We start from the raw sequence: 57,193 nt of genomic DNA, 5'->3' as shown, positions 1-57,193 counted from the left end.
CAGCCACCGTCTGAGCCATTATGCGGCTGCTAAAGGTAAAGGCCCCGAGATGTCCGAACGGCTGCTGCGGGCCTATTTCACCGATGGGCATAATTTGGCAGACCACAAAGAGCTGGCTTCTATGGCTGCTGAAGTTGGGCTGGATGCGGCTGATGTAGCGGCGATGCTGGAAACAGACGCCTACGCGGATAAAGTGAAAGCCGATATTGCCCAAGGTGAGCGTCTGAATATTACCGGCGTACCATTCTTCGTCTTCAACAATAAATATGCTGTGTCCGGCGCGCAGCCTGGTCCGGTATTCTCTGAGGTACTGGATACGGTGTGGGCGGAGGAGCAGAATGCGCCCGTGCTTCAGACCATCGGTCAGCCAAAGGCCAAGGCAGCAGATGCCGAGGGCTGCGAAGATGGGTCCTGCAGTATCTAACCCAAGCATAATCAGCAGCCTTGTTACATGCAGCAAGCCGCTCTCCTGGAGTAATCCAATGGAGAGCGGCTTTTCTTTTACTGTTGAGTTATATTAACGGAACGAAGTCACAAAGCTGGAGAACAGCGTCCGCACATCGTATTGATATTGCTTGATCGGCTCAATTGGAAGGCCAATACCAAACAGAGTATATACGGCGATTCGGGCCGCTCTTACGGAATATTCTTCAGTGAAGACAACATCGTCCGGAATTTCGCAGTATTGGCTGATAAAAGCCAGATTGGTGGAGCCCGCCGGAACGACCTGAGGTCTGTCGCTGTTTAGTCTTGGCATGAACTGGGAGGTGATGTACGGCATCATGCACGGGATACAGTTGGCGGTAGCCATAATCTCTTCCTTATGCTCTTCAAAATGAAGGTGTCCGATCAGCTCCTGCATGATTTCTTCCCCGGTACAGTCGGACATTCTCTTCTTCACGAAATCGCCGACCTTGTCGGGATACAGCCCGTAGCCCCAGAAGACCCTTACATGCTCCGGCTGGTTCCGGAAATGCGGCTGGAAGGCCAGCACAACGGACATGAACCAGCTTGAATCTTTAAAGGTTACAAGCGCGCCTGTACCGGCACGGTTGCGTGTGAATTTTTCCATCAGGTCAAAGAATTTCGAATCCTGGAAAGTAACGGTGAACGATTCCCATTTGGACTCATCCACATGATCGTCGAAGGAAGAAGGATTGCCGAGGCCTAGCTTTTTAGCGGCAATGTTCTCCCACAGCTTCCATGAGCTGCCTTTGCCGTTCAGATGCGGAGCGGTTGTCATGGAGCCAAGGCTGGAGCCTTCGGTCATGGAGCCGTTCGTAACGATAACGCGGTCCTCTTCACCAATTTCAATGACATCTGGAACACCTTGGCGCAATACATGCATCTTTGTAACAGTAATGCCGTCGCCGTCCTTGAAGTCCAGATCGGTGACGGTGCATTTCAAGGTGAAATCTACGCCGAATGGCTCCAGATACTTATGCAGTGGCAGAATAATCGAGTCGTATTGGTTAAATGGCGTGCGGGTTACGCCTTCAAGCGTCTGGATTCGCGGGAATTCATGCATGAAGCGGAGCATGTATCTTTTGAATTCAACCGCACTATGCCAAGGCTGGAAGGCAAAGGTCGTTGCCCACATGTACCAGAAATTGGTCTGAAAAAAATGCGGGCCGAACCAGTCGTTGATCCGCGCTTTGCCCATTGCTTCTTCCGGTGTAATGATCAGCTTTCCCATCGCCAGACGGTCCGCCATATCGAAGCCCATCGACAGCACATCTTCGACTTGGCCATTGCGGTTGATCAGGCGGGCATTGGAATGTGTGGGATTGGCGTTGTCGAATTCTGTAATTTCTTCCCGCACAGTTTTCCCCGGATGGTCGATAGAAGGGATAGTGCCGAGAAGCTCCCATAAATTCTCATAGGTTTCGTCGTTCAGCATCCGTCCGCCGCGGATCACATAGCCGTGCTCGCTGCTGCCTGCGCCGTCGTTGCTGCCGCCGAGAATTTTCATCTCTTCAATAATGTGAATGTTCTGTCCGGGAAAGTCACAGTCTCTGACGAGGTATGCCGCTCCCGCAAGGGATGCAATTCCGCCGCCGACAAAATATACCTGGCTGTTACCGTACTCTTTTTTCACAACTGTCGCCTCCATAGGGTTAATGATAGCTGTTGCTGTCCCTAATGTAATCCAAGGCTTGCACAGAAGGTATGATCAAAAGTCCGGGAATGTAAGAAAATTGGTCACTTGAGGCAATCTGTATGGTTTTTTGACAAGCTTCTTCTTTACACGCCAAAAAAACCTGCAGAAATCTACAGGCCTTCTTGCTGTTTTCACGACAGCTTATTCTCGTATTTATGCAGCGCTTTCGTGAAATTCCCTTCAATCAGCACATTGAGCTGTTCAATGATATGCTTGGGCTGCTCCTTCATCCCGTCCCGCATCCACTGGATAATAAGGCCGGTAAAAGCCAGCGTATAAAAATTGGCGATAAACCGCTTGTCCTCGGAGCTAACCTCCAGGCCGGCCGCAAGCTCATGAATAACCCCCATAATCAGCTCATTGGTCACTTCGTAAAGATAAGCATCAAGATGGGTCCGCCCAAGCGAGTTCAGCGTGTTATAGCAAAAGGCTTTATTGGACTCAATGTAGCAGAAGATCCGGTAAAAGCCATCCGTCCACGTGCTGTAGCTGCGGTACTGGGCAACGCTCTCTACGGCTTCGGTCCGGTAAATCCAGCCCAGCAGGTCAAAAATATCCTGAAAGTGATAATAAAACGTCTGCCGGTTCAGTCCGCAATCATCCACCAGATGCTTGACGGAGATTTTGTTCAGCGGGGTATGCTCCATCAGCGTTTTTAACGAATGAGCGAGTGCTTTTTTGGTCAGAAAGGAATTGGACATAGGCAATCACCTCAACATGTAATCCTGGGAATGGTGTACCTGATCTGTCGCGGGTAAGCTAACCTTGCTTGCGCTGTTGCCTGATCAGCAGATAGATGCCCTCTACGATTAACCCGGCTGCAAAGCCGCCCGCCGTGAATATTGCAAAAGCGAGAAAGCCCGCCAGATCCTCCCAGCCCGACATATCCCGGTAGGTGTAGGTGAACATGAGAACCAGCCCGATAAGGAGGCCTGCCGTGGTAATCAGCCAGACGAGCTTTGCTCCGAACCAGCCAAAGCTGTTCACAATGACGGAGACCGCCAGGGCAAGCACGGCTAATCGTGCCATAATCGGAAGGCTGAACTCATTACCCAGCAGAACGAACCGGTCCAGCACAAGCAGCAGCCACAGAATCAATGCGTAAAGGAGACACCAGGTAGTCCAGCGCTTGCTTTTTGCTGATGGCAGGAAGCTCATGATCCCTTCACCTCGTCTTTAGGTTATATTTCCTCCAGCTCCTCGGCGCTCTGCAGCAGAAAGTTTAGAAGGTTCGGAATATCTTCCATTTGCTCTTCGTTGATTTGTCGTTTGAACCGCAGCTCGATGCAGTTATTATACGTATCTGTTTCCTGGCCATACAGAAAGCTCAGCGATTGCACCGGAACCAGCTCCGGTCCCCAGATTGCGGCGAGGATACGCTCAATGGCCGGACACTGCACCTCAGCATCTTCAATCTCCATATAAAAGCGCAGCAGGAGATTACAGCCGGGATCGCTGCCCGGAGTCTCCAGTATTTCGTCGCTCAGCTCTTTTACTGATGACAGCAGAACAACCTCGGACGTCACATTTCTGCCGTTAACCAGCTTGAAGGACAAGCTGAATTCACGTGACATCAGCGCAAGGTCCAGTACATCGGAACGGTCCGTCACAACAAGAATCCCATCCAGATTATCATAGTCGTAGATTTGGTTCTCAAAAGCAATTTTAATGTTGTCAAAGACAGTAGGATGGAACATCAAGAGTCACCTTCTTAAGTTTCTCTTTATTGTATCATGACGCGAAATGGAGTGAAAATGTTGCCGCCTGCCGCAGCCCCCTACACATATTTGTGCGCAAAAAAAGGGCACCTGTTCAGTCAGCTGAAAGGTACCCTTGGTTTTGTCGCGCCCGGTTCTGTTGCCTGCTGAAACAGGAGGTCTCAAACTGCACTTTGTACACTTATTTCGGCCTTCCCGCCGCCTAGCTGACCTTTAGTTGTACTTCGTGCAGTTATATTTGTGTGAAATGGCGTATACGGCGAAAAATCCAAATAATAGCTGTATGAAATGCAATTATCTTATTCCATCACCTTGAACATGCCGGTCATACCCGGGGCGTGATTCTGGAAGCCGTGCCGCTCATAGAAGGTATCGTTGCCATGAGAGGCGAACAGACCGACGAATGCACCCGGATAGCAATGGGCTTGGATATATTCGAGCAATTGCCCGATGATACGATTGCCGAGCCCCTGGCCCTGATATTCTGGCAGAACTGCAACATCCTGAATGTAGAAATACATGCTTCCATCTCCGACGATCCGGCCCATGCCGATGGCGTTCTGCTCATGGCAGAGGACCAGTCCGTATACGGAGCCATTTAGCGAAGCCGCCGTCATCTCAGTATTCACCTTGCTCCAGCCGACGGCCTCCCATAGCATGGAGTGCTCCTCCACTGTGGGGAGTCTTTCGATAAGCTCAATGATTGCTGTCATTATGTTCCGCCCTTTCTTCATGCGGCGGTTCTCATAAAGATCACCGCCGGTTATTTCGGCGATTGCTGTGCAGTAAGCTCCACGTGAATCGGCCTCCTTTTCGGGGGATGGTCTATAATCAATAAGTGTCAGTTGGTCGGTGCAGGTGCGGTATATTTCAGAAAGGTCTTAGGGATGGCACTCTCAAAGCTCAGCAGCTCTCCGGTTGTCGGATGAATGAAAGAGAGCACACGGGCATGCAGGCCGAGCCGGCCCACAGCTTTTGTCGCCGCACCATATTTCTTGTCTCCGGCAATCGGATGTCCGATATCTGCCATGTGCACACGGATTTGATTTTTGCGGCCGGTTTCCAGTTGTACCTCTAGCAGAGAAAAATGGCGGTTGGCCTGGATCAGCTTATAATGGGTTACGGCGTGCAGTCCGTCCCCTTCATGGGGGCTGGAATACATTTTGAGCGTCGAGGTTTCCTTCAGCCAGGAGCTGATTGTCCCTTCGGATTTTTTGACTGCGCCTTCCACGAGTGCCACGTAGGTTCGTTCCTTAACAGTGTCTTTCCACGAATTTTGCAGCTTCTGCTGAATCTGTTCACTCTTGGCGAACATCATCACGCCGGACGTGTCACGGTCCAAACGATGCACTACAAAAACGCGGTTACGCGGATTGCTCAGGCGGACATGCTCCATAAGCTGGCGGTAGGCTGTCAGTTCATTGTCTTCCCCTGTTGCGATGGATAATAATCCGGCGTCCTTCTGAATGACGATCAGGTCATCATCCTCATGTACGATGGTCAATCCGATCATTTCTTTGGCCTCGACCGGCTTCTCCTGGTCAATGGTTACGGTCTGTCCGGGCTGGAGCGGAAAATTATGCCGGGTCACCAATTTGCCGTTCACGGATACCTGCCCCCGGGAGAGGATGGATTTGACCGCATTGCGGCCCCGGTTAGCGAGAGTCTTCAGCAAAAAAGCCAGCAGCTCAGCGGGCTCAGCAACCGTATAGGTTTTGGAGGGTGCCGGAGTCTTGGCGGATGTTCCCGGTTTGCCGGCTGATCTATGATTAGGTTTTCTTGTTCGTCTTGTGTTCATGGAAGCATTCTCCGTCCTCTAATAATGTACTCCTCAATATACCATGAGCGGTGATGAAATACCACGGAAGCCATTACGGGGGGAGGGCAATCGCTTATAACTGAGGTGGAATTTCTCCACTTCATTCCGCTGAGTGACCTCACCCCCGGATGGTTAGCGGAAAAACTCCACTTATTTCTTTCTGAAATCACTGAATGGATGGAAATGGAGAGAATTAAGTCTACTTTTTCCATCTAATCACCAAAAAATCAGTGAAATTCGCAAATTAGGTTTCCTTTTTCCACTTCATCCAATCTCGCGGTTCATTTCGTAAGCGATTGCCCTGATTACGGGGGCACAGGAGATCACCATAAAGTGTTGCTTCGGGCGGCGGTTTTTATGTAAGCTAAAGATAGAAAGTTTTTAAGGAGTTATGATAGAGATGAAGATGCAAGCACCTACTATGGAACAGGCGCAGGCTGAACTGCAAAAATATTACGGTTATCCCGACTTCCGGGAAGGCCAGAAGAAAATAGTGATGAATCTGCTGGAGGGCCGCGATACGCTGGGCATCATGCCGACCGGAGGCGGGAAATCCATCTGCTACCAGGTTCCGGCCCTGCTGCTGCCGGGGCTTACGCTGGTCATTTCACCGCTGATTTCTCTGATGAAGGACCAGGTGGATGCGCTGACTACGGCTGGAATTCCGGCCGCCTATATCAATAGCACATTGAGCGGAAAGGAAGTCAATGAGCGGATTCGGGCTGCGCGGCGGGGCGAGCTGAAGCTGCTGTATGTGGCGCCGGAGCGGCTGGAGCTGGACTGGTTCCGCCTGGAAATGGCGGGTCTGTCCATCTCCTGCGTCGCTGTGGATGAGGCGCACTGCGTCTCCCAGTGGGGACATGATTTCCGCACCAGCTATCTGGCGGTGTCTCCTTTTGTGGAGGAGCTGCCGGAGCGGCCGATACTCGCCGCCTTTACCGCAACGGCTACGCCGGAGGTTACGGAGGATATGGTCCGGCTGCTGCGGCTGCGCCAGCCCGGCGTCTTCGTGACCGGCCTGGGCCGGGATAATCTGGCGATGTCGGTGCTGCGCGGCGAGAACAAACGCGAATTCGTCATGGACTATACGGCGCAGCACTCCCACGAGCCGGGGATCGTCTATGCGGCCACCCGTAAGGATGTCGATGATCTGTATAGCCGTCTGCAGTCTGCGGGAATCGCCGCCGGCCGTTATCACGCGGGGATGAATGACCAGGAACGGGCGGAGATGCAGGAAAGCTTCCTCTATGACGATATCCGCGTAATGGTAGCGACAAACGCCTTCGGGATGGGGATCGACAAGTCGAACGTGCGGTACGTTATCCATTACAATATGCCGAAAAATATGGAGGCCTACGTTCAGGAGGCGGGCCGTGCCGGACGCGATGGTGAGCCAAGCCAATGTATTCTGCTCTTCAGCGCGCAGGACATTATGACGCAGAAGTTCCTGATCGAGCAGAACCCGCAGGATGCGGACCGCAAAGCCAATGATTACCGCAAGCTTCAGCAGATGATTGATTACTGCTATACCACTCGCTGCCTGCGTAGCGCGCAACTGGATTATTTCGGCGAGGAGCATGGGGACAAGCCATGCGGCATATGCAGCTCCTGTACGGATGAACGCGAGCTGGTGGATATGACGGTGGATGCCCAGAAGATCTTCTCCTGCATACACCGCATGCGTGAACGCTATGGCGTAGCGCTGGTATCCTCGGTGCTGAAGGGCTCGCGTAACCAGAAGGTGCTGCAATACGGCTTCGAGAAGCTTCCTACGCATGGGGCGATGTCCAGCCGCACCGAGAAGGAGATTACCGAGAGCATCAATGTGCTGATCTCGGAGGGGTATCTGGCCTTGTCGGAAGGCCAGTATCCTGTGGTGCGGCTCCAGCCGCTGGCAGCCGAGGTGCTGCGCGGCCAGCGCCAGGTGCTGCAGCGCGTGTCGCGCCAGCGCAGCACCGGAGGCGGCTATAGCGGCCGGGACCGCAGCCGTGCGCGCGACCTGTCACCGTCGGCGGTCAACGAGACGGTGTTCGAGCAGCTGCGCCTGATCCGCCGCGAGCTGGCGGGGCGCGAGCATGTGCCGTCCTATATTATTTTCAATGATGCCACGCTGCGCGAGATGAGTGTGGTTTGCCCGCAGACCGAAGCGGAAATGCTGAGAGTCAAAGGGGTAGGCGAATTGAAATACAAGAAATACGGCAAGGAATTTTTGGAGTTTTTTCAAAATGAAATGTAAAGAAGGTTAGTAGGCATGAAGATCATCCTGGCCACCTTAAATGCCAAATATATTCACACCTCGCTGGCGATCCGTCTCTTGAAGGCGTACAGTGAGCACGAGTTTCAGGACATTCATTTGGCAGAATACACCATCAAAGATCCCGTGATGAATATCGTGTCCGACCTGTTCCAGAAGAAACCGGATGTGATCGGCTTTTCCTGCTATATATGGAACATTGAAGAGACCGTCAAGCTGGTCGGGATTCTCAAGCAGGTGATGCCTGAGGTCACGATTGTGCTCGGCGGGCCGGAGGTATCCTATGAGCCGCTTTATTGGATGAAACGGGAGGCGGGCATTGATTTTGTAGTGAATGGCGACGGGGAAGAGACCTTTCACCATTTGCTGCAGGAACTGCGGGATGAGCGCAAGTTTCATTTCGTCTACGGGGCCGCTTACCGCAAGGGCGAGGAACTGATTGTCAATCCTCCGCGTCCCAAAAGCGATCTGAACACGCTGCCCACGCCGCACCGTTTCCCGGAGGACCTGCCGGATCTTGGCAAACGGATCGTGTATTTCGAGACCAGCCGGGGCTGTCCGTTCAACTGCCAGTTCTGCCTGTCCAGCATCGAGGTAGGCGTGCGTTATTATGATATTGAGCGGGTGAAGTCCGATCTGCTCTATCTAATTGAGAATGGCGCCAAGGTAATCAAATTTCTTGACCGTACCTTCAACATCAACCGTAATTACGCGATGGAGATGTTCCAGTTCCTGATCGACAACCATCAGGGCTGTATATTCCAGTTCGAGATTACGGCGGATATTATGCGCCCCGAGGTGCTTGATTTTCTGGCTGAGAACGCGCCTCCGGGCATCTTCCGCTTCGAGATTGGCGTGCAATCGACCAATGACGAGACGAACGAGCTGGTCAAGCGCCGCCAGAATTTCGCCAAGCTGTCACGTACCGTTATGAAAATCAAGGCCAGCGGCAACATCGACCAGCATCTCGATCTGATTGCCGGACTGCCGCAGGAGGATTACACGACCTTCCGTAAAACCTTCAACGATGTGTTCGCGATGGAGCCGGAAGAACTGCAGCTCGGCTTTCTCAAAATGCTGCGCGGCACCGGCCTGCGTGCCCAGGCGGCCAAATATGACTACACGTACATGGAGCACGCTCCTTACGAGATTTTGAGCAGCCATGTCATGCCGTTCTCCGACATTATCCGCCTCAAGCGGCTGGAGGATGTGCTGGAGAAATACTGGAACAGCCACCGGCTGGATCATTCGGTGAAATACCTCATCCGCCATGTGTTCAAATCGCCGTTCGATTTCTTTCAGGAATTCGGCGATTACTGGGAAGAGCAGGGCTGGCAGAAGATTGGCCATCAGCTAGAGGATTTGTTCACCCGGCTGCATGCTTTCCTTACGGACCGTGGAACGGGTTCCATGGATATCGTCACCGGACTGATGAAGCTGGATTATTTCCTGGGCCACAAGTACAAGCCGCGCAAGATCTGGTGGGATATTACGCTGGACAAGTCTGACTGGGCGAAATATATGAAGGAGATCACCGACCACCCCGAGCGCCTCTCAGCCAAGCTGGCGGAGGCTGGGTTCAGCGAGCGGGAGCTGCAAAAGTTCACCGTGCTTGAGGTGCTGCCGTTCCAGCTAGAGCCGGTGCTGGAGTCCATTAGCGGACTGCGCTTTGATCCGGCTGCTGTGGAGGCTGAAGCGGCCTCAAGTGCTGCGGCGGTTGCTTCAGCCGATGCGGATCACACTGCCGATGCTGCAGCTGGAAATGCTGGCGGCAGGGGAGAGCGGCTTAGTGTACCGGTCAGCCGGGAATTGCATGCGGCAGTTGCCGGCACGGTTGCGGACAGTGCCTCCACTGCGCTGGCCGACGCTCAGCCGGCAGCGGGCGGAAGCACACTGCTGGTCGTAATGTACCAGCAGGATGAGAGCCAGCGGGCGCAGTATTACACGCTGCCCTTATAAGACAGGCCGCTTCATGCGGGCAGAGAAGAGGGATGCAGGATGAATGCAAATGAATCGGTCTCATTGTGTTTGTATGAGGAAAAGTACAAAGAGGACCTGCTTGCCTTTGAGCTTCCCCCGGAACAGGAGCAATTTACCGGACTGCCGGAAGAGACTCTGACTGAAGCTTTAACCAATCCCGGCAAAACTGCGGTTGTCATTGCAAAGGGAGAACGGGCGGTAGGTTTTTTTATTCTGCACCGCGGTGAGGAGATTGCAGACTTCTATAGTGATTATTCCGGCGCGGTACTGCTGCGTGCGTTTCTGATCAACTATGCCTGCCAGGGCCAAGGGATCGCCAAAGCCGCTATGGCGCTGCTGCCTGACTTCCTGCGGACTCATTTTCCTACTATGCAGGAGATCGTTCTTGCAGTTAATGAAAGAAATACCTCTGCCGGGAACCTCTATTCCCGGGCTGGGTTTCTCGATAAAGGGCTTCGCCGCAGCGGACACAAGGGAACGCAGAAGGTGCTGCAGTATGCTTTAGGCGAAGCTTTTGTGGAGACTGGTCCATGACGGGCAGTGAGGAAGCCCTGCGGGAGCGGCTGATCGGGATCTTTAACGGCAGCCCGCTGCTGCTGGACGTATTCACACGGGCGCAGGGGCTAGGAAACTACCCATATTATGTTGGGGCGGGTTTCCTGGTGCAGACGGTATGGAACCATCTTACGGGCCGCGCGCCGGAGTATGGAATCAGCGACATAGACCTCGTCTATTATGACGCGGATGATTTGAGCTATGCTGCAGAGGATGCGATGATTGCCAAGGGCCGGGAGCTTTTTAGCGGGCTAACGATTCCGGTGGACCTGAAAAATCAGGCCCGGGTGCATCTGTGGTACCGGAATAAGTTCGGCATAGAGCTTCAGCCTTACGTATCGCTTGAGGCGGCAATTGACAGTTGGCCAACTACAGTGACTTCGCTTGGAGCCAGACTTGCTGCGGATGGCGAATGGCGGATTTATGCTCCCTTTGGCCTGCAGGATTTGTTTACTCTGACCCTGAGGCCCAACAAGGTGCTGATTAACGAGGAGATTTACATTACTAAGACGCAGAAATGGCTAGGCAAATGGCCGGAGCTGACAGTTGTTCCTTGGATGGATATGTAATAAAATGGATTATGTCACAATAAAATAAAAAAAGGGGCTGTGTTGCAGCACAGCCCCTGCGTACAACCACTGCTGTAGAGCAGCGGGTCGTCCCATCCAGTGTTGTTGGAGTAGACCGTTACCTTTGCCGGGGCGGTCTATTTCTTTTTAATATAGCCCAGCAGTGCAAGTATGAACATTCCGAACACGAACATTAGTGAAAGAGCATCTTTTACCTCCATTACCGTCACCTCCTCCAAGGGAGAGACCGGCAGCTCACGAGCAGTGCTGTACAAGGAAATCATAACATAATAATTCTGTTAAAAAATGGAGCATTAGTAGATTTGTAGCGGAAAAATACAAAGACAGGCATTCACCGGATTCCGGAGTGCCTGTCTTTGCATTTGTTCTAATGAGCGGTGGGCTGAAGCAGCAGTGATTCGGCGGGGAGATGGCGGACGAGCCAATCCAGCACGTCGGAGGTAACCTGATCGCGGTTCACCTCGTTAAGCATTTCATGTCTGCCCTCCGGGTACAGCCTGTATTCCACATCCGTAATCCCCCGCTCCCGGTAGATTTGGGCCAGGCGCAGAACGCCTTGACCGTTCATTCCAACGGGGTCTTTGGCTCCCGCGAATAAGTATACGGGCTTATCCGTGCATAATGTAAGCAGCGTTTCGCCGGAATGGATATCCCGCAGCAGCCGGAAAAAATCGCGGAAGAAGCGGGTGGTGCAGATCGCTCCGCAAAAAGGATCAGCAATGAAGCGGTCCACCTCCTCCTGGTCACTGCTGAGCCAGTCAAAAGCTGTTCTTATTGGAGAGAAGGAACGGTTATAAGGGCCGAATACAATACCGTTCAGCAGGACACTGCGATGGCGTACGCCCTGCAGCTTGTATTGCATCCCTGCCAGCGTTTCCGCCAGTCCCAGCAGGCCGCGCGGTCCATTGGTGCCGCTGAGAATAAAGCCGGCGTACTCTTCATGGCCTTCCTCGCACATCAGCTTCTGAGCCAGAAAAGAGCCCATGCTGTGGGCAAGAAGGAAAATCGGCAGGCCCTCATGCCGGGAACGGGCAATGCCGCCGAGCTGGAGCAGATTGCGCCGCATCCAGTAGAAGCCGTCCTCGCCGGTGTCCCCCAGCAAATCTACCCTGCCTGCCGTTTGGCCGTGGCCCCGGTGGTCATTGGCATATACAGCATAACCCGCGCCGGTAAGCGCCGCTGCAAAACGGGCATAGCGGGCAGCCGTCTCACACATGCCATGGGCAATCTGGACAATCCCCCGGACCGTAGCCTCCGGCTCCGGCAGCCATTCATAGACATGAATCGGGACCCCGAGGGGATCGGTCATCTTAAAGCTGTTTTCCCTCATACCGTTCCTCCTAAAAGTTTTGTAAGGAATACTTCTTGGAGATACTGCGACAAAACTTGCTTCGAAAGCATATGCTTAGTTTTGTAAGGAATACTTCTTGGAGATACTGCGTGCAAAACTTACTTCGGAAGCATACGCGCTACCCATTAATTCTATGCCTGCTCCGGCCTGGCTTATGGCAGATACGAGCGGAGTACAGTGGAATGCCCTTCGATTCCGTAGGCTCCCAGGGTGGACGGGAGCAGGTAGCATTCCCCGGCGGAATAAGGCTGGGAGCCGCCATCCCAGGTCAGATGCCCGCTGCCTTCGCAGATAACGAGAATCGTGAAGCTGTCCGGAGTGGTGGACAGGCTCCATTCCCCGTTCACAACGCCTTTTTCAACAATAAAATAAGGCGAGACGGCAATCTGCAGCCACTCACCAGCTACAGCGCTATCGGTTTTCATGGAAGTGGCGCCTGCGCCTTCATAGGCGGTTACGTTCAGCGAATCCTCGATATGAAGCTCACGCGGCTTGCCATCCAGACCCGGGCGGTCGTAGTCGTAAATGCGGTATGTAGTGTCGGAGTTCTGCTGAATTTCCGCTACAACCACTCCGGCGCAGAGGGCGTGCACAGTTCCGGCAGGGATATAGAAGGCATCGCCTGCGGAGACCGTGATTTCCTGCATGGTGTCCATAACTGTTCCGTTATCCAGCGCCTCGCGCAGGCTTTCACGGGTTACACCGTCTTTGAGACCGTAGATGATTTTGGCGCCTGGCTTGGCGTCCAGCACATACCACATCTCTGTTTTGCCCAGTTCGCCCTTTGGCAATCCTTCGTAGTCATCGGTAGGGTGCACCTGCACGGACAGGTTGTCATTGCAGTCCAGCAGCTTGATCAGCAGCGGGAATCTTCCGCCGTCCTTGGGACTGCCTTTGCTGCCGAACCATTCATGCCCGAATTGCTCACGGATCTGATCCAGTCCTTGTCCGGCCAGCTCGCCGTTCAGCACCGAAGAGGTGCCGTTCGGATGATCGGCGATCATCCAGCCTTCCCCAATGTGCCCTTCTGGCAGCTCCAGACCGAACTTCTCCAAAGCCCGGCCTCCCCAGACACGCTCTTTGAACTCCGGTTGAAATTTTAATGGATATGGCTTAGTCATCATTGCATCTTCCTTCCCGAATATAAAGTTTACTTGCTGCGTGCCGGCTCGAAGAATTCCAGCTTTTCTCCGTCCGGACCGTCAAAAAAGAAATAGCGGCTGCCGTTTGCCACCGTGGAGACAGCAGTTAGACCTTGAAGGCCAAGTCCGGCAATCCGTCTGTGCTCCTCCTCAATGCCTTCCACCGTGAAGGCTACATGACTGACTTTTCCTTCCTGGGGCAGCCCCTCGGACACTCCTTCAATCAGCTCAATCTCAACACTGGTCTGACCGGGGAAGCTGAGGAAGGCCAGGCGCAGAGCGTCACCGGGCTCGCCCACAATATCCTGCAGCGTGAGGCCGATGACTTCCTGGTAAAAGCTCAGTGAACGCTCCAGCTTGTCCACCTTAATGCCAATGTGCTCCACTTTGCTTACTGTCATTAATGGTCAGCTCCTTTTTTCTTCTCCACCGCGATTACATAAGGGGCAGTGTCCCGCTGAAGCTGGCGGTACACAATGCTCTGGGCCGTCACGGACGGCAGCTCCGCCGCCCAGGCCGTGACGGCGGCGGCTTCACGGTCCCCGCCATCATGGCCGGGATAGAGCACCGCTGTGATGATGCCGCCGGGGCGCAGCAGCGCAAGCGCCGCCTCCAGCGCGGCCAGCGTGCTCTCCGGCTCGGTGATGATGGTCTTGTCGGCATCGCCCGAGGGCAGATAGCCGAGATTGAACATCACCGCCGAGACCGTTCCGCACCAGTCCTGCGGAACGGCTTCCGCCATTGCTGCATGGCTGCGCTGCAGCAGCGTTACGGGAGACAGCGCCGCAGGCGCCTCCTCCCGGGCCAGCCGCAGGCGCTCCTCGGCAAGACTCAGCGCCGCAGGCTGAATGTCAAAGCCGTACACCCCGCCGCGCGGCCCGGCCGCCTTGGCGAGGAACAATGTGTCCGCACCGGTGCCCACGGTGGCGTCAATGGCCCGGCCGCCTTGCTGCAGGCGCTCGGCGGTCAATTTATGGGCAAAGCTAAGGACCGACATGAAGCCCATTAGCTTTTCCTCCAATATTTACCCTGCCAGGTGTCCCGGTTAACCAGCTCATTGTCGATAGCGTTCAGCACTTCCCATTTCTTGAGGCTCCACATCGGTCCGACCAGCAGGTCGCGCGGCGCATCGCCGGTCAGCCGGTGCACAATCATCTCCGGCGGCAGAATTTCCAGCGAGTCGGCAATCAGCTTCACATACTCGTCCTGCTCCAAAAAACGCAGCAGTCCGGCATCGTACTGCTTAACCATTGGCGTTTTGCGCATCAGGTGCAGCAGGTGGATTTTGATGCCCTGCACATCCATATTGGCTACAGCGGATACCGTCTCCAGCATCATTTCATGTGTTTCCTGCGGCAGCCCGTGAATAATGTGGGTGCAGACCCGGATGCCGTGACGCCGCAGCTTCTGGACAGCGTCGGTATAACAAGCCGTATCATGAGCACGGTTGATCAGCTCCGAAGTGGATTCGTGTATGGTCTGCAGGCCCATCTCCACCCAGAGATACGTACGCTGGTTCAGCTCTGCGAGATATTCGACCACATCATCCGGCAGACAGTCGGGGCGGGTAGCGATAGACAGGCCGACGACACCCGGCTGCTCCAGAATTACCTCATAATATTCTCTCAGCTCCTCAACCGGAGCGTACGTATTGGTGTAGGCCTGGAAATAACCGATGTACTTCGCGTTTGGCCATTTCAGATGTTGTCTGTCGCGCACGTTACCAAACTGTGTAACCAGATCGTCACGGCGGCTGCCGGCGAAATCGCCGGAGCCTCTGGCGCTGCAGAAGGTACAGCCTCCTTTGGCGATGGAGCCGTCCCGGTTCGGGCAGGTGAAGCCTGCGTCCAGCATCACTTTGAACACCTTAGTGTCCATCTGCTCACGCATTTCGTAGTTCCAGGTATGAAAACGTTTATCCCCCCACAGCAGCGGGGAGGAGGTCTGTAGAAGGTTAGACATGGACTGCTCCTTTCTATTTAACCTTTCCATTGTATCAAAGATCGGCGGCGAACGTAACATTTCCACCCGGATTTTCCACTTGAAAATAGGCTTGAAATAGAGCGGTTTTACCTTGCGAATGCTTACACATTATGTTATATTTGAAGTGTGAAAAAGCCGCAGCAGCAACTATAATCTCTATTTCTTGAATTCATAATTTCATGTCGCAAGGTCAATAATATAACCCAAGAGGTGATCATGATGAATTCTCAAACGGCTTATGCCGAAGGAAAAGGCTCCATTGATGTACAGCTGACTCCCGACGAAGCGCTCGCGCTGACGGGCGTGGAATTTAACGGCAACCATAAGATCAAGACAGAAGCACAGCGCAAGATCAGAAACGCATTCGAGAAGAAATTTGATTTTAACACTCCTTCGCGGTAAGCTACGAACCGCCCCGACAAGTGGACCCCAATTCCAAATACAACAAAGAAGGAATTTTTCGCCGGCTGTTCCCCAGCCGGGCGGAGAATTCCTTTTTCCATGAATATAGAGGTTGTATTCGTATTGAAAATCCTTTACTTTTGCGGACAAGTTCGGCACAATATTGCAAGTGACAGTGTTTGTATCAGAGAAAAGCGGAGGAGTACCTATGCGTTTACGCGGAAGAAAAGGAATACGTGAAAGTCTGGAGGAGCAGACCGACCTGGTCATCCTTGACCCTCGCAGCCTCAAGGGGCAGTGGTCTGAACTTTTTGGCAACAATCATCCGATTCATGTTGAATTTGGAATGGGCAAGGGACAGTTTATCAGCCAAATGAGCTTTAAATATCCCGATATCAATTTTATCGGCGTTGATATGTATGATGAGCTGATCCGCCGTGCGGCGGAGAAGGCGAGAGCGGTCTGGGAGCCGGCAGGGCAGGATACGCCGCCCAACCTGAAGGTTGCGCTGGCCAATATTAACTACGCCGAGGAAGTTTTTGCAGCCGGCGAGCTGGAGCGGATCTATCTGAACTTCAGCGATCCGTGGCCCAAGGCCAAGCATGCGCGTAGAAGACTGACTCACCCGCGGTTTCTCGACAAATACCGCGGACTGCTCAGCCCGCTTGGCGAAATTCATCTAAAGACGGATTCCCGCAGCCTGTTTGAATTCTCGCTGAATGCTTTTGCCGACTACGGCCTGCAAATGAAGAACATCTCCCTGGATTTGCACCCGGACGGGATCATGAATGAAGAGCATGTTATGACAGAATACGAGACCAAATTTTTTGGCCGCGGCGTCAACATTCACCGCTGCGAGGCCATTGTTGGTGCGCAGGCGCTGGAGCGGTATCAGGCTTCCCGCCTGGATAAATACCGCCTGTAGGCCAAATACATCAAAAGGCATTCCAAGGGCGGGCGACCTGGATGCCTTTTGATGTTCTTACCAGCTTTGTTCAAGCATATCAATAATGCTCTGGGCGCTTTGCAGTGGATGGAACCGAGCAATTTCCTTGAGATGGCTTTTTCGCTTGGCCTGTACATCGTCATAGTTGTACAGCAGCCGTTCCATCCATTTGTCAATGACGTCCAGTGAAGCAATGGGTTCGCCGAGCCCGGCCGCCGTAAAGTACCGGCAGTTCTCTTCTTCCTGGCCGGGCAACGGATGGTGAAAGAGCATGGGGATGCCTTTGGCCAGCCCTTCGCTGCAGGTCATCCCGCCCGGCTTCGTGACGAGGAGATCGGAAATTTCCATCAGCTTGTCGATTTCACGCGTGAAGCCGATCAGGGAAATGTTGGGATGACTGTAGCGCGGGTCCTCCTGCATCTGCCGCATCAGCTTCTCATTTGTGCCAAGGCAAAAAACAATCTGAACCTTCTCCCGCCAGCCGGCAAGAGCTTCGTTCACGACCTCATCGTTCATCATGCCCCAGCCGCCGCCCATGACCATGACAGTCGGCATGTCCTGCAGGCTGAACTGCTGCAGAATGCCCTCCTTGCCGGGATGCTCCCAGAAGCTCGGATGCACCGGCATGCCGGTGACCTGGATTTTGGCTGCAGCAACGCCCCGGCGGCGCAGCTTGGCCTTGACCTCCGGGGCGGAGACCAAATAGCGGTCTACCTCAGGGCTGATCCAGGTGGCGTGGGCATCATAATCGGTTATGACCGTAATGAGCGGCACCTTGAACGCCGGGTACAGCCGTTTGAGACGGGAGACCACGGCACTCGGAATGAAGTGGGTACAGATGATAATGTCCGGCTTTAGCTGCTTCACAATATTTTGCGTATGTGTATAAAATAAGCGGTGCAGGGCAAGTGTGGTAAGACGATTAAATGATTTCTGGTGACGGTACACATAACCCATCAGCCGGGGCTGGGAGGTTACCGTCTTGCGGTAAGCCGATACAATAAGCGGTGCCATCTTGGGATTCAGGAAGCTTCCAAGCTCCAGCACCTTCGTTTGTATATGGGGCGACAATTTGCGCAGGCTGCTCGACAGCGCATAAGCTGCTTGCGTATGCCCAGCGCCAAAACCTTCCGACAGCAAGAGTATTCTTTTTTTGCGCAATTTATATTTCACCTGTTTTCGCAATGGTTTTCGCTGGTCCGAATTGTACGTGCAGTGCCGGGCATCAGAACCACAAAGCAATTGTGCCTGCAGCGGCGCCGGTACCGATTACGGCCCCTGCAACAACATCGGACGGATAATGCAGTCCAAGATAGATCCGGGAGAATCCGACGATGCAGGCGAGCGGCAGCAGGATAACGGTCAGGGCAGGGAAGGCTGCCATATAGGGAACCGTAGAGGCAAAGATAGCTGTAGTGTGGCCTGAAGGAAAAGAATGATCCTTAAGCGGATTGCGAAATGTATTTGTTCCCGGAAGTGCCAGATACGGCCGCATTCGCGGGTAGAGCTTCTTGGCGATGGCAACGGGAATATGGCTGACCGTCAAGGAAACAAGAGCCTGAAGTCCCGTCGTTCTCCACGGCTGCGGAGACAGCGCCCAGACCAGCACATTTATGCCGATGGCGCTTGTAGCTCCTCCCAGATGGGTAAGATAGAAAAGCCAGAAGTTCAGAAATGGGTTGTGCAAGCTTCCGTTAATCCACTTGAACAGGCGCCGCTCCAAGAGATGTAATCTCATAAATAAATGTCTCATATCTTGTTCCCTCCGAATAGTACGGCTGAAGATAACAGGCGCGCAGGCTGCAGTAATCTGGTATATCCCTTAAAGCTGTCTTTATCATACTTTTTTCAGGCAGTCCATTTCAAGGAAAAGCTCGGTTAAGCTCGGAAAATGCCAGTTTTGACTTGGGAACCCCTTACGCCTTACAATGATTCAAGCAGGCAGAACACGTTTAAAAGGTAACAGAGAAAAAAGGAGTCCCCTTAACTGGAATCCGTACCCGTCTTTTAACGTGATAAATAAACAGCAAGCCTGCCTCACCAACAAAAGGGAATGCTCTTGGTCTTACTGTAAGGGATGCAACAAAAGGGTCAGAAAGAACGTTTATCAAGCAAAAGAGAGAAAAAAAGAACACCAAGAGTGAAAAGGGGGCATCAAAAGGTCATGGCAGACGCAGTGTTTGTTACGCTCCAAGTGATCTTGGCGGCAATCGCAGTCTATCAGTTTACTTTTTCATTGTTCGGACTGCACAAGCAAAAGAACAAGGCTAAGTTCGCTCCGGAAAAATCATTTGCTGTACTGGTTGCCGCACACAACGAGGAAGAAGTCGTCGGCGCGCTGATGGAGAATTTGAAGCAGCTTAATTATCCTAAGGAACTGTACGATGTATTCGTTATTTGCGACAACTGTACGGATGGTACGGCAAAAATTGTAAGAGAGCATGGCATGAATGCCTGCGTCCGCACCAACACCAATCTGCGCGGCAAAGGCTATGCGATTGAATGGATGCTCAAGGAGCTGTGGGCGATGCCACGGCAATATGACGCTGTGGTTATGTTCGATGCGGACAACCTGGCGCATACCGAATTCCTGACGGAGATGAACAATGATCTCTGCACAGGGGCGCGGGTTATTCAAGGCTACATTGATACTAAGAATCCTGAGGATTCCTGGATTACCGCCGCTTACGGCGTATCTTACTGGTACATCAACCGGTTATGGCAGCTGTCGCGCCATAATCTGAATATGGCTAACTTTCTTGGCGGTACCGGCATGTGCTTCGAGACCAACCTGCTGAAGGAAATGGGCTGGGGAGCAACAAGTCTCGTTGAGGATTTGGAATTTACGATGCGCAGCGCATCGAAGGGCGTCTACCCAAGATTCAACTATGACGCCAAGGTTTTTGATGAGAAGCCGTTGACGTTCAAGGCCTCCTCGAGACAGCGGCTGCGCTGGATGCAGGGGCACTTTACAGTTGCCCGCCGTTATTTCTTTCCTTTGCTGTGGCAAAGTATTAAAGAACGCAGCCTGACGAAGTTTGACCTGGCGCTCTACGGAGCCAATGTTTACATCGTGCTGCTGACGTTCCTGATGACTGCCGTGATGTGGGTCGACAATTCGCTGTTCGATGGTCCGCATATTGCCAATATCTATGGTCAGCTGCCGCTTTGGCTTGGCTATTTCGCGGTTGGAGCCAACATTCTGACGTTCCTGCTCGCAATGGCGCTGGAGAAGGTCAAATTCAAGAAGGTATATCTGTATTTGCTGGTTTTCCCAATTTACCTGATCTCCTGGTATCCCATCACGTTCTATGCGTTCTTCACGCAGAATAACAAGCAATGGAGCCATACCAAGCATACGCGTGTCGTAAGGCTTGAGGAAGTGCAGAGCAAACAGGTATCGTAAGAACTGGCTGCAGAAGTTTTTGAGAAAATATTTCCGGGTACTATTGACACTCCTTGCCTGAGTGATGTATAGTATTCAAGTGTGCAAAACATAGGGATTGCAAGCAGAAGCACCGGCTTCTCACCTGACTGGCAAATACGCCAGCTGGTTTTGATCTCAATGCTTTATGGATGTATAATTCATGAACGTTGATCAAACGGGGTGTCGGGAGTTACCGGCACCCCTTTTTTAATGGAGAACCGCAAACAAATTATTGCCTAAGTAGATCCGGAGGTGGAGAGTTATCAGTAAGGAACATATGATCAATGATGAAATTCGGGCCAAAGAGGTCCGTTTGGTTGGAGCGGAAGGCGAGCAAATTGGCATCAAGCCAATTCGCGAAGCGTTGCAAATGGCGATTGATCTTAATCTGGATTTAGTCAACGTAGCGCCGCAGGCGAAGCCGCCAGTATGCCGCATCATGGATTACGGCAAGTTCCGTTATGAAACACAGAAGAAAGAGAAGGAAGCACGCAAGAACCAGAAGGTCGTGGACATCAAGGAAGTCTGGTTCCGTGCTAACATTGAGGAACATGATTATCAGACCAAGTTCCGCAATGTGGTCAAGTTCCTGGGTGAAGGCGATAAAGTGAAGTGCTCCGTGCGTTTCCGCGGACGTGAGATTACACACGCCAGCATCGGCCAGAAGATCCTGGAACGTGTTAAGAGTGAAGTGGAAGAGATTTCTGTTGTTGAGCGCCAGCCTAAGCTGGAAGGCCGCAGCATGATTATGATCTTGGCTCCCAAAGCCCAATAAATTTGGAGCCACTTGCACAGCAATTTGGCGCCGCATAATATTCAAGGAGGAAACACCATGCCTAAAATGAAAACCCACAGCAGTCTGAAAGGCCGTTTCAAGATTACCGGATCCGGCAAAGTACTGCGTTACAAAGCTCACAAGAACCACTTGCTGTCCCACAAATCGAAACGCGCAAAACGCGTATTGAACGGCAATCCAGTAATGGCCCCTGGGGATGTAAGACGTTTGAAACAAGGACTAGCTAACTTGAAATAGTTTTATCACACATTTTTGGGAGGTTTATTAATATGGCAAGAGTTAAAGGCGGATTTGTAGTTCGTCGTAGACATAAAAAAGTATTGAAGCTGGCAAAGGGTTATTTCGGTTCCAAGCATCGCATTTTCAAAACAGCTAACGAGCAAGTAATGAAGTCGATGGTATACGCATACCGTGACCGTCGTCAGACTAAACGTAACTTCCGCAAACTGTGGATCGTTCGTATTAATGCTGCAGCCCGTTTGAACGGTCTTTCCTATAGCAAGCTTGTATTCGGCTTGAAGCTGGCTGGCGTAGAAGTGAACCGTAAAATGCTGGCTGACCTGGCAGTAAACGACATTAACGCATTCAACTCCCTGGCTGTAGTAGCCAAAGAGAAGATCAACGCGTAAAGCTTAGAAGTAACCGAAAAGCACCGCCTGCGGGGTATCCCGTGTGACGGTGCTTTTTTGTGGCGTAAATAACCGCCTTGCTATTCCCAATATTTTGTGGTACTAAGCTGGGAAGCCAGTGTTTTGCTGCTTGTTCTTCTGATCTTTCGCAGCTCAGAGCGCTCGGCTGCAGATTCGCTGATGAGCTTCTCTTCATCGGTCTCGGCGACAATCGCCGGAACAGGGGCCGGAGTGCCGTCTTCATGAACAGCAACGAAGGTCAGGAAGGAAGTCGCGGCAACAGCGCGCTCGCCTGTATATAGGTTCTCGGAGATGATTTTGACGAATACCTCTATACTGGTTCGGCCTGTCCAGGAGACGAAGGATTCGAAGCAGACGGAATCCGAAGGTCTGATCGGCAGGAGAAAGTCCACGGAATCCGCAGAGGCGGTCACCACGTTGGTACGGCAGTGGCGCATGGCGGAGATGGAGGCGACTTCATCAATGGTGCTCATGAGCTTGCCGCCGAACAGTGTTTTGTGATTGTTTACATCATTAGGAAACACACGTCCTGTTTTGAAAACACGGGATTCACGGCAGAATTTAGAGGCAGGCGCAGCTTGAGGATTGTTTTGATTCTTGTCATCCATTTGTCAGTACTCCCTTTTCATACAATATGTAAACATTCATGATAATAGAAAACCAATCTCTGTGCAATACTATTTATAGTGCCCCAGAGCTGAAGATGGAAATTCGAGGATTTCTAACATGATTTGAGCTTTTTATTGACATGTCGTGTCATAGTAAACGATTTCTTGTGAAAAAATGCAAATAATTATTGACCTGAGGTCATTAATAGACTGGATTTTAGGTTTTTTAGCAGGTATAATTTGAGCTAATGGTATGTCCAAGCAGAACACAGAAGACATCCAATTTCTTAAGGGGGAACTCGATCAATGAAAAAGGTTTATCAGCTTTCTCTTGTTATGTTGCTCGCATTCACTGTCATTCTGGCAGGCTGCGGAAACAACAACAAAACAAACAATGCAGCAAGCACTAACGCTGGAGCAGCAACTAACGCACCAGCCGAAGCAACAGAAGCACCAACTGAAGCTCCTAAAACAGATGTTAAAATTGGTCTCGTAACTGACGTAGGCGGAGTAAACGACAAATCGTTTAACCAATCCGCTTGGGAAGCTCTGCAGGCTCTTGAAAAAGAATCCGGCGTTGAAATCAAATATCTGCAAAGTAAATCCAATGCTGACTATGAACCGAACCTTAACCAATTTGTTAAAGGCGGCTACAACCTGACTTGGGGTATCGGTTTTGATCTTGGCGACGCCGTTAAGAAGGTTGCTACTGAGAACCCTAACGCTAATCTGGCGATCATCGACAGCGTAGTAGAAGCTCCTAACGTTGAGTCTGTTACTTTCTCCGAAAACGAAGGTTCCTACCTGGTTGGTGTGGTTGCCGGTTTGACAACCAAAACCAACAAAGTAGGTTTCATCGGCGGTATGGAGAGCCCGGTTATCAAACGTTTTGAAGTTGGCTTCAAAGCCGGCGTAGAAGCTGTAAACCCTAAGGCAAAAGTAACCATTACTTATGCAGGTGCTTATGACAAACCAGATACTGGTAAATCCTTGGCAGCTACTCTGTACGATGCTGGCAATGACATCATCTTCCCTGCTGCCGGCGCAACAGGCAACGGCGTGTTCAACGAAGCTAAATCCCGCAACAAAGCAGGCGGCACTAAAGTATGGGTAATCGGCGTAGACAAAGACCAATCCCTGGAATTTGGCGATGACGTAACTTTGACTTCCATGATCAAACGTGTTGACGAAGCTGTTAAGAAAGTTTCCCAACAGGTTGTTGACGGAACATTCAAAGGCGGCACTACAACCGTACTGGGTCTGAAAGACAACGGCGTAGGCCTTCCTGAAACATCCAAAGCTAACGTATCCGCTGAAATTCTTGCCAAAGTTGACGAATACAGCAAAAAAATTGTTGACGGAACAATCAAAGTTCCTACTGAGTAATCCCGATTCACATTTTCTAGCTGGACTATAATAAACAAGAACAAGGCCGGTTATTGAGCTGGCCTTGTTCCCTGTTAAAGTATCCGTAATAGGAACACAGCAGTGCCGTCCTTAAGGGGCGGTACAGCCGTGTCTAAGGCAATATATATTCTGTGATGAGGGTGATTCCATGAGTGCTGCGGCTCCTGTCGTAGAGTTGAAGCAAATCACAAAACGCTTTCCCGGTATCGTCGCGAACGACTCCATTAGTCTGACGCTGCAAAAAGGGGAGATTCATGCGCTGCTTGGTGAGAACGGGGCAGGCAAATCGACCTTGATGAATATCGTATTCGGACTGTACCAGCCCGATGAAGGCAGCATCGAAATCGACGGGAAACCGGTTATTATTGATAGTCCCAATAAAGCGATTGAGCTTGGCATTGGGATGGTTCACCAGCATTTCAAGCTTGTAGAGCCTTTTACGGTAACCGAGAATATCGTTCTGGGTATGGAACCGAAAAAAGGTCTTAAAATCGACTATAAATCCGCCGCGGAGCAGGTCCGCAAGCTATCGGAGCAGTATGGCCTTCAAGTCAATCCGAATGCGAAGATTCATGACATTTCGGTCGGCATGCAGCAAAGGGTAGAAATTATGAAGACCCTGTACCGCGGAGCGGATATACTTATATTCGACGAGCCTACCGCTGTGCTTACGCCGCAGGAAATTACGGAACTTATGGCGATTATGAAGCGGCTCGTTGCAGAGGGCAAATCCATTATTCTTATAACACACAAGCTTAAAGAAATTATGCAGATTTCTGACCGGGTTACCATTATCCGCCGGGGTAAAGTCATAGATACTGTGAACACTTCAGGTACGAATCCCAATGAGCTGGCCGAAAAAATGGTGGGACGCGGCGTAACCTTCAAGGTGGACAAGCAGGCCCCGCAGATCGGCTCCAGTGTCTTGAAGCTGTCTAATGTCAGCAGCAAGAGCAAGGAAGGTGTCGCTGTACTCAATGGACTTAGCTTTGAAGTGAAGGCTGGCGAAATTCTGGGCATCGCAGGAGTCGACGGCAATGGACAAAGCGAGCTGATTCAGGCGATTACCGGTCTGCGCAAAATTGATTCCGGGTCCATCACGGTATCCGGCAAAGAAATTGCCAATCTGTCTCCGCGCAAAATTTCTGAGATGAACGTGTCTCATATTCCGGAGGACCGTCATAAGCACGGCCTGGTACTCGACTTTACGGTAAGTGAGAACATGGTTCTGGAGACGTATTATAAGAGCCCTTATAACCAGAATGGCTTCCTTAACAAAGAAGTTATTGATCAGCATGCCGAAAAATTAGTCAAGGAGTTTGATGTGCGTACTCCTTCTATTGAGAATAAAGCGCGTTCCTTGTCGGGCGGTAATCAACAAAAAGCGATTATTGCGCGGGAAATAGATAAGAATCCGATACTCCTGATTGCGGCCCAGCCAACGCGTGGTCTCGATGTCGGAGCCATTGAATTTGTACAGAAGCAACTCATCGAACAGCGTGACCAAGGTAAGGCTGTGCTGCTGATTTCTTTTGAACTGGATGAAATTATGAATGTGTCCGATAGAATTGCCGTTATTTACGAAGGGCAGATTGTCGGCGAAGTATTCCCGCAGGATACGAATGATCAGGAGCTCGGTCTGATGATGGCGGGAAGCTTGAAGCGGGGAGGCCATGCGGATGTCTAGATTCAAAAAAATCTTTGCGACCGACAGCTATATTGTTCCATTGGTCGCGATTGTAATGGGCTTCCTGGTCGGAGCCATTGTTATGCTGGTCGGAGGCTACGACCCTATTGCCGCATACTCCGCACTGTTTAAACGCGTTTTCGGCACTCCGTATGACTTCGGTGAAGCAATACGCGAAATGACGCCGCTGATGTTCACAGGGCTTGCGGTGGCTTTTGCCTTCCGTTCAGGGATGTTCAACATCGGTGCGGACGGTCAGGTGCTTATCGGTATGACTGCAGCTTCTGTAGTTGGCATTAAGTTTGCCGGCAGCATTCCGACATTTGTGCTGGTGCCGCTTGCGGTGATCATTGCCGGCCTCTGCGGCGGTCTCTGGGCAGGCATTGCCGGTTACCTGAAGGCGAAACGCGGGATCAATGAAGTTATTACTACAATCATGCTGAACTGGATTGCGCTTTTCTTGTCCAATTATATTGTCAGAACGTTCCTGCTGCTTCCCGGACAGAATCGTTCACAGGACATTCCGGCTTCGCTCTCAATGACGTTTCTGAATTCAATATTTGATAATGCCCGTCTGCACTGGGGAACCGTCCTGGCGCTTTGCGCAGCCGTGTTCTTCTATGTGTATTTGTGGAAAACCAAACAAGGCTACGAAATGCGTGCGGTTGGTCTGAATCCTCATGCTGCTGAGTATGCAGGGATGAACGTCGGGCGCAACGTTATAAAGGCGATGTTCATTAGTGGTGTTTTTGCCGGATTAGCGGGAGCTGGAGAGGTGCTTGGCGTATTCCATTACCAATCCGTCTTTGCGGCATCGCCAGGCTACGGCTTTGACGGCATCGCTGTTGCCTTGCTGGGCTTGACGCATCCGCTGGGTGTAATCCTGGCCGCTATCCTGTACGGTTCTTTAACCTATGGTTCTGCGGGAATGAGCTTTGGAGCGGATGTTCCTCCCGAACTGATCCGTATTGTCATTGGCTCAATTATTTTCTTCATTGCGGCTCAAGGAATAGTGCGTTGGGTGCTTAAACCGTTCTACCTCAAGCGCAAGAAAGAGAAGGTGTTATAGATGGACGTAGTAGTATTAGGCCAATTGCTCAATACAACGCTTGTTTTTTCCACAGCGCTGATATTTGCTGCCCTCGGGGGCATCTTCTCTGAACGCTCCGGTGTTGTAAATATCGGACTTGAAGGCTTGATGATGTTCGGTGCTTTTGCCGCAGCGGTGGGCGGATATTATGCTCAGGATGCCGGCATGGGAGCTTGGGCTCCTTGGATCGGCGTGCTGTGTGCGATGGCAGTGGGCGTACTGGGTGCGCTGATTCATGCTGTTGCGTCGATTACGTTTAAGGCTGACCAGACCATCAGTGGTACGGTAATTAACTTTCTGGCAGCCGGCAGCACCCTTTATGTTGTAAAGCTGATCTTCGACGGAGCCGGTGAAACACCACTTCTGGATGGCTTCAGCAAGGTAGCGATTCCCGGGCTCTCCAAGATTCCCGTTATCGGTGAAGGAATATTTAATTCCTATCCGACAACCTACTTGGCGATTATACTGGTTATTGTAATTTATTTCGTACTCTTCAAAACTCCGTTTGGGCTCCGTTTGCGCGCTGTCGGCGAGCATCCGAGTGCTGCGGATACCCTGGGTGTCAACGTGAAACGGATGAGATATATCGGCGTCATGCTGAGCGGCATGCTCGCTGGTATTGGCGGAGCCACGATTACACTTACGACAACAGGTACTTTTGCACATAATACGATTTCCGGTCAGGGCTTTATCGCCATTGCGGCAATGATCTTCGGGAAATGGAATCCGCTTGGTGCTTTCGGCGCGGCTGTTTTCTTCGGATTTTCCCAAGCGATCCGCAACTATGTTCAATTGTTCGAATGGTCCAAGGACATTCCTCAGGAATTCATTTTCATGATTCCTTATGTATTGACTATTATTGTTCTGGTCAGCGCGGTCGGACGTTCTTCGGCGCCTAAGGCATTAGGTGAACCTTACGACCCTAGCAAGCGCTAGTCCTTGGTCATTACTTGTAAAAACGCATTTCCGGTTTTTTCGGAAATGCGTTTTTTTGTTGCAATATCTATCAGTTGAACTAAAAAAACATAAAAAGGGCAGAAGTGACGGAGGGGAAGTTTGGATACTTACGGAGCGGTAGCGTCCGCCTTTGTCTGCGGATTTCCACCGCGAAGAGCGGTAATAATCAAGAAATCTGCAGACAACAGCGGCCGGAAGTCCAAACATTCCCCGCAGTTACGACCAGACCCCAATATGAAAATCTATAGGTTAACTGATCTAGTGAAAACAATAGGGCAAGCGTACAGGCGAAGATGCATGTCTGCGAATAGACTGTTTTGAGATGAAGTCATTTTAGGAGGGATAATTATGGTACAGCCGGTAACGAAGAAGCATGTGATGAAGCTGGTGGGTAAAAACATTGTTGCAGTTAAGAAGGATGGCTCCAAAGTGATGGGCAAGCTGGTTCGCGTTTCGGGAAATCGCCTATTTTTAAAGCAAATGAACGGTAAAAAAGTACAAACAAAGGCATTGATTCCGCTGGTGCTGTTTGATTTGCTGGCTATTGGCACGGCTCCTTATGCTTATGGAGGCTATGGTTATCCAGGCGTCCCTTATGGTGGCTACGGCCCTGTTGCTAAACCTTATGGCCCTTACGGACCAGGTCCTGGCATCCCGCCGATTGGCTTCTTTTAGGCTCTGAATCTGCTGTCCAATTGTTTTTCGAATTCATAGCAATAGTTTTGCGGCTGATAACGGGCTACGCTGTAGCCCAATTTTTGATAAAAGGAAATGCCTGGCGCATTCCCGGAATCCACCGATACTTTGGCCCTCAGGCATCCGCGTGATAGTGCAAACCGTTCCGCCCGGTCCATGAGTAAATTTCCCCAGCGTTTTCGTCTTGCGGAAGGGGTAACGGCCAGCATATCTATATACAGCAAATCACCGTGCAGCATGAAGTGGACAAACCCCAGCGGATCGCTCTCATAATCGGGACAAGCTACAAGAGTAACCCCTTGCCCCAGCCTCCGGGGCAGATCCTTTCGGACCTGGTTGATCACGGTCTGCGGAAGATGCGATAATGGCACCAGCTGCTTTTCAATTAAGTCAAGAATGACGGTGTCATCCTGCTTGGGTCTGCGGTAACGAATCATAATAGGCGCCCCCTCCACGCATTGTCGTACATCATATGCCCGCAGTGGTGTGGGCGTTCCGGAAAAAATAGAACATGTTTTTGTGACATTCTCGGAAAAGAGGGTATTGACTAACCGTGTGAGGAATCATATAATGTGTCTAAACATTTTATCGAATATACATGCATCGGCAATGATGAGGACGAAGTTTTAAGGGCTCTTTTGCTCAGAGAGTGAGAGGAATTGCTGCAACCTCCACCAGAATCCCTTATATACGAGCTCACCTCGGAGCTGTTTCCCTGAAAGGTCCATCGGCAAGAGTGGTGGAATTATTAGGGGGAATCGTTTGGTCCGCGTTAGGGACTTCAGGTTACAAAGATTTGGGCCCTGCCTACATCGATGGATTTTTGTTACCTGATAAGGCGTTGCATCGTGAGATGTAATGCAAACATGGGTGGTACCACGGAAGATCAACCTTTCGTCCCTCACGCGCTTCTCTTCTGCGCGTGGGAGGCGAAAGGTTTTTTTGTTGCCAAGAACCTTAACTGTTGTATAAAAGACGGTCTGTCATTTGCATAATGAATGTTAACTATCGAAGGGAGGAATACTGATGAGCGCGCAAATACCAGAAGTGCGGTCTACAGAGCAGTTACGTGAGAAATGGAAGAAGCCGGAGGTGATTACCGGTTCCGAAGTCCTGCTGCGCAGTCTGGTGCTGGAAGGTGTAGATACGGTATTCGGATATCCCGGTGGAGCGGTATTGTACATCTATGACGCTCTTCACGGCTTCGACGATTTCAAGCATATTCTGACACGGCATGAGCAAGGCGCGATTCATGCGGCAGACGGCTATGCCAGAGCAAGCGGTAAAGTGGGCGTGTGCATTGCAACCTCCGGCCCGGGAGCAACCAACCTGGTGACGGGCATCGCTACCGCCTTTATGGATTCCGTTCCGCTGGTTGTAATCACCGGGAACGTATTTTCCAGCCTGATTGGTACCGATGCGTTTCAGGAAGCGGATATTACAGGGATAACGATGCCGATTACGAAGCATAGCTATCTTGTACGCGATGTTGAAGACCTGCCGCGCATTATTCATGAAGCATTTCATATTGCCAATACTGGACGTAAGGGTCCGGTGCTGATAGATATTCCAAAGGACGTATCGGCGGCACAAACCTTGTTTACACCGGTACAGCAGCAAGGTGTCAATCTTCGCGGCTACAATCCGCGTACCGTTCCGAACAAGCTTCAGCTCGACAAGCTGGTTCGTGCCATTTCCGAAGCGGAACGTCCAATCATCATCGCGGGCGGGGGCGTCATCTACTCAGGAGCTCATGAGGCGATGCATGAATTCGTGAAGCGGACGCAAATCCCAATCACCACAACCCTGCTGGGGCTGGGCTGTTATCCAAGTGCGGATGAGCTGTGGATGGGAATGCCCGGTATGCACGGGACTTATACCGCGAACAATGCTATCCAGCAATGTGATCTGCTGATTAATATCGGTGCCCGGTTCGACGACCGTGTGACAGGCAAGCTGGACGGCTTCGCGCCAAAAGCAAAAATTGTCCACATTGATATTGATCCGGCGGAAATCGGTAAAAATGTATCGGCTGATATTCCGATTGTTGGCGATGTGAAGACGGTACTTGAAATGCTGATTCCTGATGTAAGCCGGGCTAACAATGCCGATGCATGGAGAAGCCAGATTGCAGAGTGGAAGCGGGATTATCCGCTGCGTTACAATGATTCGGAAACTGAGCTGAAACCGCAGTGGGTTATTCAAATGATCAATGACACCACTAAGGGTGAGGCGATTGTTACTACGGATGTAGGCCAGCATCAGATGTGGGCTGCGCAATATTATCAGTTCAATCATCCCCGTTCATGGATTACTTCCGGGGGCCTCGGAACAATGGGATTTGGATTCCCTTCGGCCATCGGAGCGCAAATGGCGAAGCCGCAGCGGCTGGTAGTATCCATTAACGGTGACGGGGGCATGCAGATGTGTTCCCAAGAGCTTGCCATCTGTGCGCTCAACAATATACCGGTCAAAATTGTTGTCATCAACAACCAGGTTTTGGGTATGGTCCGGCAGTGGCAGAATCTCATCTATGAGAAGCGCTATAGCTACACCGACCTCGGAGGCAGCCCGGATTTTGTCAAGCTGGCTGAGGCTTATGGTGTAAAAGGACTGCGGGCAACGAACAAGGAAGAAGCTGGCGCAGCGTGGAAAGAAGCACTGGAAACGCCGGGACCCGTTCTGGTAGAATTCGTTGTTCCCAAAGACGAAAATGTCTACCCGATGGTAACTCAAGGGTCAACCATTGATCAAATGCTGATGGGGGATGAATGACAGTGATGAGGCATACGATTTCAGTGCTTGTGAATGACCAGCCGGGTGTGCTGCAGCGGGTTTCCGGTCTGTTCGGCCGCCGGGGCTTCAATATTGAGAGTATTACCGTCGGACAGTCCGAGGAAGCCGGGCTGTCCCGCATGGTAATCGTTACGCTGGGTGACCAGCATACGCTGGAGCAGATTGAGAAGCAGCTCTACAAGCTGATTGATGTGATCAAGGTCGTGGACCTCGGCTCCAAACCAATGGTTGCCCGGGAACTGGCGTTGATCAAAGTCAAAGCTGAACCGGCAGAACGGCCGGAAATTATGGGTGTTGTCGAAACCTTCCGCGCGTCAGTAGTGGACATCGGCTCAACCAGCCTTCTGGTGCAGGTGGTTGGAGATACTCAGAAGATTGATGCGATGATTGAGCTGCTCAAGCCATATGGCATTAAAGAGCTCTCACGCACAGGGGTTACAGCAATGATTCGCGGCAACGTCTAATCGTTATATTTTACGGCTTTAACGGATTGCTGCTGGTTTGCATTAATTTGATAAGATAATAGCATGGTAATTCCCGCGAAAGAGCGGGGGCTTGAGGAGCAGCCATCACTCCATTACATGCTTGCCGGCTCTCTTGAAGCACCCGCTCTTTACGATGGGTCCCAAATTAAAGGAGGATATTGACAATGGCAGTGACAACGTACTATGAACAGGATGCAGAACTCAGTGTATTAAAAGGGAAGACAATTGCAGTAATCGGGTACGGCAGCCAAGGGCATGCCCAGGCACAGAACCTGCGTGACAGCGGTCTTCAAGTTGTCATCGGCCTTCGTGAAGGCAAATCGTTCGAAACCGCTAAAAATGACGGCTTTGAAGTATTGCCGGTAGCAGAAGCAGTATCCCGTGCAGATGTAGTGCAAATTCTGATGCCGGACGAAACACAGGCATCCGTATATAAAAATGAGATCGAACCGAACCTCAAAAAAGGTGCGGCGCTGATGTTCTCCCACGGCTTCAACGTACATTTTGGCCAAATCGTTGCTCCTAAGGATGCGGACGTGCTGCTGGTAGCCCCTAAATCCCCGGGCCACATGGTTCGCCGTACTTATGTTGAAGGCTTCGGCGTTCCCGGCCTGATCGCAATTGAACAGGATGCAACCGGTAATGCTCAAGCTATCGGTCTTGCTTATGCCAAAGGTATTGGCTGTACCCGCGCAGGGGTTATTGAAACCTCGTTCCGTGAAGAAACCGAAACAGATTTGTTTGGCGAGCAGGCAGTGCTTTGCGGCGGTGTATCCGCGCTTATCAAAGCCGGCTTCGAGACGCTTACAGAAGCAGGTTATGCTCCTGAGATGGCTTACTTCGAGTGCTTGCATGAAATGAAGCTGATCGTTGACCTGATCTATGAAGGAGGACTTGCAACAATGCGTGATTCCATCAGTAACACTGCGGAATACGGCGATTATGTAACTGGACCGCGTATCATTACTGATGAAACCAAAAAAGCAATGAAAGCAGTTCTCAGCGATATTCAACAAGGTAAATTCGCACGTGACTTTATCCTTGAGAACCAATCGGGCCGTGCCTTCCTGACTGCTACACGCCGCAATGAAGCCGCTCATCCGGTTGAAGTAGTGGGCAGCCAGCTGCGCGAAATGATGCACTGGATCAAAAAATAGTCTCATATCCTTGAGATAATGAATGTATTATAGTGTAATTCTCAGATGCGGCCCTTATTTTGCGGGCCGCATTTGGGGTTTAGGGACAATCTTTTCAGGAGGTGCTCAGCTTGCGGAAAATATATGTGTTCGACACGACGCTGCGTGACGGAGAGCAGTCGCCGGGTGTGAATCTGAACACACGTGAGAAGGTAGAAATCGCATACCAGCTGGAGAAGCTGGGAATTGACCGTATGGAAGCAGGGTTTCCCGCGGCTTCGCCGGGGGATTTGGCTGCGGTGAATGCAGTGGCGAGAGCCGTGAAGAACGTCACGCTGATCGGTCTTTCCCGTTCAAGAGAGAGTGATATCGACGCGGTGCGCGAAGCGCTGAAGGGGGCACAGGACCCTTGTATTCATCTGTTCCTGGCGACCTCACCGATTCACCGGCAGCATAAGCTGCGGATGGAAAAGGCAGAGGTGCTGGAAACCGCGCAGGCAGCGATCCGCTATGCCAAGAAATATTTCTCTAAGCTGGAATTCTCACTTGAGGATGCTGGCCGTACTGAACGTGATTTCATGGCCGAAATGGTGGCGATGGCGATCCGTGAAGGTGCAAGTGTAGTCAATATTCCGGATACTGTGGGATACCTGAACCCTTCGGAATATGGAGCGATCTTCAAGTTCCTCAAGGACACCGTGCCAGACATCGAGAAGGTACAGCTTAGCGCCCACTGTCATAATGACCTCGGTATGGCTACCGCTAATACCCTTGCTGCAATTCAGAATGGTGCGGATCAGATTGAAGGTACGATCAACGGCATCGGCGAACGTGCCGGCAATACCGCTATTGAAGAGGTAGCGATGGCGCTGGAGACGCGCAGCGAATTTTTTGGTGCGAAGACCTCGCTGGTATTGTCTGAAATCTCCAGAACCAGCCGCCTGGTCAGCAAGCTGACCGGGATGGTCGTCCCTGGCAACAAGGCGATTGTTGGAGCAAATGCTTTTGCCCATGAGTCCGGGATTCACCAGGATGGCATGCTGAAGGAGAAGACCACCTACGAGATCATGACACCGGAAACGATTGGACTTAAGGAGAGCAAGCTGGTGCTTGGTAAGCATTCCGGTCGCCATGCGTTCCGTGACAAGCTCAGTGATCTGGGTTATGAACTTACCGAGGAAGAATTAAACGTTGCCTTTGCGAAATTCAAGGATCTGGCGGATAAGAAGAAGGAAGTCTCCGATGAGGATATACTGGCGCTGCTGGAAGCGCGTCTGATTGATACGCCGGAAATTTTCAGTCTGCAGACGATTTATGTGACGTATGGCAATGAAGCTACACCAACGGCCAAGGTAATTATTAACGGGCCGGAGCCGCAGCCGATTGTTGCAGTTGCCGAAGGCAATGGCTCGGTGGATGCGATCTACAATGCCATTGATCAGGCGACCGGTGAGGAAGTTACGCTGGGAGATTATTCGATCAAAGCGGTAAGCCGGGGCAAAGACGCGCAGGGCGAGGTTCATGTCGTACTGTCTCAGGGCGGAGTTGCCGCACAGGGCCGCGGCCTGAGCACGGATATTCTGGAGGCAAGCGCAAGAGCCTATCTGGATGCGCTGAACAAGCTGCTGGAGAAGCGTAAAACCTATACACAACGCGATCACGCGAGCCTGTAAAGCCCTTCTTTTTTTAAAATAAGAAAAAATTAATAGAGGCTGTCCAGACTGTAGAGCAAATCTACGGTTTGGGCAGCTTTTTTTTGTGACGTTTTTCATATCTGTTCAGAAATTGTTCATGTGGGGAGATTACAGTTACAGTTGCTGGCACAAATATTTGAACTAAAGAAAGGGAGGCTTGTTGTAAAACGATGTTGAAAAGAAGATTAGCAGTCATACTTAGTTTACTTATACTAATCGTACAAGGTGCTTATGGGTTTGGCTTCAACACAGAAGTTAGTGCAGCATCGACACAGATCACTGATAATATCATTACCAGTGTAACCATGTCCGTATACGATAATGGTGTTCCCGTAACGGATGTGGTCTACAAGCAGGGAGCCGAGGTTAAGCTGAGCTATGATTGGGCGCTTCCGGATGATACTTATCACGGCGGGGCTACATATAGTTTTAATCTGCCCAATAACTTTGTGCTTGCCAGTGACATCATGGGTACCCCGCTTAAGTCGGACGGCATTACGCTGGGCCATTTCGATGTGCTGAAGGGCAGTCCCAACAAGGTTGTAATGACCTTTGGCGATGACAATGACACTGACAAATTTTTTGGAGTGCATGGGTCTTTTACCATCAGCACGAAATTCGATAAAGCCAGCTTCACGGAAACGACCGTGCAGAAGATTGTATTCCCGATTGACGGAGGCAACCAGACGGTAACGCTTCAATTTATTCCTGATGTCCCCTCTACAATTAGCAAAAGTGGCGTAGCTGTCGGCTCTAATGCAAACAACCTAAACGCCAAAAAAATCACTTGGTCCGTGGACGTGAATAAGGTTCTGTCAAATGTCTATGGAGCGAGCGTAACCGATACGCTTCCGGCAGGTCTTGCATTAGTGAGTCCGCTGGATGTAAAAGTATATGAGCTTAATGTGAAGCTGGACGGCTCAGTCACCCAGGGGGCGGAAATCGCTTCTTCCCGTTATGTGGCTACAACTCCGGGAGGGAAGCTGAACGTTGCTTTTAATGATTCCCCTATCACGGGAGCTTACCGGGTTCAATTTACTACGGATATCACCGATGCCACCAAGACGAGCTTCACCAATAATGCATCCTTCAGCGGTACCGGGCTGGCGGCAGCGACGGCGTCGGCAACAGTTAACGTCAGCAACGGCTCGCCTTTGAAGAAAATCTCCAGCGACTACAAATCCGCAACACAGGTTACGTATTGGGAGATCAATTATAACTATAACGAGGCAACCGTTGCTCAGGCTGACGCCGTGCTCAAGGATTATTTCAACAACACTCAAGAGCTGGTAGCAGGTTCTATGCAGGTGTTCCCGGTGAGCTTCGTGAGTAACTCTGCAGGCGTTGCAGATCCCACTGAGGTGAACAATTATACGGTGAGTGCACCTTCAGTTCCGGTTAGCGGCAAGAACGGTTTTGAACTGAAGTTCAACAGCGATATCAACAGCGCCTATAAAATTAAATACCAGACGAAAGCCATCAATCGCGTACTGAACGATGAGACGATCAGCAACTCGGTTACATCAGGCACGGTAAGTACTTCAGCAACACGCGACATCAGTCAGGTGATTATCAATAAAAGTGTTGCCGACTACAACTATGCCTTGAAAACTGTAAAGTGGTCCGTGTCCATCAATGGCGACAGCTATCCGATGGATGAGGTAGTCGTTAAGGATGTCTTTACCCATAAGGGACTAAAGATTGTTCCAGGCACTATTGTTGTTAAGAAGGGTGCAAGCACGATTACTTCGGGCTTCACGATTGAGAATCAGAATGAGTCCACCGGGTTTGACGTGAAATTCGACTCGCAGATCACCGGACCGTATACCATATCATACGAGACCTACTTCGATAACAAATGGCTTGACTACAATTGGTTGACTACGGCAGCTCAATTTGAGAATAAAGCTGCAATTGAATGGAAAGATCCCGGCTCGAGCACTGTGAATACGAAGACCGATACGGCTACCTTTAATCCGAACCCTTCGGAAAAGGCTAACGGATTCAAGAACGGTGTGTACAATGCGGTGAGCAAGGAAATTACCTGGACGATCGGGATCAATTACAACCGTAACCCGCTTGCCAGCGCAAAAGTAACAGATACTCTCACTGACCAGCAGAAGTACGTTCCCGGTTCGGTAGAGGTCTATGATCTGACTGTCGGCAAAGACGGGAATTCCACCAAAGGCTCGACCAAGCTTACACTCGGTACAGATTATACAGTAGCTTATACCGATAGCAGCAAGTTGCTCGAGGTGCAGTTCAAAAATGCAATCAATAAGGCCTACTATGTTATTTTCAAAACAAGCCTGCAAGGGGAGCTGGTCGATAGTCCGACAATTTACAATACCGCGAACCTGTACAGCGAAGGCGACAAGGAATCTCAGGATTTGACCGCTTCGCTGACTATACCGAAGGCGAATGAATTCGTCTCGAAAAGCGGAACACAAAGCAATACTAAGATCAAGTGGTCCGTTAACATCAACTATAGCTTGTCGTATGTAGAAAAAGCTGTTCTGACCGATGATCCAAGCGACAATCAAATTCTGGTGGCTGATTCGTTCAAGCTGTACCCGACCACGGTCAATGCGGCTGGCGACATCACCAAAGTAACAACGCCCCTGAGCAAGGGAACGGACTACGATCTTGTAATCAGCACTGATGAGGATACGGGCAAACAGCAATTTGTGCTCTCCTTCAAGGCACCTATTGAGAAAGCCTACATTCTCGAGTACGAGTCGCTGATTGTGGCCAATAATAACGATAAGGTGTCCAACAGCGTGAAATTGAGCGGAGAGAACTCTAGTACGATTACCAAGCAAAGCACCAAGGATATCATCGTTGCCCTCTCTACAGCGGACGGGGTGGGAGAAGGCACCAGAAAAACTCTGAATGTTGTAAAAGAGGATGCGGCAGATCATTCACTGCTGAGCGGAGCCACCTTTGCGCTTTACCGGAAATCCGGTTCAACCGAAGTGCTCTTCAGCACACTAACAACGGATGCGGCAGGAAAGGCAGTCTTTAAAAACCTGTGGCCGGGAAGCTATGTATTACAGGAAATCGCTGCCCCTGCCGGGTATATTGTTAATTCTGCCAAAATACCTGTGACGTTTGGTTCAACAGCAGCAACAACCTTAACTGTTCCTAACCAAAAGATTGCAACGGCAACGCCGACAGCATCACCGACAGTATCACCAACAACGACACCAACAGCCACACCAACAGCGACATTAACACCAACAGCCACACCAACAGCGATACCTACAGCAACACCAACAGTGACACCAACAGCGATACCAACAGCAACACCAACAGCGATACCTACACCTACACCAACAGCAACACCAACAGCAACACCAACGGCAACACCAACAGCAACACCAACAGCGATACCTACAGCAGCACCAACAGCGACACCAACACCAACGCCGACTCCGGTGCCGGTGCCGGATTATTCAACACCGACACCAGTGACTTCGACGATACCAGGAGTCATTGTTACGCCTGCACCATCGGCAACAGCGACGCCAACGGCAACTATAACACCAAGTGCATCGCCGTCTGCATCACCAACTGCTACGCCGGTACAGACGCCAAAGGCAACCAGCACGCCGGCCGCTCCGCAGGCTACATCTGCTACTACGCTTCAGGATATCCCGATCGAAGGTGAGATCCCGCTAGGCGGCGTTCCAAGCATCGGTAATGATCCAGCCCATGGTAAGGTAACTATTACTCCTGATGGCAAATGGAAGTATACTCCGGACCCGGGGTACACGGGAAAAGACAAATTTACAATTATCGTGACCGATGAAGATGGCAATGAGGAAGAGGTGGTCATTGAAGTAGATGTCGATGAAGTGCCAAAAGGTACGGTAACCGATACTACGGACGATGGTTTGCCTGGCAAGCTTCCACAGACCGGAGAAGAGAGTCCTCTCCCGCTGTACTTAACAGGCGGTGGACTTATTATTCTAGGAGCTATTCTGGCGAGAAGATTTAAGTCACCCAAGAAACCGGAGTAGCCTCAAGCAAGACTAGAAGCAGCAGACCAGTAATATTAAAAAATGCCAAAGACATTCCGTGCAGTTCGGGTGTCTTTGGCATTTATTTTTTTGTTTAAGAATATCTTATAGGCTCTTCATGTTATGTTCTTTCCAATTCTCATACCAGGTTCTAATATTCGCCGGCAACTCGATACTGAGCTCATGGTTTAGAAGTTCCGTGAGAATATTATACTGGTCTTCGACCGCCGAGCGCTCTCCAATGCTGTCATATACCTTCATAAGCCCCAAGTAGCCCTGCTCAAAATAAGGCTGGAGCTTCACGATCCGCTGGTACACGGTTACCGCTTCTGCAATTTTTCCGCTGTCCACATAGAATTCGGCGATCCCCATCGCATGATGGAGCCAAATGGTCCGCAGGCGCTGGCGTTCACTCTCCGCCCACAGATAATCGTAATCGCTCAAATAGTCTCCGGAGTAGAAATCAAACAAACGTTGATGCTCCTCATAGTTCATGGGGTTTATTGCATTCTGGGCAAGGATGCCTTTCTCCCATTCGAAGCTGTCAATGAGCAAGTCTCCCGTCTCAAGGGTATATCCCTCGCCGCCGCTGACATTGCTGATCTGCAGCTCAATCTCTGCTTGCTTCAGACACTGACGCACCTGATACACAGTTGTATATAGGTGAGTTGAGGCCTTTTTGAGGTTGGCATTCGGCCAGAGCAGCTCGATCAAGCTGTCCTTGCTGACAAAACGGTTGCGGTTATGAAACAAATAGGCGAATAACTCCTGAGCCTTGGAGGTGCGCCAGCGGATAGCCGGCAGCGGCTGGCCGCCCCGCTCAAAACGCAGGGATTGAAAGCTGCGGATCATAATCTCATTTGCGGGTTTCATGATAAGACTCTGCTCCTGGCTCAATCGTTCCTCCACCCGCTGGATGGTCTTGAGCAGGCGGTCCCGCCGCGCCGGCTTCAGAACATAATCAAGAGCGTATAGCTCGAAGGCCTCCACCGCATAGCTATTATAGGCGGTAACGAATACAATGCTTGCCCGGGGGTATTGGCTTTGCATGATCTCCGCCGCCTGCACCCCATTCATTTCAGGCATATCAATGTCCAGAAAAATAACATCAGGGGCCAGGCTTGCCGCTGCACTGACAGCTTCGGCCGGATCGGTATAAGTGGCGATTACTTCTACTGTTGTCAATTCTTCCAGCATCAGCTTCAATTTCATTAGAGCAAGCCGTTCATCATCTACAAGCATCGCTCGAATCATTATTATCTCACCATTTCTTTAAGTAGTAATATTAGCTAATTTCGACAAAAACCTCTGTTTTTCCTTCTATAGTGGAGGAACCTGCTGTAGGATATAGGGGGAGAGGGCTTTTTGGCCGGCTCAAAAATTTATTTTATTCGGTGCAGGGGATGTCATCTGTCCGGCGTCTAACGTTATGAAGCTGAAGGAGGGGAGAACTACCTTGGAAGAGACAGAATGGATATCTGCTGTGCTGAACGGAGAGCATCAGGCCTTCGGGCATTTGGTGACGCGTTATCAAGGCATGGTGTATCGGGTATGCATTAAGATTACAGGAGAAGCCGAGTCAGCCAAGGATATGGCCCAGGAGGTTTTTATCAAAGCCTACAAGGCGCTCCCTTCCTTCAGAGGGCAATCTTCGTTCTCCACGTGGCTGTACCGGATCGCTTACCGGACTTGTCTGGACTGGAAACGGGCCAATGACAGGGAATGGCGGCACCGCAGTACGGCAGATTATACCGAGAACGACTGGGTGACATCGCAAACGCCTGAGCATGCGCTGCTTCGCAAGGAAGCATCCGAGGCGCTTGGCGAGAATCTAAACAATCTCACGGAGCCGTACCGGTCGGTCGTGCAGATGTATTATTTTCAGCGTCACTCTTATCAGGAAATTGCCGACCAGAAAGGTGTTTCCGTAAAAACGGTGGAATCACAGCTGTATCGGGCTAGACAGATGATGCGCAAAAGCGGGGAGGATTGGCGATGAATTGTGCAACAGTAAAAGAATGGATGCCGCACTATATTGACGGTTTGTTGTCTCCCGAGGTGGAGCTGAGAATCCGCCTGCACATCGAGTCTTGCCAGGACTGCGCGCAGTGGCTGGAGGAAGCCAGGGAAATGGCGGCACTTTGGAATGAAATGGAGATGGATCAGAAGTCTGTGCACGCACAGGACTATCCTGATATTACTGCGGGTGTGATGGCTCAGATTGAGCAGCTCGAGACGGGACGCCGGGAACGTGCGGTCAGAGCCACGACGGCTAGACGCCGCACAGCTCCGAGAACCTCATGGGTACACTATGGAGTCGCGGTTGGTCTGACTCTCATCCTGCTGCAGCTCGGTGTGTTCAAAGATATGGCATACGGAATTACTGAGATTAACGGGCATATGTCTACTTCAGTCAGCGCCTGGCTGGACCATAACGGAGCGAAAAAGTAAAAGTACTTTCAAATAGGAGGATATTATATGATTAAGAAAAGACGCTGGCTTACCTTTTTTCTGGCCGTCATTCCAGGACTCGGCCATATGTATCTGGGGTTCAAAAAAATGGGACTTGAATATATGCTGGGAGCATCGCTCTGTATTATATTGATCCCTTCCATGCCTACGGTATTTCCATTTGTGCTGGCGGCGCTGTGGTTCTATCAATTATTCGATGCCCTGCAGAAAGCAGCCTGGATGAAAATATCCGCCGAAGAGCACGAACGGATGATGTTCCATCCGGACAGCTTCGGAGCGCCGTGGAGCATGGGGATGCCCTCGACTCCGCCTTATCCAAGTGATGATGTGAGTCCAGTCTGGGTTGGTTTCGGCTGTGTAGGTGCGGGAATTCTGCTGCTTATTGTTACCACCTTCCCGGGGCTCTGGGAGCTGCTTACCGAAATGAATATCGGCTCCATTCTGCTGGCACTGGCCTTGATTGGCTACGGGCTGAGAATGCTGAAGAAAAATTCAAAAGTATAGAGAAATGGGGAATTATCCATGGGGAGATGGAAAATCGGCAGCTTTACCGCAGCTCTGGGCTGCATCGCACTGGGCGTCATTATTGTACTGGCCCAGTTTGATGTAATTACCTACCAAGCGCTGAATTATATCTGGCCCGCGCTGCTTATTCTTTTTGGAGTGGAAATGCTGCTGAGGCTCTTCATCAAATCGGATGCCAAAACCCGTGTAAGCGGCTGGGCCATAGTTCTGATTATTGTACTGGTTATTGCCAGTGGAGCCCAGTCGGCTGTGGCCGGCGGCTCGCTTAGCGGAATTTTCGGCAAGACACAGCTTGTTCCGGTTAATGGAACAGTGGATGTGAAGGCGGAGATCAAGAAAGTAAGGATTCAGCTGCCGGCCGGAAAGGTTAAAGTTGAAGGTGTGGAAGGCAGCTCGCTAGAGTATGAAGGCAAGCTGGAGCTGCCGGGAAGCTCGGAAAGCGAAGCCACAGACGCGCTTGCGCAGAAATGGAAAGTGACGCCTCAAGGAGACACGCTGATCATAGAGCTGGAAGGAGACATGGGCTGGCTTGCCGGTATCCATATTGGATTCAACTTCAAGGACCCTTATCTGAATGTCAGCCTTCCCCGGAATCTGGAGGTTGAGGTCCAAACGAGCGACGGTTCCATAGAAGCAGGAAAGCTGCAGTCCGGTATTGAAGTTGATACCAGCAACGGGAAGCTGGACATTCATGATGTTGCCGGCGGTGTAGATGCGCATACCAGCAACGGCGCGCTGACTGTACAGAATTTACAGGGTGAAGTGAAGCTAGTCAGCTCTAACGGTGCCCTTAATTTGACCAATATCGACGGTCCGGTTACAGCCAAGAGCAGCAACGGCAGAATCACAATTAACTCGCCGATTACAGGCGATTGGGATTGTTCCTCCAGCAATGGCAGGATTGTTGTAGGCGTTCCGGCAGCAACGGATGCCAAGATCACTGCCGATACCAGCAACGGCTCACTGAAGGGCAATGTCAACTGGGACAAAAGTGGAGACGACAGCAGTCGCGGAACGGTTGTCCTTGGCAGTGGAACACATGATGTTACATTGTCCAGCAGCAACGGATCAGTAACAGTGGACACAGCACAATAATCCAGCAAGTGGAAACGGCTACGCCGTCCTTAAAAGGACGGTATCCGTTTCAGCGAGAAATAGAAGGATAATTTATAGCGTGAAACATATAAATTATTATATTTTACAAAAGAGCTGTCCACCCAGCAGATATTCTGCCGGGGGAGCAGCTCTTTTTTTTGACTATAGCTGCCCACTAGAGGCGTGGACTTGTCACTCAGCTTCGCCGGGCTTTAAGCTGTTCTTACCAAGCGTAGGCTTTTGGGGCTTCGCCGCCCGGTCCGGGGAAGATTTCATCCAGCCGCTTTAGCACGGACTCGTCCAGAACCACCTCAAGGCTGCGCAGCGCGCTTTCGAATTGTTCCAGCGTGCGCGGTCCGATAATCGGCGCTGTTACGGCCGGGTTCGCCAGCAGCCAGGCGAGGGCGACGTTATCCTGCGGCTCGCCAAGCTCAAGGCAGAGCTCAGCAAAAGCCTCAAGCTGGCTCTTATACTTCTCTACGCGCTCAGCATTGCCGCCGCTGCGGCTACCTTCGATTTTCTTGAGCGCGTTGCGGCCAAGCAGTCCCCCGTCGAGCGGGCTCCAGGGAATAACCCCCAGCCCAAGATTCTGGGAAGCAGGCAGCACCTCCAGCTCTGGCAGACGGCAGGTCAGGCTGTATTTATGCTGCTCCGATACGAGTCCAAGGAATCCGCGGGCTTTGGCCTCCTGCTGTGCAACGGCGATATCCCAGCCGGCGAAGTTGCTGGAGCCGACATAGCCGATCTTGCCTTGGCTGACGGCAAGCTCAAAGGCGCCCCACAGCTCGTCCCAGGAGACGCTGCGGTCTACATGGTGCATTTGATACAGCTCGATATGGTCGGTCTGCAGGCGCTGCAGCGAGCCTTCCAGATGGCGGCGGATGATATAGGAGGAGAGGCCGCGCTCATCATTGGGGCCGTCAAGCTTATCGCTCATGGCGCCGTAGACCTTGGTGGCCAGCACAACCTTTTCCCGCCGTCCGCCGCCTTGCTTGAACCAGCGGCCGATAATCGTCTCCGTAAGCCCGGAGTTTTCTCCCCAGCCATAGACGTTAGCGGTATCAAAAAAATTGATTCCAGCCTCCAGCGCAGCGTCCATAATGCGGAAGGCTTCCTTCTCGTCCGTAATCGGCCCGAAATTCATCGTTCCCAGACAGAGACGGCTGACCTTCATACCGGATTTGCCAAGCTTAGCGTATTGCACCTCGCAATCACTCCTCTAATTGTAATGGCCTTTCCTTAAATTAACTATTGCATACTAATTGTAAACAACTGAAGAAACAAGAGCAAATCAGCGGAGGCGATTTCATTCTACGAGCTTGACGAACTTGAGGCAAATGGAGCCAACAACGACAATTGATTGACGAGATAGGATGGTGTATAGGGCATATCGTTGCGAAGCCAGAAAACAATCGTACCAATGAAGGCGGAAGAACTATACCAGGCAAGGACATCCGCCGGAACATCGGCATGCGATTGGCCGGACGAGGAGCTATGGCTCAGAACTTCTTTCTTGATAAAATCAATGATCAGAAGAACGAGGCGTTCAGTAAAGACCGGCAGCCGTCTCGAACCGAGCAGAGCTTTATAGAGGTTCGAACGCTCCGCAATTCTTTCGAGTATTTGAACTAATACGGCCCAATGCCTTTCTTTGGAGAGGGTAGGATCGGGAGCTTTCTCCAGAAGGGCAGTGAAGTCGCTGATCATCTCATCCGCCATCTTTTCAAGCATGTCCGGGATGTCCTTGTAATGAAGATAGAAGGTGACACGATTGATGGTAGCGCGTTCTGCGATACGGTTGACCGTGATTTTTTCTATATCCGTTTCCTGAAGCAGCTCGACAAAAGCATCCTGGATTAATTTACGGGTACGCAATACGCGCGGATCTGTTCTTGGCAAAGGTTTTGACATGGGAACCTAATCCTTCCAAAATAAAATGTACACTACAAATTCGTACCAAAGTGTCGTTTAAGTTCCTGATAGACCACGAATTTTTGATTCCTGTAAACTAATAAACATTTAGCAAAATACTGTTGATTGCACTGTCGAAGTGAAGAACTTATAATCCTTTACATTAGTTAACTATACAACACTCTGTTTATTAAATGGAATGTAAAATGTGAAAGGATTGAGTAAAATGAGTGCAGCAGCAGGTTTTGACAGCAGTTCTATTAAGAAAGGGCCTTTATTGTTTGTCTTGATACTAGGGGCATTCCTCGCCGTTCTGAATCAGACCATCATGAGCGTTGCCCTCCCGGTATTGATGGGGGAATTCTCCATTCAGGCGTCTACGGCTCAATGGCTGACTACAGGCTACATGCTGGTTAACGGAGTGCTTATTCCGATCACCGCGTATCTTATGCAGCGCTTTACCACCCGCGAGCTGTTTCAGGCTTCGATGTTTATTTTCCTTGGAGGTACGGTTCTTTCAGCATTCGCTAACTCCTTTGAGCTTCTGCTGGCAGGACGGATGATTCAAGCGGTAGGTGCGGGGGTTATTATGCCGCTGCTGATGAATGTGATCCTGACCATCTTCCCCCGGGAAAAACGGGGTGTCGCAATGGGGATCGTCGGTTTGGCGATTATTTTTGCTCCGGCTATCGGTCCTACAGTCGCAGGTTATGTCATGGAGCATTATAGCTGGCGCACAATGTTCGAAGGAATGATTCCGGTTGTCGTTTTAGTTATCGCTATTGCCCATTTCTATCTGAAAAATGTTACTGAGCGAATCTTTCCCAAACTGGACATTATGGGAGTCATTCTCTCAACCATCGGATTCGGCACTTTGCTATATGGCTTTAGCAGAGCCGGGAGCAAGGGCTGGTCAAGCGCGGAAGTGATAGTGTCACTTGCGGTTGGCGTTGTCGCCCTGATCGTATTCACGCTGCAGCAGTTGCGCTCCAAAAGCCCGCTTCTCGACCTTAGAGCATTCAAATATAACATGTTCACTTTGACGACCATTATTAATATTGCGGTTACGATGGTGATGTATGCAGATATGATGCTGCTTCCACTGTATTTGCAGAATGTCAGAGGATACACGGCTTTAGAATCCGGGGTGCTTATGCTGCCCGGTGCGCTGCTGATGGGCTTAATGATGCCAGTGGCTGGCAAGCTTTTCGACCGTTTTGGCGCAAAATGGCTGTCTATCATCGGTATGGCGATTACGATCTTAACGACATTAGGGTTCGTCAACCTCTCGGATTCAACGAGCTATACGTATTTGCTTTTGATGTCTACGGGACGCCGTCTTGGAATGGCCCTGTTTCTGATGCCGATCACAACCACAGGCCTCAATCAGCTTCCTGCCAGCCTGAACGCGCATGGAACAGCCATTTCCAACACCATTAAGCAAGTAGCCGGTGCCATTGGCACGTCTTTGCTAGTCACTGTCATGACATCCAGTACGAAAAGTCATATGCAGGATCTGCTTGCCTCCGGTGCAGCCGCGAACTCTTCTAAGGAGAGCCTGATCATGCATGCAACAATTCAGGGAATTAATGATGCGTATCTTGTGATTGTTGGTATTGGGATAGTGGGCTTGCTGCTTGCATTCTTTATCAAAAACGCAGCCCCGGCTGGGGAAGAGGAGACTTCGGCAGCTATGAACAAGAGCACACAGGTTACTGAGGCTAATTCGTACTGAGGCTGTTCCAGCATCAGAAGAGCTGCAAGGGGAATAATCTCCTTGACGGCTCTTTTTCTATTCGGAACATTCCACCTTCTGATTCAATCGTTATCAGCTTATAGTTAAAAGCTATCACTTCAATAGAATCTATATCTTTGTCCTTTGGCCGCGGTTATGATACAACAATATACAGAAGAACTATGTCTGCGATCCGCAGAACATCAGAGGAGTGACAGGAATGAGCGAGGTTAAAAAAATCGCCGTAATTGCCGGGGACGGTATCGGACCTGAAGTTGTGGCAGAAACGCTGAAAGTATTGAAAAAAACGGAAGAGCTGTTCGGCTACGCCTTTGAAACGGAGGAGGCGCTGTTTGGCGGAATCGCCATTGATGAACGGGGAACACCGCTGCCGGAGGATACACTGGACATCTGCCGCAGTGCAGATGCTGTACTGCTTGGGGCGGTTGGCGGACCAAAATGGGATAACAATCCCAAGGAGCTGCGCCCGGAAACCGGGCTGCTCGGTATCCGCAAGGCGCTGGGACTCTTCTCCAATCTGCGTCCAGCCGTTGTTTTTGACTGTCTGAAGGATGCATCCACGCTGAAGCCGGAAGTGCTGGAAGGCACAGACCTTATGGTTGTGCGCGAATTGACCGGCGGCATTTATTTCGGAGATAAGCTGCGCCGCCAGGGTGAGTTCGGTGAAGAAGCAGTGGATACTTGCGTATATAATGTAGCGGAAGTTGAGCGCATTGTGCGCCAAGCCTTTGAAATTGCCGGCAAACGCCGCAACAAGCTGGCAAGTGTCGATAAAGCAAATGTTCTGGAGACCTCCCGTCTCTGGCGTGAGGTTGTGAATCGGATTGCCCCTGAATATCCTCAGGTTGAGCTGGAGCATGTGCTCGTCGACAACTGTGCAATGCAATTGCTGCGCCGCCCTTCGAGCTTTGATGTCATCGTCACCGAGAACATGTTCGGCGACATTCTGAGTGATGAAGCGGCGATGCTGACCGGATCAATCGGCATGCTGGCTTCAGCATCGCTGGGAGAAGGCAGCTACGGCTTGTATGAGCCAGTGCACGGCTCTGCGCCTGACATTGCCGGACAAGGCCTGGCCAACCCGATCGCTACGATTCTGTCGCTAGCCCTGATGTTCCGTTTGACCTTCGGCTATGAGGCTGCTGCCGCTGCCATTGAGGCCGCTGTAGCTGAGGTGCTGGATGCCGGACACCGTACTAGCGACATCGCGGTAGACAAGAGCAAGGCCATCAGCACATCGGAGATGGGCGATCTCATTGTAGCGGCGATCCGCAAAGCCTAAATTACAAGCATCCTCCTTTGAAGCAGAAAAACAAAAAACTTCACAAAAAGTTGCTTATTTATAATAATTATAAAAAAGTAATGAGTGTAATATTGACTTTATTTTTGTACGATGATACCATTTGGTCATAAGCAAGACAGCAACCAACTCATCCGATCAAGAAAAGCATATTGCCGGAAGTTGTATCCTGACAATTGTTTTTCTTACATAATTCAAAGGAGGATTTAAGCAATGGCAGAACGTTTGGTAGGTAAACCAGCCCCGGATTTCACAATGGAAACCGTAACGGGCGACGGCAAAGATTTTGGTAAGGTGAGCTTGTCCGACTATCGCGGCAAATGGCTTGTATTCTTCTTTTATCCGCTTGACTTTACATTCGTATGTCCTACGGAAATTACAGCACTTAGCGAAGCAGCATCTGAATTCGCAGCACTCGATACTGAAATTCTCGGCGTGAGCATCGACTCGGTCCACAGCCACAAGGCATGGATTACTACACCTAAGGAGTCGAATGGTCTGGGAGCGATCAACTTCCCGCTGGCGTCTGATATTACGAAGAAGGTAGCCAGTGATTACGGTGTCCTGATTGAAGAAGAAGGCGTGGCACTTCGCGGATTGTTCATCATTGATCCTGACGGTGAACTGAAATATCAAGTGGTTAACCACAATGATGTAGGCCGCAGCGTAGAAGAAACGCTTCGTGTACTGCAAGCCCTGCAATCAGGCGGACTGTGCGCTATGAACTGGAAACCGGGTGACAAGAACCTGTAAGTCCGGCGAATCATAAGCCGCGATCCTTGATATACTAAGAGAACCTCCTTGCGGGAGTCATTCCCGGCAAGGGGGTTTTTTGCTCCAAACCTTCCATAGGTGCGGAAATTCCGTTTGAGGGTGGGCATATAGCTTCGGGGAGAGGAATCTCCACTGCCATTTTGTAATACAATAATAATATGAAGACAATGTAAATTACCAAGGAGGGTGAACAAAAATGAGCTTTTGCTGTGGAGCGAGTATGGTTGGAACGAAGGGAACCCTAAAGCATTATCGCACGCAAGTCCATAATGTTCCCCTGCTTTTTTGTCCGGTCTGCCACCGGGTAGAGGTGCATTATAAGGTCGAAAACGAATATGAAATTTTGGCGGAATATGCGCATGGCGACGGCGTTACGGATGTTGACTTTCAGGACTACGTGATGGAAGAAGAGGAAGCGATATTCGAGAATGTCATCAATGTGGAGAGCGAAGATCCGCTGAGCATTGTGCGCAGCCAGATTGATATGGCGCTGGACCTGCTGGCTGTCGCCAAACAGATCGAGGATACTAAATGGGAACGTGAGCTGAAGAAACGTCTGGCTGTAATGAGTCAACGGCGTCATCGCCTGCAGCAAAAAGCTTGAGATTCGCCGGGCTAATCGGTGGAGCTGTCTTAAGTGTTACATCATAGGAGTCTTCGCAGCCGCGGGGGCTCTTTTTTTCGAATTAAGGTTGTTTTCGGAAGTGTTTCCTGCGATGAGGAGTCGCTTTGCCTCGATAAAATATGTGTCTTTAGAATCATTTTATGGATATTTTTGTGATTCGACAGTTTCTCTTGTTGCGTTGTCTTCTTCTCTTGGATATGATTGGAATATAGTTGAAACGGTTGGATAAAATAATACGATTTCCGAATGTTCTGGCGACTTCGTCATATACTCAAATACATAGTAATTTGATGTCGCTTAGCGTCTTCGTCAATTGCAGTAAAGGGGGAACTTCGTATCGTGATAAGCCAATATCAGGAAAGCTTGCTTTTGCCGGCAAGAACGTTTCAATCTGGACCGATGAACACTACATACGAGGATGTACTGGAACACATTGACAGTGGGATTATGCTTTTTGATGAAGATGGTATTCTTACATTCATGAACAAGCAGATGTACAGCATACTTGAACTGAACCTTCATTCTGTCCTGGGCTGCACTATGGTTCATTTGTTATCCAATATTCAGTTAAGCCGTTTTAAGAAGAAGCTATTGCTCCGCGGATACCATGAAATGATAAAGCTGGGAAAGCCGGGCTATGAGTTTGTAGATGAATACGGGCGTTATTGGAGGGTGTCTCTGTGCAGCGGGGAGCAAATGAAGGGCGGCGCCTTGTTCACCTTCAAAGAAATTTCTGACTACAAGCTGATTGAGCAAACGGCCTACCAGAATGACAGCCTGGCTATGCTGGGCAAATTATCTGCTTCAATCGCCCATGAAATCCGCAATCCGCTCACCGCGATTCGGGGATTTATTCAATTGCTCCATCCCCATCTTCACCTGCTGGGCAAAGAGGAGTATGCAAAGATTATTCTCGCCGAGATTGATCGGGCAAATGATATTATTCATGAGTTTCTGACCTCCTCCAAGCCTTCGGTACCGCAGGTCGCGATGATTCCGGTGGCTGCGCTGCTCAAAGAGGTGGTCCTGCTGACAGAAAGCGAAGCCTTGATGAAGGGCTGTGAGATCAATCTCCATCCGCTTCAGGGGGACATGATTATATCCGGCGACATCAAACAGATGAAGCAGGTCGTCCTTAATATGATTAGAAATGCAATGGAAGCGATTACCGAAAAGGTCGATGATTCGGTTGGCAAAATCGAAGTCGGAGCGCGAAGAGAAGGCGCCGAGGTTCGTATTTTTATTTCCGACAACGGTAAAGGCATGGATATTTGCACCTTGGACAGGTTGTTTAATCCTTTTTTCACGACGAAGGAGAATGGGACAGGGCTGGGGTTATCCGTCAGCGAAAAGATCATCAAGAATCATGGCGGCTACATTTCCGTTAGCAGCAGGGTTAACGAAGGCACCCGTTTTGTTATTTCTTTGCCGCTGATTCAGTAATTCTTGACATACTGAGATATAATAAAGTTCAAAAGAGGCTGATTCCTGCGATGCGCGTCTGGTGCGGGAGATCAGCCTTGCTGCGTTAATGCAGGTGGACTAATTATCAGACAACAGCTTGGAGGGATTTCTATCAAGATTGAGTGGAGCAGCGGCAGCCCGTCTTTGGGACTTGAGGGAGATGCGCTGTGTATTATTGTGGCTGAAGTTGAGATTGAAGCCGGGAGCTTCGCCGGGGAATGGAAAAAAAGCGTGGGCCTATTAGCTAAGACCGGGCTTTTTAACGGCAAATTGAATCAAATTTACGTTCTACCAGTAGGATCAGAAGAGCAGACTGAATTTCCCGTCGTTATTCTGGCGGGAAGCGGTAACGGGTCGCTGGAAGCGGAGGAGCTGCGTCTGCTGGCCGTTCAAATTGTCCGTGCTGCTCATAAGCTGAAGGCAGACAGATTAATGATCCAAGTTCCGGATAGCCTGAAATGGCTGTCGGCTGAAGGGGCCGAAGACACCGCGCAAGCACTCGCGGAGGGACTCGTTCTGGGGGCATACCGGCGAACACATTATAAACGGGAGCAGCCGCTCTACACTGGCTTAGATTCCGTTATATTTCATATGGAGCGAAAAGCAGAAGCCACAGAGACAGCGGGCTGGAACCAAGGGATCATGCGTGGGATAACGTTTGGCGAAGCCACGAATTTGGCCCGCTACCTCACCAATCTTCCAGGAAATCAGCTAACGCCCTCAGCGCTTGCCGCGGCAGCTATTGAAATCGCAGAGCGACATGGATTTCCGGCGGAGGTGCTGGATGAACGTGAAATTGAACAAAAGGGCATGGGCGGTTTGCTGGCTGTCGGCAAAGGAAGTGCCTACCCTCCGAGGATGATCGTAATCCGCTATCAGGGGACCGGCCAGTGGGAGAACGTTACCGGAATTGTTGGCAAAGGCATAACCTTCGACACGGGCGGAATTTCCCTGAAAAGAGCGCCAGGCATGGAGAACATGATCAGTGATATGGGTGGTGCGGCGGCTGTGCTTGGCGTCATGGAGGCACTTGGTACTTTACGGCCGAGGATTAATGTCGTGATGGTGATTCCTTCCGCCGAAAATATGCCTGCGGCCAATGCCTTCAAGCCTGGAGATATTGTCACCTCGTTAAGCGGCAGAACCATTGAAATATTGAATACCGATGCCGAAGGCCGGATTGTGCTGGGTGATGCGCTCACTTATGCCCTGGAATGGGGGGCTGAACGAATTATTGATGTGGCGACGCTGACAGCCGCTGTGTTGTCTACTCTGGGGGATATAGCAACTGGAGCGGTTACTAATGATGAGCTGTTTATGGAGGCGTTCTTGGCGGCCTCCAGACGCTCTGGAGAGAGGGTATGGCAATTGCCGGTATATCCTGAGTTCCGTGAGATGCTGAGAAGCGAGGTGGCGGATATCCGCAATGCTGGCGGAAGATACGGCGGAGCTACAACGGCAGGGCTGTTCATCGGTGAGTTCGCTGAAGGGGTGCCCTGGATTCACCTGGACATCGCCGGAACGGCATTTCTCTCCAAGGAACGCGGAGTTAATCCCAAGGGAGCAACCGGCGTAATGGTGCGCACGCTTTTGCAATATTTGCTGCAGCTAGGTTCCGGCGAAGAAGCTGAGCATTGAGCTTTTTACAAAGATACTACAGCAAAAGCCGCAAAGCATCCGGTTTCCCGGGCCTTGCGGCTTTTGTAAAAATATAAGAATTCATATGCTTCACACACTAACTGTTCTTTCTGGCTCGTATTTGAGAAGTTACGGACTGAATGCCGTTCATAAGCTTGTTGCGCGCATCCTTGTTTCTCAGTAAATAGGCCGCTCCCAGCACTGCTGTAGTTAATAACGTTCTTTTGGCATTCACATGTATGTCCTCCTCGGAATGGTCTGGCTGTAAGTTGCTTATAACTAACATACCCGCATCCCAAGGTTCTTAACCGAATTTACTCACATACCCGCATTTAGGCTTTGGCTGAATGTTTGGCATCTACCGGGCTTCCGCAGCAGGAGAGAGGAGAATCAAGCGATGCTGCCGCACAGGTTTTGCTTTTGTCGCAGCCGGCGCAGGCCCCTTCCTTGCCCTTTTGCACATGACGGTAAATCATCCAGCCGGAGTATCCAAATATAAGACCGATAATCAATACATTTATAATCATTGCAGTGCCCCGCTTTCTCAGAAAATATTGACCTTGCCAGACTTACGACCATCCGAGCAATCTGCCGCCTTGAAAAATAACCAATGCAACGCAATAAGCCAGCACTACAGAGTATCCAATCGAGAAGAAGGTCCATTTCCAGGAGGCGGTTTCCTTCTTAATAACCCCTACAGTAGCCAGACAAGGAGTATAGAGCAGGATAAAGGCCATGAAGCTGATTGAACTGAGCGGAGTGAAGACCTGGGCGATCTGGCCCTCCAGTCCGGCGGCATCCGGTGCATGGTAGATAATATTCATGGTGGACACTACCACCTCTTTGGCGAGGAAGCCGGGAACCAGCGTTGAGCCGGCCTGCCAGGTTCCGAATCCAAGCGGATGCAGCAGAGGAGCAATCATACCGCCGAATTTTGCCAAAAAGCTGTTATCCATCTCCACGCCAAATCCGGAAGGACCGGCATAGGTCATCAGCCAGATGATAACCGAACCTGCAAGAATAATTGTCCCTGCCTTGCGCAGGAAGCCTTTGCCTTTTTCCCAAGTGCTGCGTCCCAGTGTTTTAAGCTGCGGCATCCGGTAAGGAGGCAGCTCGATGATGAAGACAGAGGACTCGTTCTTGAACAGATGCTTGGAGAACAATTTGCACAGAATGAGTGCGAATACAACACCCAGAACATACATCGCCAGAACTGCGGTGGCCTGCTGGGCAGGGAAAAAGACAGCCGCGAACAGCAAATAGACCGGAAGGCGGGCGGAGCAGGACATGAGCGGCAAGAGAAGCGTCGTCAGCATCCGGTCTTTAGGCTGTTCAATGCTGCGCGCGGCCATAATTGCCGGCACGTTGCAGCCAAAACCGATAATGAAAGGAATAAACGCTTTACCGTTAAGGCCCATGCGCTCCATAGTGCTGTCCATTAGCAAGCAGACACGCGCCATGTACCCGGAATCCTCCAGGAAGGAGATCATCAGGAAAAGAATGAAGATCTGCGGAACGAACACTAACACTCCGCCTACACCGCTGATAATACCGTCAACGATAAGTGCATGTGTAAAGCCTGATGCCCCAATCGTCTCAAGCAGGGAGTTGGCCCCATCGCTGATAGGTCCGGAAATCCACCCATCCAAAATGTCCGATAAGGGACCACCCACCCAATCAAAGGTTGTCTTGAACATTGCATACATGAAGACGATGAACAGCGGCAGTCCGAGGAAACGGTGAGTTAGAATCGAGTCCAGTCTTTCCGTCAAATTATGCGGCTTCTGCGCCGTGGTATCCATCGCTGCCGCACATAAGGAGCGGATGTAATCCATGCGGACGGAACGAATCCATTGAGGGAGCGTCAGCGCCAGCTTTTTGCTCTGCAGCTCGTCTTGGCAGCTATCGCAGATAGCCATCAAGCGGGCTGTATCCATGTGCTTCTTCAGCAGCTCAAGTACAACCGGATTTTGCTCCATCAGTTGCAGGGAGACCCAGCGAAGGTTAGGCAGTCCCGGGATATGCTTCAATTCCTTTTCAATGGAAGAGATTGCTTGCTCGGCTAGATCGCCGTAGTCCAGTCTGAAGGTTACCGGAGGAATTGCTGAGGTTTTCTCAAGAACACTGAGTACCTGTCCGCTGCCTTTGCCGGATCTGGCAACCAGCGGCAGTACGGTAATGCCGAGGCGGGACTGCAGCATTTCATAATTGACAGAAATCCCGCGCGCCTTGGCGACGTCGATCATATTCATTCCTAGAATAGTAGGCTTTCCGTATTCCAGCAGTTGCAGTGTGAGCAGCAGATTACGTTCAAGCTGTGAAGCATCTACAATGTTAATGAGAGCTTCCGGGGATTCCTCAATGAGATATTGCGTGGCGACGCCTTCATCACGGGAGAGGGGGTGAAGAGAATAAATTCCGGGTAAGTCGATCAGCTTGCCTGCTCCGTTCTTCAGGCTTCCGACTTTCTTCTCTACGGTTACTCCCGCCCAGTTGCCTACATATTCATAGGAAGAAGTCAGCGTATTAAAAAGCGATGTCTTGCCGGTATTCGGATTTCCTACAAGTGCTATTGAACTCATGAAACGTTCACCTCAATCATGGAAGCTTCCTTCCGGCGGATGGCGAACAATTGACCGTTGCATTCCAGAGTAACGGGACCAAGAAAAGGGCCCTTTCCTTTCAAACGGATCATGACGCCTTCAGACACCCCAAGATCAGCCAGACGGCGCCGCAAAATGGGGTTCATTCCTTCTATTCTATGGATGGAGCCAGTTGAGCCCGGTTGTAAGCGCAATAGGGAGCAGGATGTTGAAGCCATGTTAATCCCTCCGAGAGAGACTGATAATCAATCTCAATTGTTTTCTTGTAATGTAGCATTTTACTGTCAATTTTACTGTGATTTTTGTCATTGTGCTGCTATCATAAAAAGGTATATGAAAAGGAACTCAAATTTTCTTTACAATTTATTCTTTGCTAAGTATGATTGAACGATAATGGCTGCATAGTAAGTCCATGCCAGCGGCAATAATGAGGGATATAATTGAAGGGAGAACACAATTGTGAAGAGTAATGCTAGCAAAATTGTCGATTGCACCATTCGCGATGGGGGACTGGTGAACAACTGGGATTTCAGTGTTGAATTTGTACAGAATTTGTATGCCGGTCTGAATGAAGCCGGTGTTGATTATATGGAGATCGGTTATAAAAACTCACCCAAACTGCTCAAAGGAGCGGAGGGAGCCGGCCCGTGGCGTTTCCTGAACGATGATTTTCTGAGAAAAGTTATTCCCCAGAAGGGGCGCACCAAGCTGTCCGCGCTCGTAGATATTGGCCGTGTGGATGAGAATGACATCCTGCCCCGCAGTGAGAGCATGCTGGACCTGATTCGCGTGGCCTGCTACAGCAAGGATGTGGACAAGGCGCTGCAGCTGGTACAGACCTTCCATGATCTAGGATATGAGACAACGATTAATATTATGGCTTTGTCGAATGTTATGGAGAACGAATTGCTGGAAGCCTTTGACCAGATCCGCGAGAGTGTTGTTGACGTTGTGTATATTGTAGATTCTTATGGCAGTCTGGACCACAAAGACGTTCATTATCTGGTTGACAAGTTCAAAACGCATTTGCCAAATAAACGGTTGGGCGTACATACCCACAATAACCTGCAATTGGCCTTCTCCAATACACTTGTTGCTGCCGAGAAGGGTGTAGAGCTGCTGGATGCTTCCTGTTACGGCATGGGGCGCGCAGCCGGCAACTGCCCTACCGAGCTGCTGGTTACCCATTTGAAGAACACCAATTATTCGCTCCGCCCTGTGCTTGATATCGTAGAGCGGCTGATGATTCCTTTGCGGGAGAAGGAAGAATGGGGTTACATTATTCCTTATATGATTACTGGCACGCTCGATGAGCACCCGCGCTCCGCGATGGCGCTGCGGTCATCCGAAGATAAAGACAAAGCGGTTGATTTCTATGATAAGCTCACAACGCCTGAAGTGAATTTTGGAGATAAATAGAAGGCTTCAAGGAGAAGCACTGAACTCTAAAATAGGGGGAAGTGCTTTTTTTCTGGAATGTAACTTTACGGAGCTATCCAGCCGATATTTATACATAGGACGTAAATATATCCATTGACTTATTATAGATATCATTTTCAGACGCGAGGGACCTATGAGACAAGAAGAGAGAAAGACCATTCATGCGGCGATTATAGGGGCCGTGCTGTTCCTTCTGATTCAAATTTTTCGTGTGCCGCTTAGTAATGTAGAAGATAAGGACTTGCTATCCATGCTCTATTTAATAACGGGCTGCTGCAATGCCGCTTTTGGCTTTGCGATTTTTGCCCAGGGCTGGCTGTTCTTCGCTGATCGTCTATCCAAGGCAAGACTATACACCTCCGCTCTCTTTTTGGGAGTATGCATCTTTGATTTCATACACACTCTCAGCTTTGTCGGCATTGCAGAAATATCTTCCTATATTAATTCAGAACAATCCATGTGGCTGCTTACATTCTCGCGACTGGCCAGCGCACTGGGGATTCTGTTCATATTCAGCAGGGAAGACCAGCCAATAGCAGCCTCAGGCAAAAGGAATGTATTCAGAATATCATTTGTGCTGACTGTGCTCGCTCTGGCGTTGTTTACTTTTTGGCAGACGGTTACTCCGGAGCTGACAGGTTATTCTTGGGTTAACGCACTGCAGCATATACTGGATCTGGGTGTGCTGTTTGTATATTTATTCACTGTGGGTATTATCCTTTATCCAGGTAAAGCCGAAAAGTCCGCTTCTATGCTCATTATTATCCGCGCGCTGATCTTTTTCGCTCTTGGCCAGGTGTTCTTTATGAACCCGCTTAGCATCGGCGATATGGATTATCTTTTTGGAATGCTTAGCACTAGTGTGGCTTATTATCTGCTGCTTATGGGCGTCTACCGGCTGACGATTGAAGAGCCCTTTCAGGAAAATCAGCAGGCCGAGGCCCGGATTAATTATTTGGCATACCACGATGATCTGACCGGTCTTCCCAACAGACGGCGGCTGATGCAGCGCGTAGAAGAAATTGTGATTCAGAGCGGACAGAATAAGGGTCCCAAATTCTCCGCACTGGCTATAATGAATATTAATCATTTCAAGAATATTAACGACTCGCTCGGCCATTATGCCGGTGATCTTCTGCTTCAGCTTGTATCGCAGCGGATCGGAAACGCAGCGAAGGCGAGTGAAGAGCTGTATAGTATGGGGGCGGATGAATTTGCTTTTCTTATGACGGATGTGA

General features: G+C 50.6%; 56 protein-coding genes (2 of these 56 only partly in view). 33 read left to right on the top strand and 23 right to left on the bottom strand.

From position 1 onward, the window contains the following. Positions 1–424, top strand: the 3' portion of a protein-coding gene (locus ACX1DY_RS12090) for a DsbA family oxidoreductase (RefSeq protein ID WP_458964443.1). The gene continues 299 nt to the left of window position 1, outside the view; 424 of the gene's 723 nt are visible here — the last part of the coding sequence; its start codon lies beyond the left edge, outside the window; the stop codon is at positions 422–424. 93 nt (positions 425–517) lie between these two features. On the opposite strand, the gene ACX1DY_RS12085 is transcribed toward ACX1DY_RS12090, so the two are convergent. The 6 genes from ACX1DY_RS12085 to ACX1DY_RS12060 all read right to left on the bottom strand — a co-directional run bounded on the left by ACX1DY_RS12085 (position 518) and on the right by ACX1DY_RS12060 (position 5,677). Further along, positions 518–2,098 (bottom strand): oleate hydratase, encoded by a 1,581-nt coding sequence (locus ACX1DY_RS12085; protein WP_458964442.1) that lies wholly within the window; start codon positions 2,096–2,098, stop codon positions 518–520. A 194-nt stretch (positions 2,099–2,292) separates the two neighbouring features. Then, positions 2,293–2,862, bottom strand: coding sequence for a dihydroxyacetone kinase transcriptional activator DhaS (gene dhaS / locus ACX1DY_RS12080; protein ID WP_458964441.1), 570 nt, complete (start codon positions 2,860–2,862; stop codon positions 2,293–2,295). A 58-nt stretch (positions 2,863–2,920) separates the two neighbouring features. Beyond that, positions 2,921–3,319 carry a hypothetical protein gene (locus ACX1DY_RS12075; RefSeq protein WP_458964440.1) on the bottom strand — a complete coding sequence of 133 codons (399 nt, stop codon included), beginning with the start codon at positions 3,317–3,319 and terminating at the stop codon, positions 2,921–2,923. Between the two features lie 23 nt (positions 3,320–3,342). Next, positions 3,343–3,858 carry a hypothetical protein gene (locus tag ACX1DY_RS12070; protein ID WP_458964439.1) on the bottom strand — a complete coding sequence of 172 codons (516 nt, stop codon included), beginning with the start codon at positions 3,856–3,858 and terminating at the stop codon, positions 3,343–3,345. A gap of 320 nt (positions 3,859–4,178) precedes the next feature. Beyond that, a complete protein-coding gene (locus ACX1DY_RS12065) occupies positions 4,179–4,592 on the bottom strand; it encodes a GNAT family N-acetyltransferase (protein WP_458964438.1) in 414 nt (137 codons plus the stop codon). Positions 4,593–4,720: 128 nt separating this feature from the next. Beyond that, entirely contained in the window at positions 4,721–5,677 is a 957-nt protein-coding gene (locus ACX1DY_RS12060) for an RluA family pseudouridine synthase (protein WP_458964437.1), read from the bottom strand. Positions 5,678–6,098: 421 nt separating this feature from the next. Here ACX1DY_RS12060 and recQ point away from each other — a divergent pair, with 421 nt between their 5' ends. From recQ to ACX1DY_RS12040, 4 genes are read left to right on the top strand one after another with little or no spacing between them, the layout of a single operon-like run. After that, positions 6,099–7,934 (top strand): DNA helicase RecQ, encoded by a 1,836-nt coding sequence (recQ, locus tag ACX1DY_RS12055; RefSeq protein WP_458964436.1) that lies wholly within the window; start codon positions 6,099–6,101, stop codon positions 7,932–7,934. Between the two features lie 15 nt (positions 7,935–7,949). Further along, positions 7,950–9,911 carry a B12-binding domain-containing radical SAM protein gene (locus ACX1DY_RS12050; RefSeq protein WP_458964435.1) on the top strand — a complete coding sequence of 654 codons (1,962 nt, stop codon included), beginning with the start codon at positions 7,950–7,952 and terminating at the stop codon, positions 9,909–9,911. Between the two features lie 39 nt (positions 9,912–9,950). Further along, entirely contained in the window at positions 9,951–10,466 is a 516-nt protein-coding gene (locus ACX1DY_RS12045; RefSeq protein WP_458964434.1) for a GNAT family N-acetyltransferase, read from the top strand. After that, on the top strand, positions 10,463–11,056 hold the full coding sequence (locus ACX1DY_RS12040; RefSeq protein WP_458964433.1) for a nucleotidyltransferase family protein: 594 nt from the start codon (positions 10,463–10,465) through the stop codon (positions 11,054–11,056). Before ACX1DY_RS12045 ends, ACX1DY_RS12040 begins: the two co-directional genes overlap by 4 nt. Before the next feature lie 137 nt (positions 11,057–11,193). Here the strand turns inward: ACX1DY_RS12040 and ACX1DY_RS12035 are convergent, their stop codons facing one another. From ACX1DY_RS12035 to ACX1DY_RS12010, 6 genes are all read right to left on the bottom strand, one after another. After that, the gene (locus tag ACX1DY_RS12035) at positions 11,194–11,250 is read right to left on the bottom strand and encodes a putative holin-like toxin (RefSeq protein WP_232231566.1); all 57 of its coding nucleotides are present in this window, start codon (positions 11,248–11,250) and stop codon (positions 11,194–11,196) included. Between the two features lie 194 nt (positions 11,251–11,444). Next, the gene (locus tag ACX1DY_RS12030; RefSeq protein WP_458964432.1) at positions 11,445–12,407 is read right to left on the bottom strand and encodes an alpha/beta fold hydrolase; all 963 of its coding nucleotides are present in this window, start codon (positions 12,405–12,407) and stop codon (positions 11,445–11,447) included. A gap of 173 nt (positions 12,408–12,580) precedes the next feature. Next, positions 12,581–13,549, bottom strand: coding sequence for a type I phosphomannose isomerase catalytic subunit (locus tag ACX1DY_RS12025; protein WP_458964623.1), 969 nt, complete (start codon positions 13,547–13,549; stop codon positions 12,581–12,583). A gap of 29 nt (positions 13,550–13,578) precedes the next feature. Continuing rightward, the gene (locus ACX1DY_RS12020) at positions 13,579–13,971 is read right to left on the bottom strand and encodes a VOC family protein (protein WP_458964431.1); all 393 of its coding nucleotides are present in this window, start codon (positions 13,969–13,971) and stop codon (positions 13,579–13,581) included. After that, positions 13,971–14,576, bottom strand: coding sequence for a tRNA (mnm(5)s(2)U34)-methyltransferase (locus ACX1DY_RS12015; protein WP_458964622.1), 606 nt, complete (start codon positions 14,574–14,576; stop codon positions 13,971–13,973). Before ACX1DY_RS12015 ends, ACX1DY_RS12020 begins: the two co-directional genes overlap by 1 nt. After that, positions 14,576–15,532 (bottom strand): TIGR01212 family radical SAM protein, encoded by a 957-nt coding sequence (locus ACX1DY_RS12010; RefSeq protein ID WP_458964430.1) that lies wholly within the window; start codon positions 15,530–15,532, stop codon positions 14,576–14,578. Before ACX1DY_RS12010 ends, ACX1DY_RS12015 begins: the two co-directional genes overlap by 1 nt. Before the next feature lie 237 nt (positions 15,533–15,769). Between ACX1DY_RS12010 and ACX1DY_RS12005 the strand changes: the two genes are divergently transcribed. Continuing rightward, entirely contained in the window at positions 15,770–15,955 is a 186-nt protein-coding gene (locus tag ACX1DY_RS12005; RefSeq protein ID WP_458964429.1) for a hypothetical protein, read from the top strand. A gap of 208 nt (positions 15,956–16,163) precedes the next feature. Beyond that, positions 16,164–16,880, top strand: a complete 717-nt coding sequence (gene trmB / locus ACX1DY_RS12000) for a tRNA (guanosine(46)-N7)-methyltransferase TrmB (protein ID WP_458964428.1) — start codon at positions 16,164–16,166, stop codon at positions 16,878–16,880. Positions 16,881–16,937: 57 nt separating this feature from the next. Here the strand turns inward: trmB and ACX1DY_RS11995 are convergent, their stop codons facing one another. After that, on the bottom strand, positions 16,938–18,062 hold the full coding sequence (locus tag ACX1DY_RS11995; RefSeq protein WP_458964427.1) for an MGDG synthase family glycosyltransferase: 1,125 nt from the start codon (positions 18,060–18,062) through the stop codon (positions 16,938–16,940). 64 nt (positions 18,063–18,126) lie between these two features. Further along, positions 18,127–18,654, bottom strand: coding sequence for a phosphatase PAP2 family protein (locus ACX1DY_RS11990; protein WP_458964426.1), 528 nt, complete (start codon positions 18,652–18,654; stop codon positions 18,127–18,129). A gap of 411 nt (positions 18,655–19,065) precedes the next feature. On the opposite strand from ACX1DY_RS11990, the gene ACX1DY_RS11985 reads away from it, so the two are divergent. From ACX1DY_RS11985 to rplT, 4 genes are all read left to right on the top strand, one after another. Then, positions 19,066–20,307: a glycosyltransferase family 2 protein gene (locus ACX1DY_RS11985; protein ID WP_458964425.1), complete on the top strand. Its 1,242-nt coding sequence runs from the start codon at positions 19,066–19,068 to the stop codon at positions 20,305–20,307. A gap of 298 nt (positions 20,308–20,605) precedes the next feature. Then, positions 20,606–21,103 (top strand): translation initiation factor IF-3, encoded by a 498-nt coding sequence (gene infC, locus ACX1DY_RS11980; RefSeq protein ID WP_458964424.1) that lies wholly within the window; start codon positions 20,606–20,608, stop codon positions 21,101–21,103. 57 nt (positions 21,104–21,160) lie between these two features. Then, positions 21,161–21,361, top strand: a complete 201-nt coding sequence (rpmI, locus tag ACX1DY_RS11975; RefSeq protein WP_019912828.1) for a 50S ribosomal protein L35 — start codon at positions 21,161–21,163, stop codon at positions 21,359–21,361. A 32-nt stretch (positions 21,362–21,393) separates the two neighbouring features. Next, positions 21,394–21,753 carry a 50S ribosomal protein L20 gene (gene rplT / locus ACX1DY_RS11970; protein ID WP_458964423.1) on the top strand — a complete coding sequence of 120 codons (360 nt, stop codon included), beginning with the start codon at positions 21,394–21,396 and terminating at the stop codon, positions 21,751–21,753. 80 nt (positions 21,754–21,833) lie between these two features. On the opposite strand, the gene ACX1DY_RS11965 is transcribed toward rplT, so the two are convergent. Beyond that, complete coding sequence (locus ACX1DY_RS11965) at positions 21,834–22,382, bottom strand: acyl-CoA thioesterase (RefSeq protein WP_458964422.1); 549 nt, start codon at positions 22,380–22,382, stop codon at positions 21,834–21,836. Between the two features lie 306 nt (positions 22,383–22,688). On the opposite strand from ACX1DY_RS11965, the gene ACX1DY_RS11960 reads away from it, so the two are divergent. From ACX1DY_RS11960 to ACX1DY_RS11940, 5 genes are all read left to right on the top strand, one after another. Further along, positions 22,689–23,768: a BMP family lipoprotein gene (locus ACX1DY_RS11960; protein WP_458964421.1), complete on the top strand. Its 1,080-nt coding sequence runs from the start codon at positions 22,689–22,691 to the stop codon at positions 23,766–23,768. A gap of 169 nt (positions 23,769–23,937) precedes the next feature. Further along, on the top strand, positions 23,938–25,476 hold the full coding sequence (locus ACX1DY_RS11955) for an ABC transporter ATP-binding protein (RefSeq protein WP_458964420.1): 1,539 nt from the start codon (positions 23,938–23,940) through the stop codon (positions 25,474–25,476). Next, complete coding sequence (locus tag ACX1DY_RS11950; protein ID WP_458964419.1) at positions 25,469–26,545, top strand: ABC transporter permease; 1,077 nt, start codon at positions 25,469–25,471, stop codon at positions 26,543–26,545. The genes ACX1DY_RS11955 and ACX1DY_RS11950 overlap by 8 nt, the downstream gene beginning before the upstream one ends. Next, complete coding sequence (locus ACX1DY_RS11945) at positions 26,546–27,502, top strand: ABC transporter permease (RefSeq protein WP_458964418.1); 957 nt, start codon at positions 26,546–26,548, stop codon at positions 27,500–27,502. Positions 27,503–27,871: 369 nt separating this feature from the next. Beyond that, positions 27,872–28,198, top strand: a complete 327-nt coding sequence (locus ACX1DY_RS11940; protein WP_458964417.1) for a hypothetical protein — start codon at positions 27,872–27,874, stop codon at positions 28,196–28,198. On the opposite strand, the gene ACX1DY_RS11935 is transcribed toward ACX1DY_RS11940, so the two are convergent. Beyond that, entirely contained in the window at positions 28,195–28,656 is a 462-nt protein-coding gene (locus ACX1DY_RS11935; RefSeq protein WP_458964416.1) for a GNAT family N-acetyltransferase, read from the bottom strand. The two genes, ACX1DY_RS11940 and ACX1DY_RS11935, sit on opposite strands and share 4 nt — an antisense overlap. A 589-nt stretch (positions 28,657–29,245) precedes the next feature. Between ACX1DY_RS11935 and ilvB the strand changes: the two genes are divergently transcribed. From ilvB to ACX1DY_RS11910, 5 genes are all read left to right on the top strand, one after another. After that, positions 29,246–30,994 (top strand): biosynthetic-type acetolactate synthase large subunit, encoded by a 1,749-nt coding sequence (gene ilvB / locus ACX1DY_RS11930; RefSeq protein WP_458964415.1) that lies wholly within the window; start codon positions 29,246–29,248, stop codon positions 30,992–30,994. Continuing rightward, the gene (gene ilvN, locus ACX1DY_RS11925) at positions 30,991–31,479 is read left to right on the top strand and encodes an acetolactate synthase small subunit (RefSeq protein WP_458964414.1); all 489 of its coding nucleotides are present in this window, start codon (positions 30,991–30,993) and stop codon (positions 31,477–31,479) included. The genes ilvB and ilvN overlap by 4 nt, the downstream gene beginning before the upstream one ends. A 185-nt stretch (positions 31,480–31,664) precedes the next feature. Next, a complete protein-coding gene (gene ilvC / locus ACX1DY_RS11920; RefSeq protein ID WP_019912816.1) occupies positions 31,665–32,657 on the top strand; it encodes a ketol-acid reductoisomerase in 993 nt (330 codons plus the stop codon). 110 nt (positions 32,658–32,767) lie between these two features. After that, a complete protein-coding gene (locus tag ACX1DY_RS11915) occupies positions 32,768–34,309 on the top strand; it encodes a 2-isopropylmalate synthase (protein WP_458964413.1) in 1,542 nt (513 codons plus the stop codon). Between the two features lie 191 nt (positions 34,310–34,500). Next, the gene (locus tag ACX1DY_RS11910; RefSeq protein ID WP_458964412.1) at positions 34,501–38,352 is read left to right on the top strand and encodes a collagen binding domain-containing protein; all 3,852 of its coding nucleotides are present in this window, start codon (positions 34,501–34,503) and stop codon (positions 38,350–38,352) included. A gap of 105 nt (positions 38,353–38,457) precedes the next feature. On the opposite strand, the gene ACX1DY_RS11905 is transcribed toward ACX1DY_RS11910, so the two are convergent. Continuing rightward, positions 38,458–39,606, bottom strand: a complete 1,149-nt coding sequence (locus ACX1DY_RS11905; protein WP_458964411.1) for a response regulator — start codon at positions 39,604–39,606, stop codon at positions 38,458–38,460. Between the two features lie 202 nt (positions 39,607–39,808). Between ACX1DY_RS11905 and ACX1DY_RS11900 the strand changes: the two genes are divergently transcribed. The 4 genes from ACX1DY_RS11900 to ACX1DY_RS11885 are packed head-to-tail and all read left to right on the top strand — an operon-like array spanning position 39,809 to position 42,444. Beyond that, positions 39,809–40,351 (top strand): RNA polymerase sigma factor, encoded by a 543-nt coding sequence (locus tag ACX1DY_RS11900; RefSeq protein WP_458964410.1) that lies wholly within the window; start codon positions 39,809–39,811, stop codon positions 40,349–40,351. Continuing rightward, positions 40,348–40,803, top strand: coding sequence for an anti-sigma factor family protein (locus ACX1DY_RS11895; RefSeq protein WP_458964409.1), 456 nt, complete (start codon positions 40,348–40,350; stop codon positions 40,801–40,803). The genes ACX1DY_RS11900 and ACX1DY_RS11895 overlap by 4 nt, the downstream gene beginning before the upstream one ends. 27 nt (positions 40,804–40,830) lie before the next feature. Then, positions 40,831–41,328, top strand: coding sequence for a hypothetical protein (locus tag ACX1DY_RS11890; RefSeq protein WP_458964408.1), 498 nt, complete (start codon positions 40,831–40,833; stop codon positions 41,326–41,328). Positions 41,329–41,346: 18 nt separating this feature from the next. Further along, the gene (locus tag ACX1DY_RS11885; protein WP_458964407.1) at positions 41,347–42,444 is read left to right on the top strand and encodes a DUF4097 family beta strand repeat-containing protein; all 1,098 of its coding nucleotides are present in this window, start codon (positions 41,347–41,349) and stop codon (positions 42,442–42,444) included. Positions 42,445–42,667: 223 nt separating this feature from the next. Here ACX1DY_RS11885 and ACX1DY_RS11880 read toward each other — a convergent pair whose 3' ends face one another. Together ACX1DY_RS11880 and ACX1DY_RS11875 are read right to left on the bottom strand one after the other, a co-directional pair. Beyond that, positions 42,668–43,648, bottom strand: a complete 981-nt coding sequence (locus tag ACX1DY_RS11880) for an aldo/keto reductase (RefSeq protein ID WP_458964406.1) — start codon at positions 43,646–43,648, stop codon at positions 42,668–42,670. Between the two features lie 107 nt (positions 43,649–43,755). After that, entirely contained in the window at positions 43,756–44,355 is a 600-nt protein-coding gene (locus ACX1DY_RS11875) for a TetR/AcrR family transcriptional regulator (protein WP_458964405.1), read from the bottom strand. Positions 44,356–44,581: 226 nt separating this feature from the next. Here ACX1DY_RS11875 and ACX1DY_RS11870 point away from each other — a divergent pair, with 226 nt between their 5' ends. From ACX1DY_RS11870 to ACX1DY_RS11845, 6 genes are all read left to right on the top strand, one after another. Then, the gene (locus tag ACX1DY_RS11870; protein ID WP_458964404.1) at positions 44,582–46,090 is read left to right on the top strand and encodes a DHA2 family efflux MFS transporter permease subunit; all 1,509 of its coding nucleotides are present in this window, start codon (positions 44,582–44,584) and stop codon (positions 46,088–46,090) included. Between the two features lie 220 nt (positions 46,091–46,310). Beyond that, positions 46,311–47,393: a 3-isopropylmalate dehydrogenase gene (gene leuB / locus ACX1DY_RS11865; protein WP_458964403.1), complete on the top strand. Its 1,083-nt coding sequence runs from the start codon at positions 46,311–46,313 to the stop codon at positions 47,391–47,393. A gap of 231 nt (positions 47,394–47,624) precedes the next feature. After that, positions 47,625–48,164: a peroxiredoxin gene (locus ACX1DY_RS11860; RefSeq protein ID WP_458964402.1), complete on the top strand. Its 540-nt coding sequence runs from the start codon at positions 47,625–47,627 to the stop codon at positions 48,162–48,164. A gap of 217 nt (positions 48,165–48,381) precedes the next feature. After that, positions 48,382–48,789: a hypothetical protein gene (locus ACX1DY_RS11855; protein ID WP_458964401.1), complete on the top strand. Its 408-nt coding sequence runs from the start codon at positions 48,382–48,384 to the stop codon at positions 48,787–48,789. Between the two features lie 360 nt (positions 48,790–49,149). Continuing rightward, the gene (locus ACX1DY_RS11850) at positions 49,150–50,253 is read left to right on the top strand and encodes a two-component system sensor histidine kinase NtrB (protein WP_458964400.1); all 1,104 of its coding nucleotides are present in this window, start codon (positions 49,150–49,152) and stop codon (positions 50,251–50,253) included. A gap of 165 nt (positions 50,254–50,418) precedes the next feature. Next, entirely contained in the window at positions 50,419–51,912 is a 1,494-nt protein-coding gene (locus ACX1DY_RS11845; protein ID WP_458964399.1) for a leucyl aminopeptidase, read from the top strand. Positions 51,913–52,009: 97 nt separating this feature from the next. On the opposite strand, the gene ACX1DY_RS11840 is transcribed toward ACX1DY_RS11845, so the two are convergent. The 4 genes from ACX1DY_RS11840 to ACX1DY_RS11825 form a co-directional block, all read right to left on the bottom strand. Then, on the bottom strand, positions 52,010–52,147 hold the full coding sequence (locus ACX1DY_RS11840) for a hypothetical protein (RefSeq protein WP_458964398.1): 138 nt from the start codon (positions 52,145–52,147) through the stop codon (positions 52,010–52,012). Positions 52,148–52,244: 97 nt separating this feature from the next. After that, on the bottom strand, positions 52,245–52,439 hold the full coding sequence (locus tag ACX1DY_RS11835) for a FeoB-associated Cys-rich membrane protein (RefSeq protein WP_458964397.1): 195 nt from the start codon (positions 52,437–52,439) through the stop codon (positions 52,245–52,247). Positions 52,440–52,481: 42 nt separating this feature from the next. Further along, positions 52,482–54,494: a ferrous iron transport protein B gene (gene feoB / locus ACX1DY_RS11830; protein WP_458964396.1), complete on the bottom strand. Its 2,013-nt coding sequence runs from the start codon at positions 54,492–54,494 to the stop codon at positions 52,482–52,484. After that, the gene (locus tag ACX1DY_RS11825; protein ID WP_458964395.1) at positions 54,491–54,661 is read right to left on the bottom strand and encodes a FeoA family protein; all 171 of its coding nucleotides are present in this window, start codon (positions 54,659–54,661) and stop codon (positions 54,491–54,493) included. The genes feoB and ACX1DY_RS11825 overlap by 4 nt, the downstream gene beginning before the upstream one ends. Before the next feature lie 313 nt (positions 54,662–54,974). Between ACX1DY_RS11825 and ACX1DY_RS11820 the strand changes: the two genes are divergently transcribed. Together ACX1DY_RS11820 and ACX1DY_RS11815 are read left to right on the top strand one after the other, a co-directional pair. After that, complete coding sequence (locus ACX1DY_RS11820) at positions 54,975–55,934, top strand: aldolase catalytic domain-containing protein (RefSeq protein WP_458964394.1); 960 nt, start codon at positions 54,975–54,977, stop codon at positions 55,932–55,934. 154 nt (positions 55,935–56,088) lie between these two features. Continuing rightward, positions 56,089–57,193, top strand: partial view of a putative bifunctional diguanylate cyclase/phosphodiesterase gene (locus tag ACX1DY_RS11815; RefSeq protein ID WP_458964393.1) — the 5' portion only. The gene runs 1,019 nt beyond the window's last position; only the first 1,105 of its 2,124 coding nucleotides appear in the window; it begins with the start codon at positions 56,089–56,091; the stop codon falls past the right edge of the window.

Source organism: Paenibacillus sp. BAC0078, from assembly GCF_054483875.1.
Note: the sequence above shows the minus strand (reverse complement) of the source record. Positions and strands in the feature narration are given on the sequence as shown.

What these genes read in the sequence shown, in the direction of transcription:
- dhaS (WP_458964441.1), bottom strand. Translation starts at nt 2,862, where the DNA reads ATGTCCAATTCCTTTCTGACCAAAAAAGCACTCGCTCATTCGTTAAAA.
- ACX1DY_RS12075 (WP_458964440.1), bottom strand. Translation starts at nt 3,319, where the DNA reads ATGAGCTTCCTGCCATCAGCAAAAAGCAAGCGCTGGACTACCTGGTGT.
- ACX1DY_RS12070 (WP_458964439.1), bottom strand. Translation starts at nt 3,858, where the DNA reads ATGTTCCATCCTACTGTCTTTGACAACATTAAAATTGCTTTTGAGAAC.
- ACX1DY_RS12065 (WP_458964438.1), bottom strand. Translation starts at nt 4,592, where the DNA reads ATGACAGCAATCATTGAGCTTATCGAAAGACTCCCCACAGTGGAGGAG.
- ACX1DY_RS12060 (WP_458964437.1), bottom strand. Translation starts at nt 5,677, where the DNA reads ATGAACACAAGACGAACAAGAAAACCTAATCATAGATCAGCCGGCAAA.
- recQ (WP_458964436.1), top strand. Translation starts at nt 6,099, where the DNA reads ATGAAGATGCAAGCACCTACTATGGAACAGGCGCAGGCTGAACTGCAA.
- ACX1DY_RS12050 (WP_458964435.1), top strand. Translation starts at nt 7,950, where the DNA reads ATGAAGATCATCCTGGCCACCTTAAATGCCAAATATATTCACACCTCG.
- ACX1DY_RS12045 (WP_458964434.1), top strand. Translation starts at nt 9,951, where the DNA reads ATGAATGCAAATGAATCGGTCTCATTGTGTTTGTATGAGGAAAAGTAC.
- ACX1DY_RS12040 (WP_458964433.1), top strand. Translation starts at nt 10,463, where the DNA reads ATGACGGGCAGTGAGGAAGCCCTGCGGGAGCGGCTGATCGGGATCTTT.
- ACX1DY_RS12030 (WP_458964432.1), bottom strand. Translation starts at nt 12,407, where the DNA reads ATGAGGGAAAACAGCTTTAAGATGACCGATCCCCTCGGGGTCCCGATT.
- ACX1DY_RS12025 (WP_458964623.1), bottom strand. Translation starts at nt 13,549, where the DNA reads ATGACTAAGCCATATCCATTAAAATTTCAACCGGAGTTCAAAGAGCGT.
- ACX1DY_RS12020 (WP_458964431.1), bottom strand. Translation starts at nt 13,971, where the DNA reads ATGACAGTAAGCAAAGTGGAGCACATTGGCATTAAGGTGGACAAGCTG.
- ACX1DY_RS12015 (WP_458964622.1), bottom strand. Translation starts at nt 14,576, where the DNA reads ATGGGCTTCATGTCGGTCCTTAGCTTTGCCCATAAATTGACCGCCGAG.
- ACX1DY_RS12010 (WP_458964430.1), bottom strand. Translation starts at nt 15,532, where the DNA reads ATGTCTAACCTTCTACAGACCTCCTCCCCGCTGCTGTGGGGGGATAAA.
- ACX1DY_RS12005 (WP_458964429.1), top strand. Translation starts at nt 15,770, where the DNA reads ATGATGAATTCTCAAACGGCTTATGCCGAAGGAAAAGGCTCCATTGAT.
- trmB (WP_458964428.1), top strand. Translation starts at nt 16,164, where the DNA reads ATGCGTTTACGCGGAAGAAAAGGAATACGTGAAAGTCTGGAGGAGCAG.
- ACX1DY_RS11990 (WP_458964426.1), bottom strand. Translation starts at nt 18,654, where the DNA reads ATGAGACATTTATTTATGAGATTACATCTCTTGGAGCGGCGCCTGTTC.
- ACX1DY_RS11985 (WP_458964425.1), top strand. Translation starts at nt 19,066, where the DNA reads ATGGCAGACGCAGTGTTTGTTACGCTCCAAGTGATCTTGGCGGCAATC.
- infC (WP_458964424.1), top strand. Translation starts at nt 20,606, where the DNA reads ATGATCAATGATGAAATTCGGGCCAAAGAGGTCCGTTTGGTTGGAGCG.
- rpmI (WP_019912828.1), top strand. Translation starts at nt 21,161, where the DNA reads ATGCCTAAAATGAAAACCCACAGCAGTCTGAAAGGCCGTTTCAAGATT.
- rplT (WP_458964423.1), top strand. Translation starts at nt 21,394, where the DNA reads ATGGCAAGAGTTAAAGGCGGATTTGTAGTTCGTCGTAGACATAAAAAA.
- ACX1DY_RS11965 (WP_458964422.1), bottom strand. Translation starts at nt 22,382, where the DNA reads ATGGATGACAAGAATCAAAACAATCCTCAAGCTGCGCCTGCCTCTAAA.
- ACX1DY_RS11960 (WP_458964421.1), top strand. Translation starts at nt 22,689, where the DNA reads ATGAAAAAGGTTTATCAGCTTTCTCTTGTTATGTTGCTCGCATTCACT.
- ACX1DY_RS11955 (WP_458964420.1), top strand. Translation starts at nt 23,938, where the DNA reads ATGAGTGCTGCGGCTCCTGTCGTAGAGTTGAAGCAAATCACAAAACGC.
- ACX1DY_RS11950 (WP_458964419.1), top strand. Translation starts at nt 25,469, where the DNA reads ATGTCTAGATTCAAAAAAATCTTTGCGACCGACAGCTATATTGTTCCA.
- ACX1DY_RS11945 (WP_458964418.1), top strand. Translation starts at nt 26,546, where the DNA reads ATGGACGTAGTAGTATTAGGCCAATTGCTCAATACAACGCTTGTTTTT.
- ACX1DY_RS11940 (WP_458964417.1), top strand. Translation starts at nt 27,872, where the DNA reads ATGGTACAGCCGGTAACGAAGAAGCATGTGATGAAGCTGGTGGGTAAA.
- ACX1DY_RS11935 (WP_458964416.1), bottom strand. Translation starts at nt 28,656, where the DNA reads ATGATTCGTTACCGCAGACCCAAGCAGGATGACACCGTCATTCTTGAC.
- ilvB (WP_458964415.1), top strand. Translation starts at nt 29,246, where the DNA reads ATGAGCGCGCAAATACCAGAAGTGCGGTCTACAGAGCAGTTACGTGAG.
- ilvN (WP_458964414.1), top strand. Translation starts at nt 30,991, where the DNA reads ATGACAGTGATGAGGCATACGATTTCAGTGCTTGTGAATGACCAGCCG.
- ilvC (WP_019912816.1), top strand. Translation starts at nt 31,665, where the DNA reads ATGGCAGTGACAACGTACTATGAACAGGATGCAGAACTCAGTGTATTA.
- ACX1DY_RS11910 (WP_458964412.1), top strand. Translation starts at nt 34,501, where the DNA reads ATGTTGAAAAGAAGATTAGCAGTCATACTTAGTTTACTTATACTAATC.
- ACX1DY_RS11905 (WP_458964411.1), bottom strand. Translation starts at nt 39,606, where the DNA reads ATGATTCGAGCGATGCTTGTAGATGATGAACGGCTTGCTCTAATGAAA.
- ACX1DY_RS11895 (WP_458964409.1), top strand. Translation starts at nt 40,348, where the DNA reads ATGAATTGTGCAACAGTAAAAGAATGGATGCCGCACTATATTGACGGT.
- ACX1DY_RS11890 (WP_458964408.1), top strand. Translation starts at nt 40,831, where the DNA reads ATGATTAAGAAAAGACGCTGGCTTACCTTTTTTCTGGCCGTCATTCCA.
- ACX1DY_RS11885 (WP_458964407.1), top strand. Translation starts at nt 41,347, where the DNA reads ATGGGGAGATGGAAAATCGGCAGCTTTACCGCAGCTCTGGGCTGCATC.
- ACX1DY_RS11875 (WP_458964405.1), bottom strand. Translation starts at nt 44,355, where the DNA reads ATGTCAAAACCTTTGCCAAGAACAGATCCGCGCGTATTGCGTACCCGT.
- ACX1DY_RS11870 (WP_458964404.1), top strand. Translation starts at nt 44,582, where the DNA reads ATGAGTGCAGCAGCAGGTTTTGACAGCAGTTCTATTAAGAAAGGGCCT.
- leuB (WP_458964403.1), top strand. Translation starts at nt 46,311, where the DNA reads ATGAGCGAGGTTAAAAAAATCGCCGTAATTGCCGGGGACGGTATCGGA.
- ACX1DY_RS11860 (WP_458964402.1), top strand. Translation starts at nt 47,625, where the DNA reads ATGGCAGAACGTTTGGTAGGTAAACCAGCCCCGGATTTCACAATGGAA.
- ACX1DY_RS11855 (WP_458964401.1), top strand. Translation starts at nt 48,382, where the DNA reads ATGAGCTTTTGCTGTGGAGCGAGTATGGTTGGAACGAAGGGAACCCTA.
- ACX1DY_RS11835 (WP_458964397.1), bottom strand. Translation starts at nt 52,439, where the DNA reads ATGATTATAAATGTATTGATTATCGGTCTTATATTTGGATACTCCGGC.
- feoB (WP_458964396.1), bottom strand. Translation starts at nt 54,494, where the DNA reads ATGAGTTCAATAGCACTTGTAGGAAATCCGAATACCGGCAAGACATCG.
- ACX1DY_RS11825 (WP_458964395.1), bottom strand. Translation starts at nt 54,661, where the DNA reads ATGAACCCCATTTTGCGGCGCCGTCTGGCTGATCTTGGGGTGTCTGAA.